A 56,460-nucleotide genomic window follows, 5' to 3' on the forward strand; every position below is an offset into this window, starting at 1 on the left:
CGCGCCCCACACCGACCCCCGGACTGCCGTGTAAGGCCTTTTCCCCGGCTTACAAGCCCGTAAAGAGGCCTTCACGGACCACGTCGAAACCCCGGGATCACTTGTAGGGTGACGGGGCCTTGCTCGCCAGGTAGTTGAACGTCTTCTGCATGTACGGCCAGAAAGTGCCGTCCACACACGAGAACTGCGGGGTGAAGCCGTCGCACGAACCGCCGTTGTCGCCCAGCTCGATGGTGAACGACGCGATCCCGAGCTTGCCGTAGGCCAGGTCGTCCGAACCGCCCGCGGCGTCGTAGAGCAGTTCACCGGCCTGTCCGGCCTTGTAGCCGGAGAACTTCGACATGTCCGCGCCCATCGCGCGGAACTGCGCGTCGCTCGGTGTGTGCGTGGTGTGCGTGTACTCCCACGGCAGGATGATGATGCCCGCGTAGCTGTGCAGCATCAGCGCCGTGCCACGCGCGTTCGCGTCCGGTTTGTCGTCGGGGCCGTCGGCGCGGTGGTCGCCGAAGAGGTTGGCCCACAACTGTTCCAGCGCCTTCGTCTCCGGCTCGGAGTCCGCGGAACCGTTCGACGTCGACGTCGTCTGGTCGCACTTGCTGGTGTTGCTTTCCCAGTGGTAGCCGAAGTTGCGGTTGAGGTCGACGCCGGGCTGGCTGCCCGCGCTGTCGCCGCACTGCCGCAGGTCCGCGTCGGTGAAGTCGGCGTTCTTCCGGTGCAGTTTCGGGCTGTTCCCGCCGGACTGCACGATGTTCACGCCGTCCGGGTTCACGATCGGCACGACCCAGATCTCGGTCGTGTCGAGCAGCTTCGTGACCTCGGAATCCTTGCCGTAGCCGTTGACCAGGTAGTTGATGTACTTGTACGACATCTCGCCGGTCGCGATCTCGCGCGCGTGGATCTGCGACTGGAGCAGGAACCGCGGCTTCTTCGAGTCCGGCTTCTGCTCGCAGTCGCCCGAGGCCTTCTTGGTGATGCAGACGGCCTTGAGGTCGTACCCGCCCTGACCCTGCTGCTTGCGCCACGACTGGCCGTAGTTCACCACGGTCGCCAGGTCGGGGTGCGCGCTCGCGGCGGCGTCCATGTTGGCGTAGTGCGCGTTGACCGTGTGGTAGCCGCCGTAGTACGTCTCGTCCTGCGGCGCCGCGCCGGGGGCCAGCGACGGCGCGGACCACGGCGCCTGCTGGAGATGCCTGCTCACCTCGGCGCGCAGGCCGAGCCGCTCGAGCTGGGCACCGGTGTTCCCGTCGCCCACGACGATCACGTCGTTGCCGTCGCGCTTGACGACTTCGAGCCCCGCGGATTCGAGCGCCTCGCCCTTCGGATAGGCGTCGTGGACGCGGTATTCGATGACGTCCTGGCTGTTCGTGTCGCCCGCCTGCGCTCCCGGACCGGCAGCGAAGCCCAGTGACGCGAGCAGCACGGCCGCGCCGGCGACCGTCGTGGCCGCGCGGAGTTTCCGCATGGTGCCTCCTCGAGGTGTGCTGAACTGACCGCGAAGAGTAGGTGCCCGGACGCCAGGATGTTACCGACTCACGTAGGGAATTGGTGAAAAACCGCCATGAGTCGTGGACGGCGTTCAAGACCCGCGGAGCAGGTCGGCTAGGCTCGCCCCCGTTAACACGTTTTCACACAGGGAGAAATACCGTCGTGACTGAACGCACGCTCGTCCTGGTCAAGCCCGATGGCGTGGCGCGCGGCCTCGTCGGCGAGGTCATCTCGCGCATTGAGCGCAAGGGGCTCAAGCTGGCCGCGCTGGAGCTGCGCACCGTTCCCCGTTCGCTGGCCGAGGAGCACTACGCCGAGCACAAGGAGCGCCCGTTCTTCGGTGACCTCCTGGAGTTCATCACGTCCGGTCCGGTCGTCGCGCTCGCCGTCGAGGGCCCGCGCGCGATCGCCGCGTTCCGCCAGCTCGCCGGGGGCACCGACCCGGTCGAGAAGGCCACCCCGGGCACCCTGCGCGGCGACTTCGCGCTGGAGACGCAGTACAACCTGGTCCACGGTTCGGACGGCCAGGAGTCGGCCGAGCGCGAGCTGAAGCTCTGGTTCCCCGACCTCTGATCGGTGGCCGGAAACGCGGGGGAGGACGTGGTCTTCCCCCGCGTTTTTGTCGGTGGGTGTGGTTAGAGTCGCCCACATGACCACACTCCCGTTGCCACCGGAGGATTACCTCACCTCGCTCCGCTCGCTGACAGCGGGCTTCGCCGAGGTGCTGCGCACCGCCGACCACACGGCACCGGTGCCGTGCTGCGAACCCTGGACGCTCGCGGATCTGGGCGCCCACCTCGGGAACGTGCACCGCTGGGCGGCCAAGACCGTCGAGGCCGGTGAACCCCAGTCCCAGGACTTCGCCGCGCCCGTCACCGGCGACCTCGCGGCTTGGTACGCCGAGGGCGCCGAGCTGCTGCTGGCCGCGCTCGCGGCGGCCCGGCCGGAGGATCCGTGCTGGCATTTCGCCGGCACGCCCAAGGTCAAGGCGTTCTGGTTCCGCCGCCAGACCCACGAGACCGCCGTCCACCTCGTCGACGCGCACCGGGCGGCGGGCACCGCGTTCGCGCTGGACCCGGCGATCGCGGCCGACGGCGTCGACGAGGTGCTCACGGCGATACTGCCCCGGGTGACCCGCTGGACCTCCCCGCCGCCGCTGCCCGAGCCGCTGGTGCTCAGTGCCACCGACACCGGGGACAGCTGGACACTGCATCCCGGAGCCGAGGGCGAGCCGCCCGCGCTCGGCCCCGCCACCGAGCCGGCCGCGACGGTCGAAGCGACGGCGCGGGATCTGTTGTTCCTGTTGTGGAAACGCAGGCCGCTCGCCGAAGTGGCACCGCGGATCTCCGGCACGGAAAGCGTCGCCACCGGATTTCTCACCGCGAAGCTGACTCCCTGAACATCTTTCCCTGCCGGAATCCGCGGTGTCCGGCACTGTTTTGGCACGTGGCGACAAGAGGAGGCAGCACGGGTACGAGGCATTTCGGATGACGCCGAAATGGCGAATATCCAGCGCCGAAATGGTGGATATCACGGAGAATGCGCCACTAGTAACGTGCGCGGAGTGCTCCGTATCCACTTCACCGGCGAAGACCTCGGACAGGTGCGCATCGCCGGGGAAGCCGATGCGTGCTGGGAAGCCTGGCTGAGCCTGCGTCTCCTGCGGGCGAGGGCGGGCCCGTCGTTGTTCGAACCGTGGCGCCGCCGCGTGCTGGCCCAGCGGGTCAGCGACCGTTCGCTCGCGGCCGCGCTGCGGGTGCTGGCCGCGGTGTCCGACGCGCCCGAGCCCGTTGTTTCGGGCCCGTACGAGCGGGCGCTGTCCGACTACTACGACGCGGCGATCGCGCCGTATCACGAGCATGTGCTCATGCGGCTGGACGCGGATCGCGCGGTGCGGGCACGCGCGTTCCTCGACGGCGGGGTCGACGCGCTGCTGGCGAGCCTGCGACCGGGCGCGGTGTGGCGCTCGCCGGTGCTCGAACTGGCCGCCAAATCCGGCGAGATCCGGCTCGGCGGGCGCGGGGTGCGGCTCATCCCGTCGTACTTCTGCCTGGCGCCGATCCTGGTACCCGCCAACGGATGCGGCCCCGCACTGCTGTATCCGGTCGACCGCACGGTGCCGTGCTGCGCCAGCGGGTCGAGCGGGCGGGCGTCGGCGTCGCTCGCGGCGTTGCTCGGCCGGACCAGGGCTTTGGTGCTGCGGATGCTGGAATCCGGGGCGAGCACGAGCGAACTGGCCCAGCGGCTGAACATCGCGCCGGCCTCGGCGAGCGAGCACACCCGGGTGCTGCGGGAGGCCGGACTGGTCACGAGCCATCGGGTGAGCCGCGCCGTTTTGCACACCCTCACCCCGCTCGGCCGGTCGCTGCTGGAAGGCGGTTGCCAACCGCCGTACGCCGTTCAGGGCGTGTTCACCGCGAAGTCTTTCGCAGGCAGCGCCGGTGGGTTGAGCTGATTGGGCTGAACCACTCGATTCTGGGGTAACTCGTGCTCAAGTCACGCCTGGCGTTCTTCGCCGCCGCCGTAGTGTTGTCCTCCTCGGCGCTGGCCGCTTCCGCGGTCGCCGACCCGCTGGCCGCCCCGCTCGGCCCACCGCCGGTCGAAGGCGCCCCCACCGCGTCGTCGGCCCATGAGGGCCCGGCCGTTTTCGCCGCCGCACCACCGGACGACGGCCTCGTCACCGGCGCCGCCACGACACCGGTCGCGCCCGGCCTGAACCTCACCCAGTTCGACCGCTTCGATCCCCGGGGCTGGATCCGCGGCGACACGCTGGCCGTCGACCTCACGAACAAGACGCTGAAGCCGACCTACCTGAGCCCCGGCACGGTGTCGGCGCGAACCCCGCTGTCGCAGCAACTGCCGCGGGCGGGCGCGATCGCCGGGGTGAACGGCGACTTCTTCGACATCAACGCCACCGGCGCGCCGATCGGCGTCGGGATCGACCGCGGGCAGCTGCAGACCGCGCCCGCCACCGGGCACAACCTGACCGCGTCGATCACCGACGAGGGCAAGGCGCGGCTCGCCGAGATCTTCCTCGAAGCGAGCGTGACGCTGCCAGGCGGGAACACCGTCCGCGCGGCGAACTTCAACAGTCCCGTCCTCGGCGCCGACGCGATCGGCGTCTACACCCCGCTGTGGGGCGCTTCCCCGCGACGCACGTCGGTGGCGGGCGCGCGGCGGGTCGCCGAGGTGGAGATCCGCGACCGCGCCGTCACGCAGGTCCGCGACACCCCGGCGGACGGGCCGATCCCGGCGGGCAGCACGGTGCTGCTCGCCAGGGACGCCGGTGCCGACACGCTCGCCGCGCTGCGCCCGGGCGACCCGGTCGCGGTGTCCTACGCGCCGCGGTCGGACGCCGGGAAGATCGCGGTCGCGGTGGGCGGCAACAAGATCCTGGTCAAGGGCGGGCAGATCCAGCCGGTCGACGACGTCGCCATGCACCCGCGCACCGCGGTCGGCTTCTCCGCCGACGGCGGCAGGATGTGGCTGGCCACAGTGGACGGTCGGCAGGCCGACAGCCGGGGCATGACCGAGCTGGAACTGGCCAGGCACATGGCTTCGCTGGGCGCCTCCGACGCGATCAATCTCGACGGCGGCGGCTCCTCGACGTTGCTCGCCCGCACCGAGGGGGAGCGCGACGCGAGCGTGCGCAACTCGCCGTCCGACGGCGGGGAACGGCTGGTGCCCAATGGGATCGGCATCGCGACCACGCCCGGCAGCGGGCGGCTCACCGGGTTCTCGCCGGTGCCCGCGCACAACAGCCGCAACGCCACCAGAGTCCTTTCCGGACTGTCACGCAGGCTGATCGCCGACGGCCACGACGAGACCGGCGCCGCGGTCGACGCGCGACCTCGCTGGAGCACGTCGAACCCGCTGCGCGGCAGCGTGACGGACGGCCTGTTCACCGCGCACCCCGACTTTCTCCGGCCGGACGCGCGAGCCGACGTCGACGTCTTCGCCCGTCAGGGCCGCGCTTCCGGCAAGACGACGCTTTCCGTGCTGGGCAAGCCGATCCGGCTCGGCACCAGCACCGAACAGGTCGCGTTGTCCGGCGCCGGGGCGAAGGGAACCTTCCAGGTCTTCGGTTACGACGCCGACGGCTACGGCACCTGGATCGAACCGGACGACGTCAAGCTCGACTACGACCACTCGGCGTTCCGCGTCGAGCCCGACGGCGACGGGTTCGCCGTCACGGCGCTGACGGCGTCGGGTGCCACCGCGATCACCGCCACCGTGGCGGGGTTGAGCACGCACCTGGGCGCGTCGGCGGGCACCGAACGGAAAATCGCGTCTCCTTTGGACGGTCCGGCGGGCTGGACGGCGTCGGTCTACCCGGCGGTCGTGGGCGCGGCGCTGTCCTCGGCGCCGGGGCACGACGGCACGGCGGGCCTCGCGCTCGACTACCGGCTCACCGGCACCACGGCGACCAGGGCGGCCTACGTGAACGCCGCCGCGCCGCTGCCCGTCCCGGCGGGCACCCAGCGGATCGGCCTGTGGGTCAACGGCGACGGCAAGGGCGCCTGGCTGCGCGCCGAACTCCGCGACGCCGCGAACGTACCGTCCATTGTGGACCTCGCGCGCAAGGTGGACTGGACGGGCTGGCGATACGTCACCGCGAACGTCCCGGCGGGACTGCCCGACGGGCAACGGCTGGTCCGGTTCTACGCCGTCGAGAACGTCCCCGACCGGCAGTACTCGGGCCGTCTCGTGTTCGACGACCTCACCTTCGAGGTGTCGCCGGCGGCTTCCGTGCCCGCCGACCCGCGGCCGCGCGATCCCGCGCTCGTCGGCGTGACCGGCAACGGCGGTCTGCGGGTCGCCGTCGTCAGCGACGCGCAGTTCACCGCGGATGATCCGAACGGGCCGCTGGTCGCCCAGGCCCGGCGCGCACTGCGCGAGGCCGTCGCGGCGAAACCGGACCTGGTGCTCATCAACGGCGACTTCGTCGACCGCGGCACGGCACCCGATTTCGTGCTCGCCCGCAGGATCCTGGCCGAGGAACTGGACGGCAAGGTGCCCTGGTACTACGTGCCCGGCAACCACGAGGCCGACGGCGGGCACGGGCTCGCCGAGTTCGAGGCGGCGTTCGGCGCGACGCACCGGGTCGTGGACGTGCGCGGGATTCGGCTGGTGCTGATGGACTCCTCGCGCGGAACCTTGCGCGCGGGCGGGTTCGACCAGGTCCGGATGCTGCGCGAGGCACTCGACGGCGCGAAGGCCGACCGGTCCGTCCGCGGCGTCGTGGTCGCGATGCACCATCCGGTCGCCGATCCGAGCCCGACCGGCAACTCGCAGCTGGGCGACCGCAAGGAAGCCGAGTTGCTGAACGCCTGGCTCACCGGCTTCGAACAGGCCTCCGGCAAACCCGCCGCGTCGATCGCCTCGCACGCGGGCGTGTTCGCGCTGTCCCGCACGGACGGCGTGCCGTACCTGGTGAACGGCAACTCCGGCAAGGCGCCGGCCGCCGCGCCCGGCGACGGCGGCTTCGTCGGCTGGACACTGGTGCGGGTCGACCCGGGCGACCGGGGGCAGCCGGTGCGGTTCCAGACCCGGCCCAACGTCGACGCGCTCACCGTGTCGGGGCCTGACGCGCTGCGTCCCGGCGCGCACGCCGACATCCGCGCGGAGCTGACACAGGGCGCGCGAACCGTCCCGGCCGCTTACCCGGTGAGCGCGGAATGGACCGGCGGCTGGGGTACGCACATCGCGACCGGCCTCTGGCCGCCCGCGCCCTGGGACGTCGCCACGTTCGACCCGGCCACCGGCGTGCTGACCGCGCTGCGTCCCGGCGTCGCACGGCTCTCGGTGACGGTCAACGGTGTGAGCCGGAGCCTCGCGGTGCCGATCCGCTGAGGGTGACGCGGTGAGAGGCTCCGGGCGAGGGAACCGTGCAAGCGGACAACCCCGACCGGGGCCTCTCGCGGTACTGCCGGTTGATGGCCATGAGCTCGTCGAGCGCGTCGCGGGTGCGGATGAGGTCGGTGATGTGCTCGGACAGCCGGTCGCGTTCCTGTGCCATCCGCTCGAACGCGGCGTCGGAGTTCGTCTCGCTGGGCGAGTCGACACAGGGGAGCAGCTCGGCGATGGTGCTGCTGGACAGCCCGGCGGCGTAGAGCCGCTGGAGCAGCGCGACCCGGCCGACCGCCTCGGCCGCGTAGTGGCGCTGCCCACCGGCGCTCCGCGTGCTGGTCAGCAGCCGCTGCTCCTCGTAGTACCGCAGGGACCGGACACTGGCCCCGGTCTGCTCAGCCAACTCCCCGATGCGCACCGCGCCCTCCTTCGTATGAGCTGCGACACAATGTTTTGAACCTGACGTCCATGTCAGATTCTAGCGTGGGTGTCACGTCCGGGTCCGGACGCTCCGGAACACGAAGGAGTCTTGACGTGACAACCCTTTTCGACAGCTACCGGCTCGGCGACCTGACGTTGCCCAACCGGGTGGTGATGGCCCCGATGAGCCGGGTCCGGGCCGCCGCCGGTGGCCTGGCGACACCGTCGATGGCGACGTACTACGCCCAGCGGGCGACGGCCGGGCTGATCGTGGGCGAGGGGGTGCAGCCGAGCCTGATCGGGCAGTCCAACCCGGGGACGCCGGGGCTGCACACCGACGAGCAGGTCGCTTCGTGGCGGCCCGTGACCGCGGCCGTGCACGCCAACGGCGGGCGGATCTTCGCCCAGATCATGCACGGCGGGCGCGTCTCCCATCCCGACACCACCGGCCTGCAGCCGGTCGGCCCCTCGGCCGTGCCCGGCGTCGGGGACGTGTTCACCCCGACCGGTCCGCAGCCCATGCCGGTGCCGCGTGCCCTGGAGACCGCCGAAGTGCCCGAGCACGCCGAGTCGTACGCACTGGCCGCGCGCCGCGCCGTCGACGCCGGTTTCGACGGCGTGGAGCTGCACGGCGCCAACGGTTACCTGATCTCGCAGTTCCTTTCCACGAACGCCAACCTGCGCACCGACCGCTACGGGGGCTCGGTGGCCAACCGGATCCGGTTCGCCGTCGAAGCGGTGTCCGCCACCGTGGACGCCGTCGGCGGCGCCAGGACCGGCATCCGCCTCTCGCCGGGCGCGAAGTTCTGGGGCGTCGAAGACGCTGACGTTCCCGAGCTCTACGCCGCGCTGCTGACCGAGCTGGCCCGGCTCGAGGTGGCCTACGTCCATCTCGAAGCCACCGCCGACGAGGAGGTCCTGCTCGGCCTGCGCCGTGCGTGGCCGGGCACCCTCATCATGAACCCGGTGTATCCGATGGGGCCGAAGCAGGCCGGAAAGGGCGAAGCCGATCACTGGCTCGGGCTGGGCGCCGAACTCATCAGCTTCGGCCGCGCCTTCATCGCGAACCCCGACCTCGTCGAACGGCTGCGGACCGCGCTTCCGATCGCGCCCGTCGACGAAGCCACCTACTACCAGGGCGGCGACGCGGGCTACCTGACCTACTCCGCCTACCAGTACACAGCCTGACACAATCCTTTATGGACACTCAGGTCGCCGAGTCCGTTGCTGGAGGGTGCTTCCCCGGCGCTCGATGCTGTGAAGGCCTACTTCACGGCACTTCGGCGGGCGCGGGGAGTGTGACGTGAGGGGTGCGTGGTGCTGGCGGGCTTGCCATGGCGGGTGGGGTGGCGCGCCGCGGCCCTGGCTGTCGGGGGCGGCCCCGAGGGGCGGGGGCTAGAGAGCGGCGGTGTGGGGGGGGGGGTGGCCTGGGGGGGGGGGGGGGCGCCCGGCGGCCGGGGGTGCCGCCACCGCTCCGTGGGGTAGTTAAAGGGAGGGCACGGTCGCGTCCGCGACGTTGGGCGGGGAGGTCCGAGGGACGCCCTGGGTGCATCCACTGCACCCAGGGGCACCCTTGTCGTACCCAACGCACCCAAGGACGCCCTTGTCGTACTCCAGGCCCGGTGGACCGCAGGCAACCTCAAGCACATCCACGGCCCCAGCAGTCTTGGCGAGAAAACCGCGACCTCGGGCACGGACTGACCACGCCGGGTCAGTCCAGCGCGGGTTCCGACGCTCGGAGTGTCGACGGGATCGGCTTGCCCCGCGGCGGAATCGCGTCCGCCTGAGCCGGATCGATGTGTCGCAACGAACCGTCCGCGGCCGTACCCGCGATCGCGAGCATCGAGGCCAGTGCCGACCGGATCTGCTTCTGCTCGTACGCCGCGCCCTGGTCGCTCAGCTCGATCAGCACGCTCCCGCTGCCGCGCAGCCCGTAGGCGTTCCTGGCGATTCCCTCGTAGTCGCCGCCGGGATACTGCGACACGTTGCCGCCCACCGCTTCGATGGAACGCTTGGCCACCACGGTGATCTGCTTCGCGAAGTCCACTTCGGACGGCCGGGTGGCCGGGTGGGTCGGCCACATCGCGGACGCGGTGATCTCGCGCCCCTCGTCGTCCTGGTAGCGCCCCTGCATGTGGTAGTCCACCACGATATCGGGGTCGAAGGCGGTGTACCGGCGCTGGATCAGCCCGGCCTCCGTGGCCGGATTCCGCGCCGGGTCCAGCGAGGGATTGTGGTAGCGGTTGATGTCGTAACCCTTGCCGCGCTCCCCGAACTCCGGTGTCGCGGCCGGGTCGTAGTTGTACCGCCAGTCGTGCTCGTGCCCGTCCGGGTTCGCGCGCACCACGATGTCCACGGTCACGCGCGAAAGCAGCCACCGCTGCCACGCGCTGTGCCCCACACCGGCGTGGCGCAGGAACTCGAGCGCGGCCGGAGTGCCCAGCGGTTCGTCGCCGTGCTGCTGGGTGACGTACTGGACGCGCACCGCCCCGTGGCCCACCCGCGCCGCCCACACCGGACGGTGTTCGTTCGTCCGGCCGATCTCGGCGAGCCGGATCTCGCCGTGGCTTCGTCGCGTCAGTTCGCGCAGTTCGGCGGCCAGCCGCGCGGTGTCCGGACGGGGATCGACGGCGGTGACGGCCGCGACGGCGTCCGCTGGAGTGTCCACAGTGGCCAGTGCGGTGGCCGGTGCGACGAGCAGGGCGGCCCCGGTGAGCGCGGCCAGCAGGGCGATTCGCGGCTTGTGGGTCATGGTGTCCGAGTATGGGCGGGCCGGGCGAAGGTCAACAAGGTCCGTTCGGCGGCACCTGCCCCCGGCGGTAAAGCGGTCGTGTTTTGTCGGTCGTGGGATCTATCGTGCGAGGGGTGGGAGAGTCAGCGGAAGATCCGGCACTGGTCCAGGCGAAGGCCCTGGTCAAGCGGTTCGGCGCGTTCGAGGCCGTGCGGGGCATCGATGTCGAGGTGCGCCGGGGCGAGGCCTTCGGGTTCCTCGGCCCGAACGGCGCGGGCAAGTCCTCCACCATGCGCATGATCGCGTGCGTGTCCCCGCGCACCGACGGTGAGCTGCGGGTACTCGGGCTGGATCCGGACGTCGCGGGCCCACGCGTCCGCGCGCGGCTGGGCGTGGTGCCGCAGCAGGACAACCTCGACGTCGAGCTGACGGTGCGGCAGAACCTGCACGTCTACGGCCGCTACTTCGGCCTGTCGCGGGCGGCGGTCCGGCGCAAGGCCGAGGAGCTGATGGAGTTCGCGCAGCTGTCCGATCGCGCCGACGATCAGGTGGAACCCCTCTCGGGCGGCATGAAGCGGCGCCTGACGATCGCGCGTTCGCTGGTCAACGACCCGGAGCTCCTCCTGCTCGACGAGCCGACGACCGGCCTCGACCCGCAGGCCCGCCACCTGCTGTGGGACCGGCTCTTCCGGCTCAAGGCCCAGGGCACCACGCTCATCGTCACGACCCATTACATGGACGAGGCCGAGCAGCTGTGCGACAGGCTGGTCGTCATGGACGGCGGCCGGATCGTCGCCGAGGGTTCGCCGTCGGAGCTGATCACGCGCTACTCCACCCGGGAGGTCGTCGAACTGCGCTTTCCCGCGGGGGAACAGGAAACCGCCGCCCGCCGGGTCGAGGACCTCGCCGAGCGCGTCGAGGTACTGCCCGATCGCGTCCTGCTCTACAGCATGGCGGGGGAGGCGACGCTCGAACAGGTCCACGCGCGCGGGCTGCGACCGCTGTCCAGTCTCGTCCGGCGCAGCTCGCTGGAGGACGTCTTCCTCCGGCTCACCGGCCGGACACTGGTCGATTGACGATGGGGGGAGGGGGTGGTGTGCTCGCGGAACGCGCTCGCCGGTGCCCATCGTCAGGTGTCTTGTGGGGGTGCAACCCCCACACCCCGCCCGGGGGCACGCCCCCGGACCCCCGGCCTGGGTCGCCTGGCGTACCGGGATCGCCTTGTGTGCCAGGGAAGAAGTCGTCATGAGTTGCTTGGGGAGGGATAGTGTCGTCGGTTAGTTCCACCGGTCGGGTCGTCGGGGCGTGGCACGGGGCCTGGTTGCGGGTCGAGGGGCACTGGACCTGGTACCGGCGCTACTGGCTGGCCACGCTGTACTCGACCGGGCTGCAGCCCGTCCTGTTCCTCGCGGCGATGGGTCTCGGCTTCGGCTCGCAGGTGCGGGCCGGGCCTGTCACCGGCGGGCTGTCGTATCTCGCGTACGTCGCTCCCGCCATGCTTGTGGCGGGCGCGGCGCAGCAAGGGATCGGCGATTCCAGCTACCCGGTGCTGTCCGGGTTCAAATGGCAGCGCGACTACCTCGCGGTCACGGCCACCCCGGTCTCCCCGGGACAGGTGCTCGGCGGGCACATCATCTGGACGGCGATCCGGCTCACCCTGTCCGGGATCGTCTACGCCGTCATCGCCGCGTTCTTCGGCGCCTGGTCGAACGCCGGGGTGCTCGCGGTGATCGTCGCGGGCACGGTCACGGGGCTCGCCTGCGCCACCCCGATGGTGGCGATCGCGGCGAAGACGTTCGACGAGGGCGTGCGGTTCGGGCTGATCTTCCGCTTCGTGGTGATGCCGATGACGTTGTTCTCCGGCACGTTCTTCCCGATCACCCAGCTGCCGCTCGTGCTGCGCTGGCTGGCCTGGATTTCCCCGCTGTGGCACGGAACCCAGCTGTCCCGCGCGGTCAGCGTCGGCGGGGTGGGCGGCTGGGCCGCGCTCGGGCACCTGGCGTTCCTGGTCGCGTTGTTCGCCGTCGGCTGGGCGTGCGCGCACCGTTTCTTCTACCGACGTCTGGTGGTGTGAGATGACTGTGCTCGCCGAACCCGCACGCCGCGGCCTGCTGCTGCGTATCCTGCCGCCCGCCCTCTACAGCGGCAGGCCGTCCGCGGTCATCGAGCGGTCGGTGGTGGTGTATCGCCGCGCGTGGATGATTCTGGTTTCCGGCGTCTTCGAGCCGTTCTTCTACCTGCTCGCCTTCCAGCTGGGCTTCGGCAAACTGGTCACCGAGGTCACCGGCCCGGACGGTCACCCGATGAGTTACGTCGCCTTCGTGGCGCCGGCGCTGCTCGCGACCTCGGCGATGAACGGCGCGGTCTACGAGAGCTACAACATCTTCTTCAAACTGCGCTACGGCAAGCTGTACGACGCCATGCTGGCCACCCCGCTCGGCCCGCTCGACATCGCCGCCGGCGAGATCGGCTGGGCGGTGCTCCGCGGCGGGCTCTACTCGCTCGCGTTCCTCGGCGTGACAGCGGCGATGGGCCTGCTCACCTCGTGGTGGGCGCTGTTGCTGCTCCCGGTGGCACTGCTGGTCACCTTCGCGTTCGCGGCGGTCAGCATGGCACTGGTGACGTTCCTGAAGTCGACCTCGCAGTTCGACTACATCAACCTCGTGCTGATGCCGATGTTCCTGTTCTCCACCACGTTCTTCCCGCTGTCCGTCTACCCGGAACCGCTGCAGTGGGTGGTGCGGTGTTTCCCGCTGTACCACGGGATCGAGCTGATGCGCGGTCTCGCCATCGGCGCGCTTTCCCCGGGAATGCTGGGAAATCTCGCCTATCTGCTCGCGCTGGCGGTGATCGGCGTGATCGGCACCACCCGCCGCATCGGCAAGCTCCTGCTCACCTGACGGTCCGGCTCACCGCCGCGGTTCACCCCTGCGCCCGTCCGGCACGGCGGCCCTCGGGTATGCCCGTCCACCGAAACCGAGGGACGCCCTGGCCGCAGCCGCCCGCCGGGGACGTCGCGAACGCTCCATTGAGGACGGTGAACGTCGCGGACGGAGCGTTCGCGACAGACAACGCCGCTGCCCGAAGCCACGAGCGTCACGATGTCCTTACATCCCTCGGGCCTGCCGAACACCGTGAAGGACCCCTTCACGGCACCACGATCCACAAAGGACACATCCGGAGCGCGTGAGCAGGCCGCGGCGGATCAGCGATCCGGGTCCGGATGCCGCGGCCGCGGCGCGACCGCGGCCAGCGCGTCCACCATCCCGTGCCCGTAGAAGCCGTTGTAGCCCTCGTACCCGGCGCAGTAGGCGTCCTGCAGCCCGTCGCCGGTCAGGTCGTAGTCGGCGGGACACGGCATCGGCATCGCGCTCGACTCCAGTGCACGCCGCAACTGCCGTGGCCCCTGCCCCGGCTGCGTGGAGGCGAGCAGCGCCAGGACCCCGGCCGCGTGCGGCGCCGCCATCGACGTCCCGCACAGCGGCGCGTACCCGCCGGGCACGGTCGAGACGACGCATCGCCCGGCCTCGCCACCCGGTGCGGTGACATCGATCACGCCCAGGCCGTAGGAGCTGTAGCCCGCCTTGACCCGGTCCGCGCCCACCGCCGACACGGACACGACGTCCCGCAGGCCCGCGGGCAGCGCCTCGCACCCACCGCCGTCCATGGGGGTTCCCGACCGGGGCGACGGCGTCAGGTCGACGGCTTCGTTCGTGGCCGCCGCGACGTTGAGGGTCCCCGCCGACGTCGCGTACTCGACCGCTCTGGCCAGCACCTCGTGCACCACGCCGTGGTCGTTCCCGCGCACACAGGACAACGACCACGGGTTGACGAAGAAGCTGCTGTTGGTCACCCGCATGTGCCGGGCCGCGGCCCACATCAGCCCGCACACCGCGGCCTCCGGGTCGGCGTAGCCGCGGTCGTCGATCACCTTCACCGACGCGACCCGCACACCGGGCGCGACCCCGGTGACGCCCTTGCCGTCGTCCGCGGCGGCGATGATCCCGGCGACGTGCGTGCCGTGCGCCGACGTCGTCGGTGCCCACGCGGCCCGCGCGGTGTCGGGTGCGCCGGTCAGGCACCCCGCCGAATCGTCGGCGTCGACCGCCGCGGCGAGATCGGGGTGGTCCGGGTCGATCCCGGAGTCCAGCACGCCGACCACGACGTCGCGGCTGCCACGGGCGACGTCGTGCGCCCACGGCGCGTTGATCGCGCGCATGTCCCATTGCTCACCGGTGAGGTCCGCGCCGGGCACCCGCGCCGGGTCCGTGGGCGCGAGGGTCGCCCTGGCGGGCTGGGGCCGGACCGCGCCGCCGTTCGCCCGCTGGCTCGCGAGCCGCTCGGCCTGCGCGCTGAAGGTACGGCTGGGACCCACCCTGGCGGCGAAGCCGGGATCGGCCGAGGTCGCGACCGCCACCGCGATCTGGGGGTAGTACGCCGTGGTGTCCCCGCAGTCCCGTGCGATCCGCGAACGTGCGACGTCCTCCGCGGTGCCGCGATCGAACGCGACGACGTAGCGGAGCGCCCTGCCGGTGTCGGCGCACGCGGGTTCGTCGGCGTTCGCCGGGGTCACGGCCGTGACACAGGTGCTCAGCACCAGCATCGCGCACACGGCCGCACGCCGCGGCCGCGCCAGCAGGGACACCGGACCTCCCACCGGGGTGCGGGAACGGTGGACGCGCCTCTCGGGCGTCCCGAGCCGCACGCTAGCCACCCCGGCGCGACCGGACAAGCTTTGCCGGGAAGTTCCCCCGGCCGGTGGGCCCCGGCGCGCCCGCGCGGCCTGCGACGGACACCGACTACACCGGACCGGTGTGCTCATGTGGGATACTTGCGGTGGCCGCTGGGCCGTGGGGCATCCGTGAGAGGCGGTGCCTGCGGTGTTGTGGCCCGGTGGTGTGCAGAACCGGCACACGCGCGTCGCCGCCCGTTAGCCCGGGCGGCTGGACGACGTGGCGGGCGGCCAGGGGCCGCGGGCGGGGACGGTGCGCCGCCGAGGAGACCTTGCCGTGTGCGGCACATCGGACCGGTGGCGCCGTCGCGGCTGTTGGCAAGGATTCCCGTCGCTGGTAGAGCACCAGGGCGGAACGAACAGAAAGGGGCCCCTGCGCGGCCGCGTCGGCCGGTGTGAGCCGGAGACGCGCCCGGGGGCGGAGGAGACAACATATGTCGAACGCGGATACACCCGCCGAGAGCAGCGGCGGGAATCCCGCCACACCCACGACCGGTCCGCTGGCCGAGCTTCCGGCCCGGATCCGGGTGCACGCACTCGCGAAGCTGCTCGGCTCGAACAGCCGTGAACTGCTGGCCAAGCTCGCCGAGCTGGGCGAAACCACCCGTAGCGCCCAGTCCAGCGTGACTCGTGAGGTGGCGCTGCGCGTCGCCGCTGCGCTGGGCGCCGTCGAGGATCAGGCGGGGGAGACCCCGGAGACCACCGAAACGCCCGAAGCCGCCGCGCCGGAGCCGGTGGCCGCACCGGCCGCCGAGCCCGCGCCGGAGCCGGAGACCCCGGCACGCCGGGCACCCGCGGCGCACCTGCCGGTGTTCGCCGCGCCGTCGCCGGTGTTCCTGCCGCCGGAGCCGCCCGCGGCGAAGCCCGCCCGCAAGCCCGAGCCCGTCTTCGCCGCCGGCGAGGAGCCGGCCGAGGACGAGGCCCAGGCGCAGGAAGAGACCGCGGCCGTCGAGCAGAACGCCGACGACGAGGGCGACGACGCGGGCGGCAGCCGCCGTCGCCGTCGTCGTGGCCGCCGGGGCCGTGGCCGCGGCAAGGGCGGCGACGAGGCGGGCGAGACCGACGAGCAGACCGAGCCCACCGCCTCTTCCCCCGAGCCCCGTAAGCAGGGCAAGGAGGAGAAGGCGGCCAAGGGCGAGAACGCCGAGCAGGCCGAGAGCGCGGAAGCTCCCGCCGAGGCGGAAGCCGACGCCGAGGGCGAGAGCGGCAGCAAACGCCGTCGCCGCCGTCGCCGCCGCAAGGGCGGGGACGACGGGGAGACCGCCGAAGCGACGGGTACCGACGACCCGCCGAACACGGTCACCCACGTCCGCCAGGCCAAGGCCGAGCCCGAGCGCCCCGCCCGCGACGAGGTGCGCAGCGTGCGTGGCTCGACCCGGCTGGAGGCCAAGCGCCAGCGCCGCCGGGACGGCCGCGAGGCGGGCCGCCGTCGCGCTCCGATCCTCTCCGAGGCCGAGTTCCTGGCCCGCCGCGAGTCGGTCGAACGCACGATGGTCGTCGCCGAGAAGGGCGACTCGACCCAGATCGGCGTGCTCGAGGACGGCGTGCTGGTCGAGCACTTCGTGACGTCCTCGGGCAGTGGCTCGATCGTCGGCAACGTCTACCTGGGCCGCGTCCAGAACGTGCTGCCCAGCATGGAGGCCGCGTTCATCGACATCGGCCGCGGCCGCAACGCCGTGCTCTACGCGGGCGAGGTGGACTGGGACGCCGCCGGTCTCGAGGGCAAGGCCCGCAAGATCGAGCAGGCGCTGTCCACCGGCGACAGCGTGCTGGTGCAGGTCACCAAGGACCCGGTCGGGCACAAGGGCGCCCGGCTGACCACGCAGATCTCGCTGCCGGGCCGCTTCCTGGTCTACGTGCCCGCCGGCGGTGCCACCGGGATCTCGCGCAAGCTGCCGGAGAACGAGCGGCGCCGCCTCAAGGACATCCTCAAGCGGATCGTCCCCGAGGACGCGGGTGTGATCATTCGCACAGCCTCGGAGGGCATCAGCGAGGAGGAGCTCGACCGCGACGTGCGGCGGCTGAAGGCGCAGTGGGACGTCATCAAGGAGAAGGCCGACGCGGGTTCCGCCAAGAAGGGCGGCGCCCCGGTCATGCTCTACGAGGAGCCGGACCTGCTGGTCAAGGTCGTGCGTGACCTGTTCACCGAGGACTTCGGCAAGCTGGAGATCCAGGGCGACCGGTCGTGGGAGACGATCCACGGCTACGTCCAGCACGTCGCGCCGGACCTGACCGACCGCCTCAAGCGCTACACCGGCACCGGCGACGCCTTCGCCGAGCACCGCATCGACGAGCAGATCACCAAGGCGCTCGACCGCAAGGTCTGGCTGCCGTCGGGCGGGTACCTGGTCATCGACCGGACCGAGGCGATGACGGTGATCGACGTCAACACCGGGAAGTTCACCGGATCGGGTGGCAATCTCGAGGAGACGGTGACCCGCAACAACCTGGAGTCGGCGGAGGAGATCGTCCGTCAGCTCCGGCTGCGGGACATCGGCGGCATCATCGTGATCGACTTCATCGACATGGTGCTCGAGTCCAACCGCGAGCTGGTGCTGCGGCGGCTGACCGAATGCCTCGGCCGCGACCGCACGCGTCACCAGGTCGCCGAGGTCACCTCGCTGGGCCTGGTCCAGATGACCCGCAAGAAGATCGGCACGGGCCTGCTGGAAGCGTTCTCGACGCCGTGTGAGCACTGCAAGGGCCGCGGGGTGGTCGTCTCGACCGATCCGCGTTCCGCGCAGGGCAACGGCTCGAACGGCGGTTCCAACGGCCACAACCACGGTGGCGGGGAGAAGAGCTCGCGGCGCTCGCGCGGCCGGAACAAGGCCGAGGAGCAGCAGCACACCGAGCCCGCGCCGAAGACCGAGCCGGTGCACCCGGCGCCGACCCCCGAGCAGCGGGAGTCGGTGGTCTCCGCGGTCCAGGCGATGGCCAAGGCCTCGTCGAAGACCAAGGGCGAGCACGGCGACCAGCCCGAGCACGACGTGCCCGCCGAGCCCGCGGGCCTGAACGGGCACGCCAGGGAGGAGACGCCGGTCGCCGAGCCCGCCAGGGAAGTGGCGGGCGAGCCCGTGACGACCCCGGCGGACGAGGTTCCCGTGGAGCGGGAGGAACAGGAGACGCCGAAGGCTCCTGAGCCCGCTGAGACCCCTGTGACGTCCGGTGCCCCCGAGGCGCCGGAGGCGGCCGACGAACCCGAGGTCAGCGTCCCGGCACCCGCCGTGCGCTCGACCCGGCGGCGTCCGCGCCGTGCCGCGTCGCGCCCGGCGGGACCGCCGGTGCACGCGTCGGAAAAGAGCTAGTGAACAACTAGGGGACCCCGGTGCACACGCACCGGGGAACCCCACGTAACCTGTAGTACGGCCTGCCACCAGAGCAGGCCGCTGCGCGAATCCTGGACCGCCTCCCCGGCGGGCCGATAGCGCTAGCCCCCACCCATTGTCGAGTAATGCAGGAGACTTCCGTGTCGGCGTACGCGATCGTCAAGACCGGCGGCAAGCAGTACAAGGTGGCCGTCGGCGACGTCGTCGAGGTCGAGAAGCTCGAGGGCGAGCCGGGCACCGAGCACACCTTCCCCGCCGTGCTGTTCGTGGACGGTGGCGAGGTCACCACGGACGCCGACGCGTTGGCGAAGGTCTCGGTCACCGGCAAGGTCGTCGAGCAGACCAAGGGTCCGAAGATCCGGATCCACAAGTTCAAGAACAAGACGGGCTACCACAAGCGCCAGGGTCACCGGCAGAAGCTGACCCGCGTAGAGGTCACCGCCATCTCCCAGTAAGACTTCTCCGGATCTTCGCAAGAAAGAGGACCGAGCTATGGCTCACAAGAAGGGTGCGTCCAGCTCCCGCAACGGTCGTGACTCGAACGCGCAGCGCCTCGGCGTCAAGCGCTTCGGCGGCCAGCAGGTCAACGCGGGTGAGATCCTCATCCGTCAGCGCGGCACCAAGTTCCACCCCGGCGTGAACGTCGGCCGTGGCGGCGACGACACGCTGTTCGCGCTGGCCGCCGGTGCGGTCCAGTTCGGCGAGAAGCGTGGCCGCAAGACGGTCAACATCGTGCCAAGCGAAGCCTGAGTTCGGCTTCGTAGTAGACCTCTGACGAGGGGTGGGGCCGGAATATCCGGCGCCACCCCTCGTTTGTTTGTGTAATCCCCCTTCTCGCGAGTGAAAGAGGCAAGTCATGGCGTCCCGGTTCGTGGACCGCGCGGTGATCCACCTGACCGCCGGTGACGGTGGGAACGGCTGCGCCTCGGTGCACCGCGAGAAGTTCAAGCCGCTCGGCGGTCCCGACGGCGGCAACGGCGGCAACGGCGGTGACGTCCTGCTCGTCGTGGACCCGAACGTCCACACGCTGCTGGACTTCCACTTCCGCCCGCACGCCAAGGCGGGCAACGGCAAGATGGGCCAGGGCGGCAACCGTGCCGGCGCCGCGGGCGAAACCCTGGTGATGAAGGTGCCGTCCGGCACCGTCGTGTTCACCGAGGACGGCGAGATGGTCGCCGACCTGATCGGCCCCGGCACCACGTTCGTCGCCGCCCAGGGCGGCCGCGGCGGCCTCGGTAACGCCGCGCTGGCTTCGAAGGCCCGCAAGGCGCCCGGGTTCGCGTTGCTCGGCGAGCCGGGGGAGAGCCGGGACCTCGTACTGGAACTGCGCTCGGTCGCCGACGTCGGCCTGCTCGGCTTCCCCTCGGCAGGGAAGTCGTCGCTGATCTCGGTGCTGTCCGCAGCCAAGCCGAAGATCGCCGACTACCCGTTCACCACGCTGGTGCCCAACCTCGGCGTGATCACCGGCGGCGAAACCGTCTTCACGATGGCCGACGTGCCGGGCCTGATCCCCGGCGCGAGCGAGGGCAAGGGCCTCGGCCTCGACTTCCTGCGCCACATCGAGCGCTGCGCGGTGCTGGTGCACGTCGTCGACTGCGCCACCCTCGAGCCCGGCCGCGATCCACTGTCCGATGTGGACGCTCTGGAGGATGAGCTCGCCAAGTACACCCCCGGCCTCGGCGGGAAGCTCGAGGAACGTCCGCGCGTGGTGGTGCTGAACAAGATCGACATCCCGGAGGCCGCCGAGCTGGCCGAGATGGTGCGTCCCGAGTTCGAAGCTCGCGGGCTCAAGGTGTTCGAGGTTTCCACGGCGTCGCGCAAGGGCCTGCGGGAGCTGACCTTCGCCCTCGCCGCGATCGTCGAGGAGTACCGCGAGGCGCAGCCGGTGCTGGAGCCCGAGAAGATCGTGCTGCGGCCCCTCGCCGTCAACGACGAAGGCTTCACCGTCGAGGTGGACCCGGAGGAAGAGGGCGCGTTCGTCGTGCGCGGCGCCCGCCCCGAGCGGTGGATCCGCCAGACGAACTTCGGCAACGACGAGGCCGTCGGCTACCTCGCCGATCGGCTCAACCGTCTCGGCGTGGAGGAGCGGCTGGCGAAGCTCGGCGCGGTGCCCGGCAGCCCGGTCACCGTCGGCGACGTCCAGTTCGAATGGGAACCCTCGACGCCGGGCGTCGTGGAGCATCTGTCCGGGCGGGGCACCGACGTCCGCTTGGAGCGCAACGACCGCGTCAGCGCGTCCGAGCGCAAGGAGGCCCGCCGGATTCGCCGCGACGGGCCGGACGACGTCGAGGACGCGGAGTGACCGAGACGCGGCAGGCGGTCGCGTCCGCGCGGCGCCTGGTGGTCAAGGTGGGCTCGTCCGCGCTGACGACGGCGGGCAGCGGGCTCGACGTGTCCCGATTGGACGCTCTGGTCGACGCGATCGCCGCGCGGGTCGCGCACGGCACGCAGATCGTGCTGGTGTCCTCGGGGGCGATCGGCGCCGGGCTGGCCCCGCTGTCGCTGGCCAAACGCCCCCGCGATCTCGCGAGCCAGCAGGCCGCCGCGAGTGTCGGCCAGCTCGCGCTGGCGCATGCCTACGCCGAATCGTTCGGGCGGTACTCGCTCACCGTCGGGCAGGTCCTGCTGACCAACGACGACGTCGTGCGGCGCGCGCACTACCGCAACGCGCAGCGCACGTTCTCCCGGCTGCTCGCGCTCGGTGCGGTCCCGGTGGTCAACGAGAACGACACCGTGGCCACCGAGGAGATCCGCTTCGGGGACAACGACCGGCTGGCCGCGCTCGTCGCGCATCTCATCGGCGCCGACGCGCTCGTCCTGTTGTCCGATGTGGACGGACTGTACGACGGGGATCCGCGCGGCGGCGCCACTCGTCGCATCGACGAGGTCCGTGGTGCGTCCGATGTGGACGGAATCACCGTCGGCATGTCCAGCTCGGGTCTCGGCACCGGGGGCATGGTGTCCAAGCTGGCCGCGGCCCGCACCGCCGCCGCGGCCGGGATTCCGGTGCTGCTGGCGGCCGCGGCCAACGCCACCGACGCGCTGACCGAGGCCAAGGTGGGCACCGCCTTCACCGCGGCGGACACCCGGTTGTCCGCGCGGCGGTTCTGGCTCGGGTACGCCGCCGACGCGACCGGCAAGCTGCGGCTGGACGACGGCGCGGTGGCAGCCGTCGTACGCCGCCGCCGTTCGTTGCTCGCGGCCGGGATCACCGGGGTGGACGGCGATTTCCAGGCAGGCGACGTCGTCGACCTCGTCGACCCGCGCGAGCGTGCGGTCGCCCGGGGCGTCGTGGCCTTCGATGCAGGCGAGTTGCCCGACCTGATCGGGCGCTCCAGCCATGAGCTGCCCGCCGAACAACGTCGCGAGGTCGTGCACGCCGACGACCTGGTCCCACTGCGCTGAGAACGCGGCGAAATCACATGGACACGGCGTGCGGGGCGTTGCTAGCCTCGCCGTCGTGAACAGTCCCGAGGCGAACAGACTGTAGCCACCGGCCTCCGGTGGCTCTCTTGCGTCGGCGTGCCGACGGCCCGCGACCGATCCCGGTCGCGGTGTGCCCGGCGCGACCCCAGCCACCGGATCGCCGTAGCCGAAATCAGGTTCTTTCCCGCGGTGGCCACGTGTGTCCTTTGTGGACTCGTGGTCCGCCGTCGTCTTGTCGACCCTCGATGTGGTTGCGGAGTCTGTTCATGCCTTTCGCCCTTTACCTGCTCGGACTGGCGGTGTTCGCCCAGGGGACGTCCGAGTTCATGCTTTCCGGTCTCGTCGCGGACATCGCGGCCGATCTGCACGTGTCCGTTCCCGCCGCCGGGCTGCTGACCTCGGCCTTCGCCGCCGGGATGGTGATCGGTGCCCCGGTGATGGCGTTGCTGAGCCTGCGCCTTTCCCGGCGTGGCGCGCTCGTCGCCTTCCTGAGCGTCTTCGTGGTCGTCCACGTGCTCGGCGCGGTGACCGCCGATTTCGGCGTCCTGCTGGCCACCCGCGTTGCCGGGGCGCTGGCCAACGCCGGGTTCTGGGCTGTCGCGCTGGCCGCCGCGAACGCGATGGTCAAGCCGGAACTACGCGGCCGCGCGACGTCCATTGTGGTCAGTGGGGTCACCGTCGCCTGTATCGCGGGCGTCCCGGCCGGTGCGCTGATCGGCCAGTTCTTGGGCTGGCGGTCGGCCTTCTGGGCGGTCGCCGTGGTCTCGCTCCCGGCCCTTTTCGCGATCCTGCGAACGATTCCCGGTGGCCGCCCGGCGTCGGCGGAAACGAGTGCGCGCAAGGAACTCCGCGTGTTGCGTGAGCCCCGGCTACTGGTCGTCCTGCTGCTCGGCGCGCTGGTCAACGGCGGGACGTTCGGTACCTTCACCTATCTCGCGACGCTGTTCACCACGGTCGGCGGGCTCGGCGTCGGCTGGGTGCCCGCCCTGCTCGCGCTCTTCGGTGTGGGCTCGTTCCTGGGCGTGACACTCGGGGGCAGGCTCGCCGACGTCCGGCCCGGTTTGGTCCTGTTCGGCGGAAGCGCGGCCCTGCTGCTCGGCTGGATCCTGCTGGCGGTCACGGCCGCGAACCTCGTCGTCGCGATCGCGCTCGTGTTCGTGCTGGGCGTGCTGTCGTTCGGGGTCGGGTCCACGCTGATCCCGCGCGTGTTCGCGGTGGCTCCCGGTGCCCCGACGCTGGCAGGTGGCCTGGCCACCGCCGCGTTCAACGTCGGGGCCGTGGTCGGGCCGTGGTTCGGCGGGCTCGCCATCGGCACGGCGCTCGGTTATCGCGGCGCCCCCTGGGTGAGCGCGGTGCTGGTGGCCCTCGCGCTCGCCCTCGCCGTCGCCACCCAGCGCTTCCCCGAGCGCCGCCGCGCGAAGGCCGACGCTACGGCTTGAGGTGGCCGACGACGCGCGCCAGCTGGTCCGCGTAGGCCCGGGCGAAGTCGGGGGAGCCCGGATCCTGGCCGGTCAGCGCGCGGACCACCCGGGGCAGCGCGAGCGCCGCGCTCGCGGCGGACATCAGGATGAGCAGGAGCGTGGCGGGGTCGACGTCGTCCGGGAAGTCGCCCGCGGCCTGGCGGGCCCGGACGTAGTCGACCTGGTGCCGCAGGAATTCCCGCTGTTCCTCGACACCGACGGCGTCCGGCGCGCCGTCGGTCAGGTTCTCCCAGAGGAACAGCCTGCCGAGGTCGACGTCGCCCAGCCCGGCGGCGGCGAAGTCGCGGACGACGTCGGCCAGCGGGCGTCCCGGATCGGCCAGCGCGACGTAGTCCTGGTTCATCGTGCTGGTCAGCTCGGTGTACAGGCCTTCCTTGCCGCCGAAGTAGTACGAGATCAGCTGCTTGTTCACGCCCGCGCGTGCCGCGATGTCGCCGACCCGTGCCGAGGCGAACCCCTTCGCGCCGAACTCGGCTTTCGCGGCTTCGAGGATCCGCGCCTTCGTGCGTTCGGGGTCGCGTTTGCGCTCGTCCGGGCGCGGCGAGCGGCGGGGAGTCGGTTCGGCCACGGGACCAGCCTAGTCGCTGACTCTATCAGCTTCAGGGTTGACTTAATTATCCGTGAGGATGATTATGAGGTGGGCGAGAGGAGCTGAAGATGACCACGAGGATCGCCGTCATCGGCGGCGGCACGGGCGGGCTGTGTCTGGCGCACGGACTGCGAAAAGCAGGACTGGACGTGGCCGTGTACGAGCGCGGCCGGACCCGGGCGGAGCGGCTGCAGGGCTACCGGGTGCACATCAACCCGCACGGTGCGGCGGCGCTGCGCGCCTGCCTGCCCGACGAGCAGTGGGAGAGATTCGTGGCCACCTGCGGACGGCGTGGCGGCGCCTTCGCGTTCGTCACCGAACAACTGCGCGAGCTGGTCGTGATCGACGACGAGGGCGGTCACGACCCGGCGTCGGCCCATCATTCGGTCAGCCGGATCTCCCTGCACCAGGTCCTGTCCTCGGGTCTCGACGGAATCCTGAACTACGGCAAGGAATTCGTCCGCTACGAACAAGGCCCGAGGTCCGTCACCTGCCATTTCGCCGACGGCAGCACGGCCGAGGCCGACCTGGTGATCGGCGCGGACGGCGCGAATTCCCGGGTACGCAAGCAGTTCCTGCCGCACGCGGACCGGGTCGACACCGGGATCGTCACCGTGGCGGGGAAATTCCCGCTCACCGACGAGACCCGGTCACTGCTTCCGCGACGGCTGACGGGCGGGCCGAACCTCGTGATGGCGCCGAGTGGCCTCGGGATGTTCACCGCCCCGCACGAATTCGGTGGCACGGCGGTGAACGACGAGACCGCGGAGATCGACCCGATCCTGTTCGACAACACCGGTTCCTACGTCATGTGGGCCTTCGGCGCGAACGCGGCACGGTACCCGGCCGGACTGTCCGAACTGGACGGTCCGGGCCTGCGTTCGATGGTGCTGGAGCGCGTCCACGGCTGGCATCCCGGGTTCCGCCTGCTCGTCGCGGACAGTCCGGGGGAGACCGTGACGCGGATTCCGCTGCTCACCTCGGTTCCCGTGAAGCCGTGGCCCACCGGCCCGGTGACCCTGCTCGGCGACGCCGTGCACAGCATGACCCCGTTGCGCGGGATCGGGGCGAACACGGCGCTGCGGGACGCGCGGTTGCTGTGCCGTAACCTCGTCGCGGCGCACCGGGACGGCGGCGACGCCGGTGCCGCCGTCGCGGATTACGAACACCGGATGCGCGACTACGGATTCCAGGCCGTGCGTGCCTCGGCCCGCAGTGCGGACCAGTTCGTGTCCGAGAATCGCTTCGGCAGGGCGATGGCTCGCGGTGTGCTGGGCCTGATCGGCTCGGTGCCCGCGCTGAAACGCCGCATCTTCAGCGAGCAGGGGAATTCCTGATCCGTTCCACGATGTAATAACCCTAAATGCCGCTTAAGTTTTCTGGCGTTCATGGCGGCCGGCCGTATCGTTGCGGTAAGCGGTTCACTGGAGAACCGCCGAAGCGTGAGGGGGCATCATGCTGGAAGTATTCGTGATCCTGGGCGTCATCATCGTCGGTCTGCTCGCGATCGCCGTGGTCGTGGACTTCAAGGACCGCAACCGGAGGGGGCGTCCGCTCGCCAGGGGGAACGGCCTCGGCCAGGCCCGCCGCGACGACGTCAACCAGAACCCGCAGACCGGTGACCAGGGCGGCTACCTGTACTGGAGCTAGAGCCGGCCGGGCGTGTCGATGCCGAGCAGTGACAGGCCGAGCACCAGCGTGCGCGAGGCCAGCGTCGCCAGCCGCAGCCGTGACGCGCGCAGTTCGTCCGTCGGCGCCGTGAGCACCGGGCAGCGCTCGTAGAACCGGGAAAACACCACCGCGGTTTCGTACAGATACGTGCACAACTTGTGCGGCGAGTAAGACGACGTCGCGCTGTGCACGGCCTCGCCGAAGCGGAGCAGGCTCAGCGCCAGTGTCCGCTCGGCGGGGTCGTCGAGCAGCACCGGCGAGTCCGGTTCGGGTTCGCCCGCGCGGGCCAGCAGCGAGCGGATCCGGGCGTTCGCATACTGGAGGTAGACCGACGTGTTGCCCTCACGCGCGAGCATCCGATCCCAGGCGAAGACGTAGTCGCGCTCGCGGTCGCCGGACAGGTCCGCGTACTTGATCGCGCCGATGCCGACGGCACGGGCCACCTCCCGCTGGGCATCGGCGGGCAGTTCGCTGCGCTCCGCCACGACGGACTCGGCCTGGCCGACGGCTTCGGCGAGCAGATCGGCCAGCTTCACGGTGTCGCCCGCCCGGGTCCGCATCGTCTTCCCGTCCGCGCCGAGCACCGAGCCGAACCCGATGTGCTCGGCGTGCTGCGTCGTGAGCCACTTCGCGTCGCGGCAGACCGCGAAGACCATCGCGAAGTGCTGCGCCTGCGGTGCACCCACGACGTAGAGCAGGTCGGTGGCGCCGCGCTCGGCCGTCCAGTACCGCAGCGTCGCGAGGTCGGTCGCGGCATAGCCGTAGCCGCCGTCCCGTTTCCGGACAATCAGCGGGAGCCGATCGCCTTCCCGGTTGCGGAATCCGTCGGGGAACACGCACACCGCGCCGTCGCTGACCTCGGTCAGCCCGGTGGCCTCCAGATCCGCGACGACCTTGGCGAGGTACGGGTTGTAGAAACTTTCGCCGTAGAGGTCGGCGTCGGTCAGGGTGACGCCGAGCAGGGCGTAGACCTCGTTGAAGTGCCGTGTCGACTCGTCGACGAGTCGCTGCCAGGTCGCCAGTGTCTCGGCGTCGCCGCCCTGCAGCAGCACGACGCGTTCGCGTGCCCTGGTCGCGAAGGCCTCGTCGGTGTCGAATTTCCGCCGCGCGGCCCGGTAGAACGCGTCGAGATCCTCGATCCGGCCGCCCTCGTGCCGCTCGTCGAGCAGCTGCTCGATCAGCATGCCGAACGGGGTGCCCCAGTCACCGAGATGGTTGTGCGGCAGCACCTCGTGCCCGGCGAACCGCAGCAGCCGGGCGAGCGCGTCGCCGATCACCGTCGACCGCAGATGCCCGACGTGCATTTCCTTCGCGACGTTCGGGCTGCTGTAGTCGAGCGCGATCCGCCGCGGGGCCGTTGTCTTCGCGACCCCGAGCCGGGGATCGACGGCGATCGCCGCGACGCGCTGTTCCAGCCACTCGCGGCGCAGGACGAAGTTCAGGAACCCGGGGCCCGCGATCTCCGGTGGCTCCGCGATCCCGCCGAGGTCGACGTGCTCGGCGATGAGGGCCGCCACTTCCCGCGGCGCGCGGCCGGCCCGTTTGCCGAGGCTCATCGCGAGATTGGCTTGGTAGTCCACGCCTTCACGCGTGGACACCTGGATCAGCGCCTCGTCGGGAGTCAGCGTGATGTCCAGTGCACGGGCGACGGCGTCCACCACGCGTCGTGCCAGTTCCTCGCTCACCTCGGCTGTCTGCATGGTGTCCCTCCTTCGTCCTCGTCGCGGAATTCGCAGGGTAGCGGGAGGGAACGCGCGGTGACGAAGGATTTAGCGCAGCTCGCTGCCGCGCGTCTCGGGGAGTACAAAGTGGACAGTGGCATGCCTTCACCTGACGTTCGGACTGCCCTCTGCCGGATCGCCAGCCGGTTCGGAAGTTTTCCTTGCGTGCGGTCCTAGCGGCGCCACTCGACCAGTTCGTCCAACTGCAGGCGCTGCTGCCGGAACAACTCGCGCCGCACGCCGTCCTCCTCCGGCGCGTACCCCAACGTCACGACACCGGCGAGCCCCCAGTCGTCCGGCAGCTCCAGCAACTCGCGCAGCCCTTCTTCGTGCGGGCCGAAGAACCCGGTGGCCAGGCCCTCGTTCGCGGCGGCGAGTTGCAGCAGTACGAGCAGGCTGCCGCTGTCGAACCACCAGTACGGCACCGGCCAGCCGATCTCGGTGCCGTCCTCGTTGATCTTGTCGGGCTTCCGGTATCGCTCGTGGTAGGACTCCTCCCGCACGCACAGGGCGATGAGCACCGGTGCCTGGCGTACCCATTCGGGAAAGCCCACGCGGCCGTACTTCGGGTCGTAGAGGTCGGCGATCCGGTCCTGCAGCCCGGCGTCGGTGATCACGAGCAGCCGGTGTCCCTGGCTGAATCCGGCGCTCGGCGCCCGGTGGATCACCTTGACGATCCGCCTCAGCACCTCGTCGTCGACGGGGTCCGGCCGGTAGGTGCGCACCATGTGGCGTGCCTTGAGCACTTCGGCGAAGTCCATGAACTCATCGTGTCAGCGAATTGCGGGCCGGTGTACTCCTTTCGTCGTCGGGTTGTCCGGTCGTCACGCCGTGCTGGCGAGCGCGAAGGGCAGGACAGCGGGTGCGCCCGCCTGGCGCAACAGCCGGGACGCCAGCGTCATCGTCCAGCCGGTGTCGATCACGTCGTCGATCAGCAGAATCGGCCCCGCCACACCGGAAATCCGCTCGGCGACTTCCCCGGCCAGGCTCAGCCGCCGCCACAGATCGGCCAGCCGCTGAGCGCTGTTGGCCTGCCGCGGCGGCGGACCCGCCGACTCCAGTGCGCCCAGGTATTCGAGCCGCCCGATCGAAGCCAGCCGGGTGGCCAGGCTGTGCGTGAGCCGGGGCCGGGTCGCCGAGGGGATCTCGACCACCGCGACCGGCCGCTCCGCCCACTGCCACGCGGCCAGCACCTTGACGCAGGCCTGGAACACGCCGTCCGGGACCTCGCCGTCCTTCGCCGTCGTTCCGACGAGCTCCCGCAGCCGGGTGCCCCAGCCGACGTCGGTGAGCCTGCCGAGCACCTGACCCGGCTCGGCCTGCTCGGCGGCCGCGATCCGCCCCGACAGCGGGACGTCCAGCGCGGACATCCCGCTGGGCCACTGCTTGCGTTGCGCCACTTCGACTCCCGGCCGCTCCAGCCGTTCGCGGGTGGCGACCACGCTGTCCTCCGACACCGTCGTGTCCCAGTGCTCGCCGGTGCAGTTGTCGCAGCGCCCGCACGGCGCCGCCTCGGGGTCGTCGAGCTGACGACGGAGGTACTCCATCCGGCACTCCGTCGTGCCGAGATAGCCGAGCATCGCCTCCTGCTCGGCGGTACGGGCCGTGGCTACCCGCGCATACCGCTCGCGGTCGTAGTGCCAGTCCTGCCCGGTGCTCTCCCATCCGCCCTTGACCCGCCGGACCGCGCCGTCGACGTCGAGGACCTTCAGCACCATCTCCAGCCGCGTCCGGGACAGCTCGACGGTCGGCTCCAGCGCGGCTGTCGAAAGTGGACGGTCGGCGTAGGCGAGCGAGTTGAGCACCTGGGTCACCCGCAGCTCGTCCGGGAAGGCCAGCGAACCGAAGTACGCCCAGATCGCCCTGTCCTCCTCGCCGGGCAACAGGATCACCTCCGCGCGCTCCACACCGCGACCGGCACGCCCGACCTGCTGGTAGTAGGCGATGGGGGAGGATGGCGCGCCGAGATGCACCACGAAACCGAGATCCGGCTTGTCGAACCCCATCCCGAGCGCGGACGTCGCCACCAGCGCCTTCACTCGGTTCTCCAGCAGATCGTCCTCGGCGGCCTGGCGGTCGGCCGGATCGGTCTTCCCGGTGTAGGCCGCGACGCGGTAGCCCCGCTCGGCCAGCAGCGAGGCCACATCGTGGGCGGCCGCGACGGTGAGCGTGTAGATGATTCCCGAGCCTGGCAGCTTTTCCAGATGCTCGGCGAGCCAGGCCAGCCGTGCCTGCGGGGTCGGCAGCCGGCAGACCGACAGCCGCAGGCTTTCCCGGTCGAGGCTGCCGCGCAGCACCACGGTGTCCCCGCCGGTGCCGATGCCCAGCTGATCGGCCACATCGGTGGCCACCCGGTCGTTCGCGGTCGCGGTGGTGGCCAGCACCGGGACGCCGTCGGGCAGCTCGGCGAGCAGCGTGCGCAGCCTGCGGTAGTCGGGGCGGAAGTCGTGCCCCCAGTCGGAGATGCAGTGGGCCTCGTCGACCACGAGCAGCCCGGCGCTCGCGGTCAGCTTGGGCAGCACGGTGTCGCGGAAGTCGGGGTTGTTCAGCCGTTCCGGGCTCACCAGCAGGACGTCCACCTCGCCCGCCGCCACGGCCGCCTGGACCTGGTCCCACTCCTGCGGGTTCGCCGAGTTCATCGTCGCCGCGTGGATCCCGGCCCGCGCCGCCGCGGCGATCTGGTTGCGCATCAGCGCGAGCAGCGGCGAGATGATCACCGTCGGCCCGCTGCCGCGTTCCCGCAGCAACGCTGTCGCGAGGAAGTAGACCGCCGACTTGCCCCAGCCGGTGCGCTGCACGACGAGCGCGCGCCTGTGCTCGGCGACCAGTGCTTCGATCGCCGTCCACTGGTCCTCGCGCAGGGTCGCTCGCTCACCGGCCAGTGCCCGCAGGAGGGTCTCGGCTCGGTCGCGGAGAGGTGAGGTCGTGTCCACGTCCCCACGTCTACCCCATGCCACCGACGGACCTGTAATCGGCGGTGTCGCGACTGGACCGCTCGTGCCGCGAACGGGTAGATATGTGACGCAGATCACATTCAAACGGGCGTAATGGGGGTCACGGTGCCGAGTCTCCCTGGCAGACCGGTTCCCCTCGGGGGGAGGAACCGATCTCCGGCGGTTTCCCCCAGGCCGCCGGAACGCGGTGCGCGGGTGGCCCGGCCGGGGAGCGGCGGGCTATCCGCGCACCGCGTGCTTTCGGCGGCCGCGCTGTCAGGCTCTCCGCGCGCCGCGTCAGTCCCGTGTCAGCGTCATGTCGGCGGACCGGACGAACGTTCCCGGCATGGAGACCAAGTCCACCGCACAAGGGGCCCGGCCGCGCCGAATCGTCGAGCGGTTGCTGGCCGATCGCCATTCGCTGCCGCTGTCGATCACGCTGCACCTTCTCCCCGGCGTCCTGATCGTCGCCGTCTATCTGCTCATCGCCCGGCCGCTGACCAAGTCCATCGGCTATCCGCCGTTCCTGGGCTGGGCGATCGCCATGCTCCTGGCCCTGGCGCCGTTCGAACTCGGCCTGCTGCTGTGGCTGGGGCGCCGGCGAAACGGCCGTTTCTCGCTGCGCGGGGTGGTGCACTACCTGGACAAGCCGCTCTCGCGCGGGAAACTCGTTGCCCTCGTCATTCCCTTGATCGTGTGGTTCCTGGTGGTGTCGTTCGCGTTGATGCCCATGGACAGCTTCTTCTACGACCTGTTGTTCCGGTGGCTCCCGTTCGAGGGTGCGGGCGGCGGCCTCACCGACGGCCTCGCCGGATACCCGCACTCGGTCATGGTGGTCGCGCTGGCGGTGTGCATTCCGCTGACCGGGCTGGCCTTCCCGGTCATCGAGGAGCTCTATTTCCGGGGCTTCCTGATGAGCCGCCTGTCCCGGTTGGGGCGGTGGGCGCCGGTACTCAGCACGGTGCTGTTCTCGCTGTACCACCTGTGGTCTCCCTGGGTTTTCCTGTCCAGGGTTGTGTTTTTCTTCCCGGGGCCGTGGTTCGTCTGGCGGAAGAAGGATCTGCGGGTGTCGATCGGGATGCACGCGGGCACGACTTTCCTCCTCCAGACGCTCGGTACGCTCGCCCTCCTGCTGAACCTCCTGCCGTGACGCGCGCTATCGCCTGCGGGAGATGGCGACACCGGCCAGGCACAGCACGCCGCCGATGAGCCCGAATGCCGTGGGGATCTCGGAGAGCAGCAGCCACGACAACAGCACCGATGCGGCCGGGACGGCGTAGGTCACCGCGGACAGCCGACCGGCGTCCATGCGGCGCAGCGCGTAAGCCCACGCGGTGAACCCGACCGCCGTGGGGAACACGCCCAGGTAGCCGGCGCCGAGCACCGCCGGTGTGGAAGCCACCCGCAGCTCGTCGATCAGCTGGGGTGTCCAAGGCAGCAGGACCACGGTGGCGACGACGCAGCCGAGCCAGATCGCGGTCAGCCCGTCGACGTGGCGCAACGCCACCTTCTGGATCATGACGCCCGCGGCGTAGAGCGCGGCGGCCAGCAGGCACAGCAGCACGCCCGACGCATCGCGCTGGGTGGTGGCCCCGGTCGCGATGATCGCGGCTCCGCCCAGCGCGACGAGCGAGCCGACAATGAGAGAGCGCGAGAAGCCTTCGCCGAGAAGCTTCCCGGCAGCGATGGCGACCAGCAGCGGCGCGAGGTTGACCAGCAACGCCGCGGTCCCGGCGTCGACGTGTCGTTCTCCCGCGTTGAGGGCGACCGTGTAACCGGCGAGCCACAGCACTGCGTACGCCGCGATCAGCAGGAAAGCCTTGCGGGACAAGCGGATCCGGACCGCCCGCTTCGCCACCACGATCACGGTGAGCGTGACGGCCGCGACGCCGAGCCGCAACAGCGCCAGCGGCGCGGGGGACAATGCGTGCCCGATGCCGCGGATGGCGACGAACGACGAACCCCACAGCACCACCGCGAGCCCGGCTGCGGCCGCGATCTTGCCGATGTCGGTTTTGCTGGTGCCGGTGGGCCGGGCGGTATCGAGTAGATCGGTCACCCAGGCATCGTCGCCCGCGTCTTCTGTACAGCACAAGCGACGAGTTCTGTACCTCTGTTAAGTAGCGCTGTACAGTCGCGGCATGCTGGACATCCCACGGCTCCGCGTCCTGCGGGCGGTCGTCGCGACGGGTTCGATCCGCGCGAGCGCCTCCGCACTCGGCTACACACCGTCGGCGGTGAGCCAGCAACTCGCCGCGCTGCAACGGGAAACCGGCCTGCGGCTGTTCGAACGGTCCGGTCGCGGCATCGAGCCCACCGCGGCGGGCCGGACCCTGGCCGCCGAGGCAGACACGTTGTTCGAGTCGTTCAGCCGGGTCGAGCGGGTGGTCGGCGATCTGCGCGCCGGACGGGTCGGCAGCCTTGCGATCGGCTACTTCGGCTCGGCCGGTGCGACATGGCTGGCGCCGACCGTCGCCGCGCTGCGTGCCGAGTTCCCGGACCTCCGGCTGGACCTGCTGCTGACCGAGTTCACACCGGGCGACCCGGACGTCGACATCTTCGTCGAGGAGACCGGTGCCGAACGTCCGGCAACCATCGAGGTGCGCAGACTCGCCGAGGACCCCTATCTCGCCGTCGTCCGCGTCGACGACCCGCTCGCCAGCGTGCCGGAGGTGCGACTGGCGGACCTGGCCGAGCGGCATTGGGTGGACAACGATCTGCGCGAAGGGCCGTGCCGCCAGGTGCTCCTCAACGCCTGCGCGCAGGCCGGGTTCTCCCCGGGTTTCGTGGTGGAGACACACGACTACCGGACCGCGATGTCCTTCGTGGCAACGGGAATCGGGCTGACCGTGGTGCCGGCGCTCGGCATCGGCGAACTGCCGGAGGGCCTGACCACCGTCACGCTGACGGCCCCCACCCCGGTCCGGCATCTGAGTCTCGCGGTGAAGAAGTCGATCGCGCGGCACCCCGCCGCCCGCCGCGCCGTCGAGCTGCTGGAAGGGCTGGTGTGCGCGGGGAATCCCGAGCGGGCTAGCCGGTTTACCGGACGCTCTCCGGAACTTGCCCGAGGGCCCGCTTGAACGCTGGGCGCCACGCCCCGTTGTCGCGAACGCTCCGTTCGGGACGTTGATCGTCGCGAACGGAGCGTTCGCGACGATCAAGGCCGATGAAACCAGGTGAGGCGAGAGCCGCGGAGCCCTAGCTGAGGTGGTCGCGGAGCGCGGTCCAGGTGGCGGGGCCGGTGTGGAGGACGCCGCTGGCGTCGCCGAGTTTCGAGTCGCGGATGGCACGTCCACCGTCAGGCAGCTCCGCCAGTTCGACACATTCGCTACTGCCGTCGCTGTTCTGTCCGCTGTAGCTGGACTTGCGCCAGGTGAGCCGGGTCGGTACGCGCTTGCCGGTGTGTGCCACGGTCGTCACTTCCAGTCAGTCGATGAGTCGACCGAAGGTGCCCGCCGCGTCGTCGATGAGGGTCTTCGATGCCTCGAACGGCAGTGCCGACACCCGTTTGTGGTCGAACACCAGCCTATACGGCTTCGTCGTGGCGGGGCGATCCCGGTAAAACGTCTCCTCGACACCTTCGACGGCGACCATGTCGCTGTTCGGCTCATCGTCGAAGCCGATCAGCGTGAAGTCTCTGCCCATGCCGGGATGAGCGCCGCCTTCGTTGGGCTGAACCTGGATTTCGATATGCCGCTTGTCTGCCTGCGCCCGAAGATGGCGGAGCTGGTCGCGCATCACCGTTGGGCCGCCGACCGCGAGGCGTAGCGCCGCTTCGTGGATGATCACGCGGACGGTCGGTGGTGGATCCGCTGCGAGCACGTCCTGCGTGGCCTTCCGAACGTCGATCAATTCCTCCCTTCGCTCGGGATCGATGAAACCGCTCTCGGCGAACAGCGCGCGCATGTAGTCCTCGGTCTGGAACAGGCCGGGAATCAGCAGTGTCGCGACGATCAGGATCTCATCCGCGTCCTTACTCAGCTCCTTGAAAGTACGGGTCTTGAGCGGCACGAACCCCGGATACTCACTCCTCGTCTGCCGGATCTCGCGTGAGAGCTGAAGCCAGGCGTCGGTCTCCTCCGGCGAGCAGTGGTACGCGCTCGCGAGCAGCAGGATCTTCGCCTTGTCGATGCGGGTTTCGCCCTTTTCGATCCGGTGCATCGTGCGGACGGCGACGTCGAGGACTTCGGCGGCGGCTTCGACGGTGAGCCCCGCGCGCTCGCGGAAGGCGCGCTCGGCCGCGCCGACCTGGCGTTTCTTGCTGGTCGAGGTGTTCTTGCCGGGTGGCATCAGTGGGGTCGCTCTTTCGTGTCAGTCGGCTGGGATCTACGGTCAGTATGGCAGCTCAAAGTGGTCAGAGTCACAACTTCACTCTAAAGTGGCAGTGTAAAACTGTCACTGACATGTTTACATGGGCATCACCAAACCCCAGGCGAGGGAGAGATGATGGCCGTGTTCCCGGAACAGCGAGAAAGGGTGTCCGTGTCGATGATCATCGACGGCGACACCGCCATGACGTGCCGGATCGAATCGGAGGAAGACCTGACCTTCACGATCGGCTCCGCGCTCGAGTCGTATCTGACGTTGGACCACGTCGCCGCGCGGCGGTTCCGGGACCTGCTCGGGACGGCGCTGGCGGAGGTCGCCGCCGGCGGGGGTGCGCCGGGCCGGTGAGGCACGCGGCCCCGGTCCGCGGTGTATAGGCTCACCAGTCATGTCACCACGGCGGATCGGGGTCATGGGCGGCACGTTCGACCCCGTGCATCACGGCCACCTCGTCGCGGCCAGCGAGGTCCAGTCGCGGTTCGCGCTGGACGAGGTCATCTTCGTGCCCACCGGTCAGCCGTGGCAGAAGGCCGACAGGGTGGTCACCAAGGCCGAGGACCGGTACCTGATGACCGTCATCGCGACGGCGTCCAACCCGGTCTTCTCGGTGAGCAGGGTGGACATCGACCGCGGCGGCCAGACGTTCACGGTCGACACCCTGCGCGATCTGCACGCCGAGTATCCCGACGACCAGCTGTTCTTCATCACCGGCGCGGACGCGCTCGAACAGATCCTGACCTGGCACCGCGCCGACGAGCTGTTCACCTACGCGCACTTCATCGGCGTGACCCGGCCCGGCTACCGGCTCAACTCGCATCACCTGCCCAGCGGCAAGGTGAGCCTCGTCGAGGTGACCGCGATGGCGATCTCCTCGACGGCCTGCCGCGAACGCGTCGAGCGGGGCGAGCCGGTCTGGTACCTCGTGCCCGACGGCGTCGTCCGCTACATCGCCAAGAAGGACCTGTATCGCAAGGACGAAGGTGCGTGATGCACGGCATGTCGGTGCCGCCGGGTACGCTCTTCGGGCGCATCCCCAACGACAAAGGAGCACTGTGACAGCCACGTCCCAGGCACGGGAGCTGGCCGTAGCGGCCGCGCACGCCGCGGCGGACAAGAAGGCCAGCGACATCGTCGTGCTGGATGTGTCCGAACAGCTGGTGATCACCGACGCCTTCGTCATCGCCTCGGCCCCCAACGAACGGCAGGTCGGCGCGATCGTCGACAACGTCGAGGAGAAGCTGCGGATGGCCGGGCACAAACCGGTCCGCCGTGAGGGCGCCCGTGAGGGCCGCTGGGTGCTGCTCGACTACGTCGACGTCGTGGTGCACGTCCAGCACCAGGAGGCGCGGGTCTTCTTCGGCCTCGAACGGCTGTGGAAGGACTGCCCGCGCATCGAGGTCGAGGGCCTGGCCGAGCCCGGCGAGGCGGAAGACGTGGACGAGGCTCAGTGAACCCCCGGCGGCTGGTGCTGTGGCGGCACGGGGAGACCGACTACAACGCCGCCGGACGGATGCAGGGGCATCTCGACTCGGCGCTGACCCCGGTCGGCTGGAACCAGGCGCGTTTCGCGGTGCCGGGGCTGGCGCGGTTCTCGCCGGAACTCGTCATCGCCTCCGACCTGCGCCGCGCCACCGACACGGCCACCGTGCTGACCGAGGCGCTCGGCGTCCAGCTGCGCATCGACAAGCGGCTGCGGGAAACGCATCTGGGCGAGTGGCAGGGCCTCACCGGCGAGGAGGTCGACGCGGCCTATCCCGGCGAGCGCGACCGCTGGCGTGCCGATGCCACCTGGGCCCCGCCCGGCGGTGAGTCCCGGGTGGACGTCGCCGAGCGCGCGATCGAGGTCGTCGCCGACCTGAGCCTGCCGAACTCCGGGGCAGGCGACACGGTCCTGCTGGCGACGCACGGCGGGCTGATCATCGCGCTGACCGCGAAGCTGCTGGGCCTGCCCGTCGAGGTGTGGCCGTCGCTGGGCGGGATCGTGAACTGCCACTGGGTCGAACTCGTCCAGCGGGACGGGAAGTGGCGGCTGTACGCGTACAACGCGGGTATCACCGGCTGACGATGGGGCCACGCCTGCTGGTGTTCGGCGATTCGCTGAGCTTTCACGGACCCGAGGGGCCGTGTGCCGCCGACGAACCCCGGCTGTGGCCGAACATCGCGGCCGAGGCGCTCGGCGGGAGCGCCGATCTCGTCGCCGGTTTCGGCTGGACGGCGCGGGACGCCTGGTGGTCGCTCATCGGCGATCCGCGGGTCTGGGCCGATCTGCACCACGTCGACGCCGTTGTCCTCGCCGTCGGCAGTATGGACACCCTGCCCTCGCCGCTGCCGACGTATCTGCGCACCGGACTGCGGTATCTGCGGCCGGATCCGGTCCGCAGGCTCGTCCGCAAGGCGTACCTCGCGGCTCAGCCACGGCTCGCGATCGCGTTGCGCGGCCGTCCCGTCGTGCTGCCCGCGAAGCTCACTGTGCACTACCTCGACACGGCCGTCGGGGCGTTGCGCATTCTCCGGCCGGAGCTGCCGATCTTCGGGATGCTGCCGTCGGTTCACCGCGCCGCCGCGTACGGCGGCGTGCACACCGCGCATCCGGGCGCGACCACCGCGCTGGCGGAGTGGGGCGCGCGGGCGGACGTGCCCATGCTGGACCTCCCCGCCGTCGTCGGCGAGCATGTCCGCGGCGGGCACGGGAACCCGGACGGGATGCACTGGGGCTGGGCGGGGCACGCCGCGGTCGGCGACGCGATGGCGAAGCTGATGACGCCGTCCCTCACACCCGGCCACGTAGGCTGACGCGCGTGTCGGTCGCGGTAGTCACGGATTCCACCGCCCACCTGCCAGAGGGGTTCGCCGAGCGCAGCGCGGTGCGGGTGGTGCCCCTGCACGTCCTGGTGGACGGTGCGGTGTCCCTCGACGGCACCGAGATGGGCCCCGCCGCGCTCGCCGAAGCGTTGGGACAGCGGAAGATCGTCACCACTTCGCGGCCGACGCCCGCCGAATTCGTCGCCGAGTTCCGCGCCGCGCTGGACGCGGGTGCCGACGCCGTCGTGTCGGTGCACCTGTCCCGCGAGCTGTCCGGCACCTGGGAGGCGGCGGTGCTGGCGGCGCAGGAGGTCGGGCCCGATCGGGTGCGCGTGGTCGACTCGCGGACCACCGCCATGGGCCTGGGTTTCGCGGCCCTGCACGCCGCCGGTGCCGCCGCGGCCGGAGCGTCCCCGGCCGAAGTGGAGGCCGCCGCGGTGGCGACCGCCGAACGTTCCGAGACGCTGTTCGTGGTGGAGACGCTGGACTACCTGCGCCGGGGTGGGCGGATCGGCCCAGCGGCCGCGCTGCTGGGCACGGCGCTCGCGGTGAAACCCGTGCTGCACATGGACGACGGCCGGATCCGGCCACTGGAGAAGGTCCGCACGATGAACCGCGCGGTGGCGCGGCTGGTCGAACTCGCGGTGTCGGCTGCTGGGCAGGGCGAGGTCGAACTCGCGGTGCACCACCTCGCCTCGCCGGAGCGCGCGGTCGAACTGGCCAACCGGCTGGAGGAGGCCGTGCCCGGCTCGTCCGGCTGTGTTGTTTCGGAGATCGGCGCGGTGATCGGCGCGCACACCGGCCCCGGTGTGCTCGGCGTCGTCGTCCAGCGCGCGATCGGCTGAACCGCCTCCTGACTGTCCACAGTAGACACCGGCGTCGGGGGCGCACTGAAGGCGTCCTTCACCGCGTCCAGTGCACTGAAAGCGCCCTTCAGTGCACGGGGCCTTGATCCGCCGGATGCGGGGTTTCGCTGCCCCGGCCGCCGCACCGAGGGACGCGCTTGTCGCACTCAATGCACCGAGGGACGCCCTTGTCGCAACCAGCCCCGCGACCCATCACGAGCACCGCGGATCCCGGTGCAGCCCACCGTAGACGCCTCCCAGCGCGCTCCTCCGCGACGGACACCGCCGCACCGAGCCCGAGCAGATGGGTAACCCGCCAGCATCGCATCCGGGTACGACGGAAACCGGTCGAATCCGGCCGTGCCCGGGCGATCTGTCCACAAGACCCCACTTGTCCACAGCCGCGCCGATTTCCCCTGCCGGACGGCTTCCGGCTGTCCTAACGTCGATCGTGTGTTCGACCCCGCCGCCCGGGACCCGGGCTCCTCCGTCAACGCCAGGCTCGCGTGGCTGGCCGATCAGCTGTCCCCGGACGCCCCTGCGATGGGCGCCGGTGGGCGGCTGGTCCGGCGCTGGCTGCCCGCGGGGCTGGCGGGTGGCTCGGCGGGCAAACGCCGGCTCGTGCTCGGCGCTGTCCTCCTCGGTGTCGTCTTGCTGGTGGTCGGCGCGGTGGCGCTCTTCGGCGGCAGGCCTGCCGCGGAGAGCCCGCCGGGGCTGCCGAGCGCGAAACCGGTCGCCGAGCAGCCCCAGCAGCCGAAGACCGGTCTCGTGATCAGCGTGATCGGCCGGGTTCGGTCGCCGGGGCTGATCACCCTGCCCGCGGGCGCACGCGTCGCGGACGCGCTCCGTGCCGCCGGTGGCCCGGAACCCGGCACCGATCCGAGCGCGCTGAACCTGGCCCGGCGGCTGACCGACGGAGAACAGCTCGCGGTCGGTGTCCCGGCGCCGGCGGCGGCCGGGCCCGGCGGAGCGGGCGCGCCACCGGGCAAGGTCGATCTCAACGCGGCCACGGCCGATCAGCTCGACACCCTGCCGGGTGTCGGCGCCGTGATGGCCCGCCGGATCGTCGAATGGCGTACCCGGCACGGCGGGTTCGCCAGCGTCGAGCAACTTCGCGACGTCGAAGGCATTGGCGAAGCGAAGTTCTCGAAAATCCGGGAGCAGGTGAGCGTCGGATGAGCGCGGGGCTTGGCACACCGGAGACGCGGCGGCCGCCGCCATGGTGGCGTGCGCAGGATCCCCGGCTCGTCCCGGCCGCGCTGGCGGTGTGGGGCGTGACGCTGGCGGCGCTGCTCGGCACGTGGTGGGTGGCCGTGGCAGGGGGAGCGGTCACCGCGATCGCCGGCGCGGTGGTGTTCTGGCGCCGCCCGTCCTGGCGAGCGGCGGCGGGTGCGTTGCTACTGCTCGGGTTGGCGCTCGCGGGTCCCACTGCGATGCGTGTCCGCGACGCGGAACAGGATCCGTTGCGCGCGGCCGCCGTCCATGGGGCTCCGGCCGTGCTGCGGGTGGTGGTCACCGAACGGCCGAAACCGGTCCGCTCGGCCGGGTATGCCGATCGTCAGGCCGGTGCCCGGTCGGTCGTGCTCCCCGCCGAGGTGACCGCCGCGGAGGTCGCGGGGCGGCGCGCCGAGAGCACCGGCCGTGTCTTGCTGCTCGCCCCGATCACGCCATGGTCGGGCCTGTTGCCCGGTCAGGCCGTGACGGTCTCCGGGCAACTCGGGCCCGCGCGTGGCGCGGAACTGATTGTTGCGGTGCTGTCGGTGCGTGGTCCGCCCAGCGATGTCGGTACCGCGCCGTGGTGGCAGCGGGCGGCCGAGTCCTTGCGCGCCGGTCTGCACCGGCTGTGCGCGAGTCTCCCGGAAGAACCCGCCGGTCTCCTGCCCGGTCTGGTCGTCGGGGACACGAGCGCGTTGCCGCCCCGAGTCGAGCACGAGTTCGTCTCCTCGGGGATGTCCCACCTCACGGCCGTCAGCGGTGGGAACCTCGCGATCGTCTGCGGCGCGGTGCTGCTCCTGCTGCGCGTGCTGCGGATCGGGCCACGTGCCTCGGCGATCGCGGCCGGGCTGTGCCTGGTCGGATTCCTCGTGCTCGCGGGGCCGGAGCCGAGCGTGCTCCGGGCCGGGGTCATGGGCGCGGTCGGCCTGCTGGCACTGGCGCTGGGCAGACAGGGCTCGGCCTTGCCCGCGCTGGCCTTTTCGGTCTGCGCGCTGGTGATCTGGGATCCGGCGATGGCCGTCGACTTCGGCTTCGCGCTCTCGGTGCTGGCCACGGCCGGGCTGGTTCTGCTGGCGCCGCGGTGGGCGGACGCGATGGTGCGCCGGGGCGTTCCGGCGGGCTACGCCGAGGGGCTGGCCATCCCGCTCGCGGCGTTCGTGGTCACCGCGCCGGTGCTGGCGGGCATGGCGGGTTCGGTGAGTGTGGTGTCGGTGCTGACCAACGTGCTCGCGGCGCCGGTGGTGGCACCGGCCACCGTGTTCGGGGTACTGGCCACCGTCGTGGGGCCGTGGTGGCCCGGCGCCGGGAACGTGCTGGTCCACCTGGCCGATCCGGAGGCGCGGTGGCTGATTCTCGTGGCGCGGCACGGCGCGCGGGCACCCGGCGCGGTCTTGGACTGGCCCGGCGGCTGGTGGGGCGGTCTGCTCGCGGCGGCGCTGCTCGCCGTCCTGGTGGTGGCGTTGCGGCTGCGCCGGATCCGGGTACTGGTGACGGTGCTGCTCGCCGTGGTGCTGCTGGTGTTCGTTCCGGTCCGGGTGTTCGCCCCGGCCTGGCCACCGGACTCGTGGGCGATGGTCGAATGCGATGTGGGCCAGGGTGACGCGCTGGTGCTGGCGACGGCCGAGCGCGGCCGGGCGGTGGTCGTCGACACCGGGCCCGAACCCGGCCCGGTCGACGAATGCCTGCGACGGCTCGACATCGACCGCGTGCCACTGATCGTGCTGAGTCACCTCCACGCCGATCATCTGGGCGGGCTGGTGTCGGTGTTCGAGGGCAGAACGGTGGGCGCGGTGGCGGTCGGGCCGGGCAGGGCGCCGGGCTGGGCCTGGCGGCAGGTCGCGGAGGAAGCCGGACGCCATGGCGTGCCCCTCCTCGAACTGAGCGTCGGGCAGCGGCTGGAGTGGCCGGGGCTGTCCCTCGACGTGCTCGGGCCGCGATACGTTCCGGCGCGCTCGGCCACCGAGCAGGACGGGACGATGGTCAACAACAGTTCGGTCGTGCTGCGCGCGGGAACGCCTGCCGGGCGCGTGCTCCTGACCGGTGACGTGGAACTGGCGGCGCAGGCCGATTTGCTGGCAGGGGGAGCGGATCTGCGGTCCGAGGTCTTGAAGGTCCCGCACCACGGGTCACGGTATTCGCTGCCGGACTTCCTCACGGCCGTCGCGCCCCGCGTCGCGATGGCCAGTGTGGGCGCGGGAAACCGCTACGGCCATCCCAGCAAGTCCACTGTGGACGCTCTGATCGCGTTGGGGGCGTTGGTGACCCGCACCGACCTCGACGGGGACACCGCGGTGCTCCCGGACGGTGGCGGTCCGGCGGTCTCCCGCCGGGGCGAGCCGCGTGGCCCGCCCCGGCGGTGAACCGGCGTCAGTAGCCGAGGGCCTCGCGCACGGCGGCGGCCGACGGTGCGACGGTCGCCTTGGGGCCGACGTGGTCCTCGACGGCGTCGAGCGTCTTGAGGCCGTCGCCGGTGATCAGCAGGACGGTCTCGGCGTCCGGGTCGAGCTTGCCGGTCTCGATGAGCTTCTTCGCCGTGGCGACGGTGACCCCGCCCGCCGTCTCGGTGAAGATGCCTTCGGTACGGGCCAGCAGCCGGATGCCCTCGACGACCTCTTCGTCGCTCACGTCCTCGATCGCGCCGTTGGTGCGGTTGACGACGTCGAGCACGTACGGGCCGTCGGCCGGGTTGCCGATCGCCAGCGAGCGCGCGATGGTGTCCGGCTTGACCGGCTGGACGACGTCGTGCCCGGCGCGGAACGCGGCCGACACGGGCGAGCAGCCGGTGGCCTGGGCGCCGAACACCTTGTACGGGCTGGCTTCCACCAGTCCGAGCTGGCCGAGCTCGCGGAAGCCCTTGTCCACTTTGGTCAGCTGGGAGCCGGAGGCGATCGGCACGACGATCTGCTCGGGCAGCCGCCAGCCGAGCTGCTCGGCGACCTCGAAGGCCAGCGTCTTCGAGCCCTCCGAGTAGTACGGGCGGACGTTGACGTTCACGAACGCCCAGCTCTCGTGCTCGGCGGCGAGTTCGGTGGCGAGGCGGTTGACGTCGTCGTAGTTGCCGTCGACGGCGATCAGCGCGCCGTCGTACACCGCGGTCGTGAGGATCTTGGCGCGTTCCAGCGTCTTCGGGATCAGCACGACCGACTGCCAGCCCGCCCGGGCGGCCGCGGCGGCGACGGCGTTGGCGAGGTTGCCGGTCGAGGGACAGCACAGCACCTCGAACCCGAACTCGCGGGCGGCCGCCAGCGCGACGGCGACGACCCGGTCCTTGAAGGAGTGCGTCGGGTTGCCGGTGTCGTCCTTGACCCAGATCCGCTTGACCCCCAGCGCTTTCGCCAGCCGGTCGGCCCGGACCAGCCGGGTGCAGCCTGGCTCGGTGTTGGGGATCTCCTCGACGTTGGAGGGAACCGGAAGGAGTTTCTTGTAGCGCCAGATGTTCTTCGGGCCGGCTTCGATGTCCTCGCGCCGGACCCGGCCGAAGTCGTAGGCGACCTCGAGCGGCGAGAAGTCTTCGGCGGAGACGAATTCGGGAGCGAGCGGCTGCCGGTGACCCTCTTCCTTCGACACCAGTTCGACGGCCGGGCCCAGGTCCGGGGTCTTGGTGGTGGAGGTCGTGCCGAGGGTTGCGGTCATCGCGAGGTTCCTTTCCTCATCTGTCCCGCCGAGGCGGGCCGGAATTGGCACCGTGTTCGTCAGCTATCCCGCGATCGCGGGATGACAGGCTTTGACGCCGGTTGCCGGGGCTTCGTCGGGCCGTTCCCTCTGCCCCTCTGGATGAGCGGTATTCGGTTGTCGGCGCGCCGCTGGGCGCTGCCTCGGAACACACCGTACGGCATCCTGATCGGCTCGTGCCACGGTGGGCGCGCCGGTGTCACCGGAGCGGGCGTGTCGCCGGGCGGGTGAGAGGATCGGGGGGTGACCGCGCAAGCCACCGCCACCGCACCGCTGCATCTCGTACTCGGTGAGGAAGAACTGCTCATCGAACGGGCTGTCCGCGCCGCCCTGGACGCCGCCAAGGCGGCCGATCCGACCGCGGACATGACCAGGATGCGGGTGTCCGAACTCACAACGCCCGAACTCGCCGAACTGGTGAGCCCCTCGCTGTTCAGCGAGGGCCGGGTGATCGTCCTCGAGGCGGCGCAGGACATCTCGCAGGAGCTGTCCGACGCCGTGCTGTCCTACCTCAAGGCGCCCGCCGACGGGATCGTGCTGGTCGTCGTGCACACCGGGGGCGGCAGGAGCAAGGCGGCGAAGGCGCTGCCCGCCGCGCTGCGCAAGGCCGGGGCCCAGATCACCGAGTGTCCCAAGCTGACGAAGGCCGCCGACCGGGAGTCGTTCGTCCGCAACGAGGTCCGCCGGGCGGGCGGCAAGATCGACGGCGCCGGGGTGCTCGCGCTGATCGACGCCGTGGGCTCGGACCTGCGGGAGCTGTCGTCGGCGGCGACGCAGCTCGTCGCGGACTCCGGCGGCGTCGTCGACGAGCAGGCCGTGCGCCGGTACCACCGGGGCCGCGCGGACGTGACGGGCTTCGCGGTCGCGGAGAAGGCCGTGGCGGGGGACAGGGCGGCCGCGCTGGAGCAGTTGCGCTGGGCGATGCAGCTGGGGGTGCCGCACGTGCTCGTCGCCGACGCGCTCGCCGATGCCGTCCGCACCATCGCCAGGGTCTCCGCGGCCGGACGGGGCAACCCGAACCAGATGGCAGGGGAACTCGGCATGCCGCCGTGGAAGGTGCGCAAGGCGCAGGGCCAGTCACGCGGCTGGAACCAGGACGGTCTCGCCGCCGCGATGCGGGTCGTCGCTCGGCTCAACTCCGAGGTCAAGGGTGCCGCGGCGAGCCCGGACTATGCACTGGAGCGAGCTGTGAACGAGGTCGTCGCCGCCAAGGGCGACCACTGAGGCCGGCCGCTGAGGAGAAGGACACGCGGAAGGCCCCGGCGACCGAGGTCGCCGGGGCCTTTCGGAGAACGGCTCAGATGCTGTTCGCGCGCTTGGCCATCGCGGACTTCTTGTTCGCGGCCTGGTTGGCGTGGATGACGCCCTTGGTGACCGCCTTGTCCAGCTTCTTGGCGGCCTCGCGCTGCAGCTCGACGGCCTTGGCCTTGTCCCCGGACTCGGCGGCCTCGCGGAACTTGCGGATCGCGGTCTTCACCGAGGACCGGATCGCCTGGTTGCGCTGACGCGCCTTCTCGTTGGTGGTGATGCGCTTGATCTGCGACTTGATGTTGGCCATGGTGGCGCTCCTGTCGTGTACTCGGTGAGTTCGCTGCCGCGTCGCTGTGGCCCCGGCCACCCTCACGGGCGCCCGGGTTTCCTCCCTGACGGAATGCCGCACGACAACGAACGGAAAGCCTAACAGCCTGCTCCGGCGGCCTCGCGAGGGCCTCGACGTGATCGCTTACGCGTACTACGGTGGGTGGAGTCAGTGCCTAGGGTTCCGCCAGCGGCCCGCACCTGCGGGAGAGACAACAAGGGCCGGTGGGGCAGGTCCGAGCGGCACCATCGGCGGCTCAGGAGCCCGCCGTTCATCTGACGGGACAAAAGCCTGGAGGACCTGGGGTTTTCGCGTGCGCGAAAACCTCGAAAGGGTCCGATGAACGCCACCGCTCTGTCCCTCGTCCTCGTCGCCGCCGTCGTGCACGCCGTGTGGAACCTCGCCGCCAAGCGGGTCGGCTACGGCGGTGCCCGCTTCGTGTTCCTCTACTACACCGTTTCGGCCGTCGCGCTCCTCCCGGTCACGATCGTCGTCCTCGCCGTGGAAAACGAACGTCCACAGTGGACTTGGCTGCTGGCCGCGGCGGTGACCGCGCTGCTGCACGTCGGATACGGCGTGGTGCTGCAACGGGGTTACGTCGTCGGCGATCTTTCGGTGGTCTACCCGCTCGCGCGGGGTACCGGCCCGCTGCTCTCGGTCATCGCGGCGGTCGTGCTGTTCGGTGAGCACCCCGGCTGGCTCGGGCTGGCCGGCGCCTTCCTGGTGATCGTCGGCGTGCTGGTGATCAGCACCGGGCGCCGGGACGGGGAGACCGATCCGCGGGCCCGCCGGGCAGGGATCGGCTACGGCCTGCTCACCGGCGCGTTCATCGCGGGCTACACGCTGTGGGACGCGCACGCGGTGACCGGTCTCGCCGTCCCGCCGATCGTCTACTTCGCGGTCGGCTCGGTCATGGAGTGCCTGCTGCTGATGCCCTACGCGCTCGTCGACCGGCCGATGATCGGCAAGCTCTGGCGCGAGCACAAGCGCGAGGCGCTGCTGGTCGGGCTGCTGTCCCCGGTCGCGTATCTCCTGGTGCTCTACGCGCTGCGGATCGCCCCGGTCAGCCTGGTCGCCCCCGCGCGCGAGCTGAGCATCGTGCTCGGCGGGCTGGCCGCCTGGCTCGTCCTCGGCGAGGCGAACGCGGTGCGCAGGCTGGTCGGTTCCGTGGTCGTGTTGTCGGGTATCGCCGCGATTGCGGTGGCCTGATCTTCCCGGTAGGGATTGAGCCCATGGAAGTGCTGAGCAGCAGGGTTCTCATCCATCCGCGCGACATCGAGGCGTCCACCGCGTTCTATCGCGACACCCTCGGGCTGGCGATCGACAAGGAGTTCCCCGGCGGCACGGTGTTCTTCCTCGGCCACGGGTCGCTGGAGATCGTCGGCAGCGCGAGTGCCGGGCCGAGCCCGGACGTCGCGCTGTGGATCCAGGTCCGTGATCTGCCCGCCACGCTCGCCGACCTCGCCGGCCGAGGGGTGACGCCGGTGCGGGAGGCTCGCCGGGAACCGTGGGGGCTCGACGAGGCGTGGATCGCCGATCCCGACGGTACTCGCATCGTCCTGGTCGAGGTGCCCGCCGGGCATCCGCTGCGCACCGATCCCCGGAGCTAGCGCGCGGGCTTGACGGCGCGCAGCTGCGCGGCGAGCGCGGTGAAGCCCGGCGGCTCCCATGTCCAGGTCTGGAGGTCGGTGAACCCGGCGGACTCGGCTTCGCGGGCGAGGACGTGCCGCGACACGGGCAGCCACTTCTCGTGGGCGGAGATCAGCAGTCTGCCGCCAGGACGCAGGACGCGGTACAGCTCGGCGAAGCCCGCCGCGCGATCGGGCCACAGCTGGACGTTGTTCACGCTCAGTGCCACGTCGAGCGATCCGTCGGGCTCGCCGGTGTCCGCGGCCGTGCCCTGGCGCAGTTCGGCGCGGTCGCCGCAGCGCTGGTGGCACAGCGCCAGCATGCCCGGCGACGGATCGACGCCGACCGCGCGACGGGCGAGCTTCGCCACGTCGTCCAGGCCGACGCCGGGGCCGGGCCCGACGACCAGTACGGACTCGTCCGGTTCGATCTTCGCGAGTGCGGCCACCCGGTGCTCGGTCTGTGCGTTGCCGTGTGCCATGACCAGGCCACCGAGGCGGCCGAGCAGACCGCGGGGATGGCCGAACGTGCGGTCCAGCAGACCGGCGGGGGCCGGTCCGGAGGCGGGCACGGGCGAGGGGGAAGTGCTCATACTTCGAGGGCACCACGGCCCGCCGCGGCCCGCATCGGGGATGACCCCCACCCGCACCCGGAGCTCCATGGGACCATAGGGGTGGCCATCCCCGACCTTTCCCGAGGATCACACGAGTGAGCACGTTCGCGGACACGACTTTCACCTCACCGGAGCTCATCCGGAACTTCTGCATCATCGCCCACATCGACCACGGCAAGTCGACGCTGGCGGATCGGATGCTGCAGCTCACCGGGGTGGTCGAAGCGCGGGCGATGCGCGCTCAGTACCTCGACCGCATGGACATCGAGCGTGAGCGCGGCATCACGATCAAGGCGCAGAACGTGCGCCTGCCGTGGCAGGTCGATGGCCAGGACCACGTCCTGCACATGATCGACACCCCCGGCCACGTCGACTTCACCTACGAGGTCTCCCGCGCGCTCGAGGCGTGCGAGGGCGCGATCCTGCTGGTCGACGCCGCGCAGGGGATCGAGGCGCAGACACTGGCCAACCTGTACCTGGCGCTGGAGAACAACCTCCAGATCATCCCGGTGCTGAACAAGATCGACCTGCCCTCGGCCGATCCGGACAAGTACGCGGCCGAGATCGCGCACATCATCGGCTGCGAGCCCTCGGACGTGCTGCGGGTTTCGGCGAAGACCGGCGCGGGCGTCGGCGAGCTGCTCGACGAGGTCGTCCGCCAGGTCCCGCCGCCGCAGGGCGACGCCGACGCCCCGGCCCGCGCGATGATCTTCGACTCGGTGTACGACACCTATCGCGGCGTCGTCACCTACATCCGGGTGGTGGACGGCAGGATCACCCCGCGCGAGCGGATCCGGATGATGTCCACCAACGCCACCCACGAGCTGCTGGAAGTCGGCATCATCTCGCCGGAACCCAAGGCCAGCAAGGGACTCGGGGTCGGTGAGGTGGGCTACCTCATCACCGGCGTGAAGGACGTCCGCCAGTCGAAGGTCGGCGACACCGTGACCTCGGAGCGCAAGGGCGCCACCGAGCCGCTCGCCGGGTACCGCGAGCCGAAGCCGATGGTCTACTCCGGGCTCTACCCGGTGGACGGCTCGGACTACCCCGAACTGCGCGAGGCGCTGGACAAGCTCCAGCTCAACGACGCCGCGCTCGACTACGAGCCGGAGACGTCGGTCGCGCTGGGGTTCGGGTTCCGCTGCGGCTTCCTCGGCCTGCTGCACCTGGAGATCACCCGCGACCGGCTGGAGCGCGAGTTCGGCCTCGACCTGATCTCGACCGCGCCGAACGTCGTCTACCGCGTGGTGCTCGAGGACGGCACCGAGGTCACCGTGACCAACCCGTCGGACTGGCCGACCGGGCTCAAGATCTCCGAGGTGCACGAGCCGGTCAGCAAGGTGAGCATCCTCGCGCCGTCGGAATTCGTCGGCACGATCATGGAGCTGTGCCAGACCAAGCGCGGCGTCCTGCTCGGCATGGACTACCTGTCCGAGGAGCGGGTCGAGCTGCGCTACAACCTGCCGCTCGCCGAGATCATCTTCGACTTCTTCGACACGCTCAAGTCGCGCACCCGCGGTTACGCGTCGCTGGACTACGAGGAGGCGGGCGAGCAGATCGCCGATCTGGTCAAGGTCGACATCCTGCTGCAGGGCGAAACCGTCGACGCGTTTTCCGCGATCGTGCACAAGGACGCCGCGTACAACTACGGGAACCGGATGGCGACCCGGCTGCGCGAACTCATTCCGCGCCAGCAGTTCGAGGTGCCGATCCAGGCGGCGATCGGCTCGCGGATCATCGCCCGTGAGACCATTCGCGCGATCCGCAAGGACGTGCTCGCGAAATGCTACGGCGGTGACATCTCGCGGAAGCGGAAGCTGCTGGAAAAGCAGAAGGAAGGCAAGAAGCGGATGAAGACCGTCGGCCGGGTCGAGGTCCCGCAGGAGGCCTTCGTGGCCGCACTGTCCACAGAGGACAACGGAAAGAACAAGAAGTAGCTCCGGCTTTCGGCGCCCCGCCTCACACGATCGAGTGAGGCGGGGCGTTCTCGTCTTCGCCGACGCCGTTTTTGTCGGTGCCGCGTGGTGCGCTCTGGTCAAAGCCTGGGAAGGAGGGCACCATGACGGTTATGACGGACATCCAGTATCCGGCCGGGTCGGGCCCCATGACGGTGCGCGACCTCGAGGGGATGCCGGAGGATGGCCGACGCTACGAACTCATCGACGGGATGCTCCACGTGAGCCCCGCACCGGGCACCAGACACCAGATGATCGTGGCCCTCCTGCACAGCGTGCTCCACACGGCGTGTCCATGGGAGTTCGAGGTGTTCCTCGCGCCGCTCGCGGTGCGGATCGGCGATAGCCTCGAACTGCAGCCCGACGTGCTTGTCGGGCAGGCCGAGGATTTCACGGAGAAGGGGCTGCCGGTGCCGCCCGTGCTCGCGGTCGAGGTGTTGTCACCGAGCACGGCTATCCACGATCTGAATACGAAGAAGGCGGTCTACGAGCGGTTAGGTGTGGCGAGCTACTGGGTGATCGACCCGGCGGAGCCGGAGCTGACCGTTTTCGAGCTCGACGAGGACGGCCGTTACCAGCGGGTCGCCAAGGCCGCGGGAGACGAACCGTTCGAAGCGAAGCGGCCGTTCCCGGTGCGGGTGGTCCCGCGCGACCTGCTCGGACGGCTTGCGGAGCGCTGATCAGGTCCGGTTGCGCAGGATCCGGCGTGCCTGGATGAACACGGCGACCCGGCGCTCGGCGGCCATCACGCGGTCGTACTCGTCCCAGTCGTCGTGCGTGCCCGTCGCCGCGATGAACACGTCACGCAGCAGCTTCGGCAGCCCGGCGGCGTCGAAGGCGGGGTCCGGGTCGTCCGGGCCGATCAGATGGACCGGTCCATCGACCGAACCCCAGTCCCAGCCACGGCGAAAAGCGAGGCTCGCATGCCCGGCACGTCGAAGCAGTTTCAGCTTGTACGCGTCGCCCCTGGCCACGAAGGCGACGCCGGGCGCGCCCGTTACCGGGTCGTCGATGACCCCGGCGTTGACGATCGTGGAGTGCACCGTCCCGTCGGGGCGGGTCGTCGCGATCGTGGCCAGGCCGTGCTCCTGCAGGGACAGCGTGCGGATGTGATCCAGGTCATCGCTCATGTCCGTGCCCAACGTCTAGCCCACCCGTGGTGTTCCGTGCCGGGCCGGAGAACGCCCGCACGGGCAGAGCCGCGCGGGCGTTCCCAGGGTGATGGGTCAGCAGACGCCGTCGTCGCGCCAGACGCCCCATTCGCCGCCTGCGCCGGGTTCCTCACCCTTGGTCCACCATTTCGCGGTCCACTTGTGCCCGTTGTGCGAAACGGTGTTCCCGCCGGTGTATACGGTCCCGCTGTCCCAAGCGGGCAGCGTGCAGGTGCCGGGGTTGCCGCCGTTGTCCCACGGGATCTGCGCGGAGCGGTAGAAGTTCATCGACTGCGCTTCCCAGCGTGGCCCCTGGGCGCCGAGCCGGGTCCGGAACTTGGTCCAGTCGTGCGTCGACCACGGAGACCAGCCGAGTTCGGCGTGCGCGGCCAGCCGGGGGAAGGCCAGCAGGTCGATGTGGGCCGGGGTCACCACGGTTTCCGTCCACAGTGGAGATTCGACGCCCCGCACCGCGGACTCGCCGACCCCGGAAAGGTACGCGCCGGGGTTCCAGTTGTAGGCGTCCTGCACCTCGATGTACCCGGCCCAGCTGAGCCCGATCGGCGTGCTGGCGTTGTACTTCATGTCGAGGTAGGCCTTGTTCGCCGGCGACATGATCACCTTGCTGCCGTTCGCGACGGCCTTGGCCACGTTGGCGTCGGAGGTGGTGGTGCCCCAGAACTGCGGGGTGGCGTTGGCGGGCAGCGCGGCCTTGGCGATGTCGTGCCAGCCGTTCGGCTGCTTGCCGTTGGCCGCCACGATCGGCAGCACCTTGCCGATGAACTTGAGGTAGTCCGGCTGCGAGGTCGCCGCGGCCTCGTCCCCGCCGATGTGGAAGTACGGGCCGGGGGTCAGCGCCGCGATCTCGCGGATCACGTCGGAGACGAAGGTGTAGGTGATGTCCTTGCTGATGCACAGCGAGCTGTAGCCGACCTCGATGTCGGTGCGCAGCGGCGGCGCGACACCGTTGCAGTTCAGCTCGGCGTAGGAGGCCAGCGCGGCGTTCACGTGCCCTGGCATGTCGATCTCGGGGATGATCGTGATGTGCCGCGAGGCCGCGTAGTTCACGAGATCGGTGTACTGCGCCTTGGTGTAGTACCCGCCGGGGCCGCCGCCGACCTGGGTGCTGCCGCCGTAGGTGGCCAGGCGCGGCCAGCTGTCGATCTGGATCCGCCAGCCCTGGTCGTCGGCGAGGTGCAGGTGCAGGTGATTGATCTTGTACTGCGCGAGCTGGTCGATGTACCGCTTCACGGTGTCCACCGGGTGGAAGTGGCGCGCGACGTCGAGCATCGCCGCGCGGTAGCCGAAGCGCGGGTAGTCGAGGATGTGCGCGCCCGGGATCGTCCACGGGCCCTGTTGCACGGTCGGGCTTTCGATCTTCCCCGGCAGGAGCTGCCGCAGCGTCTGCACGCCGGTGAAGAGGCCGTCGGCGGTTTTCGCGCGCAGCACCACCGAGTTCGCCGCGGCGTCGAGCTGGTAGCCCTGATCACCGACCTTCGCGTCGGCACCGGTGAGCAACAGGGAGATACCGTCGGCGGGGGTGCCGCCCGCCGCGTCGGAGACGGGCAGCGGGAAGCCGGTGGACCGGCGCAGGACACCGGCGATGTATTCGCCGATGTCCTTGGCCGGTGCGGAGCCGGCCTCGGTGTAGATCTTGGTGGCGGCGGTCAGCGGGTAGCTGACGCCGTCGACCGCCTGGACGGAGACCGGGACGGGGACGATCGACTGCAGCGGCGGCGTGGCCGCGGCGGCGGTGCCCGCCGTGGTGACACCCGCCGTGCCGACGAGCAGGGTCAGTGCGGCGAGCGCGTGCCCGAGCCGCCGCGTTCGGGTTTTCTTCACGGGAGTCCTCCTGGCGTGAAGGGGACGCGGCGTCGCTGCCGCGCATGTCCGGATCGTCGCACTTCACCCGGCATAGGTCTAGACCACTTTGCAGCAATTCGTGAGCCCGCTCGCTCCCGGCAGGAGCGATCCGCGCGGGAGAACTACCCTCGGTGGCATGTTCGAAGATCTCGAGTTCCCGGTGATAGCGGCCCCGATGGCGGGCGGCCCGACGACGCCCGCGCTGGTCGCGGCGGTGACGAAGGCGGGTGGCTTCGGCTTCCTCGCCGCCGGTTACCTCACCCCGCAGGCGCTGGCCGAACGGATCGACGAGACGGCCGCGCTGACACCGGGCGTGTTCGGGGTCAACCTGTTCGTCCCGGGGCCCCGGTCCGCCGCGGACCTGTCTGCGCACCGCGAACGCATGCGCGCCGAGGCCCGCCGTTACGGCGTCGAGCCCGGCGAACCGCTCTGGGACGACGACGCGTACCTCGGCAAGTTCGAGGTCGTCGCCGAGCGCCGGATGCCGGTGGTGTCCTTCACCTTCGGGATCCCCGGCGAGGCCGACATCGCGCGCCTGCACGAGAACGGCAGCAAAGTCCTCGTCACGGTCACCTCGCCGTGGGAGGCCGAACTCGCCGCGGCGGCGGGCGCGGACGCGCTCGTCGTGCAGGGTTTCGAAGCGGGCGCCCACCGAGGCCTGTTCGCCGACGATCCGGCCTCACCCGCCGGGGGCGAGACCTACGGGCTGCTGGCCCTGCTGCGGCTGGTCGCGGCCCGCGTGGACCTGCCGCTGGTGGCCACGGGCGGGCTGGTACACGGCGCCGACATCGCGGCCGTGCTGGCCGCGGGCGCCGACGCCGCCCAGCTGGGCACCGCGTTCCTCCAGGCCGACGAGGCGGGCACTTCGGGTCCGCACCGGGCCGCGCTGGCCGAGGGCACGCGCGCGACCGCCTTCACCCGCGCGTTCAGCGGGCGTCCGGCGCGCGGGCTGGTCAACCGGGTGCTCACCGAGCTGTCGGCGGAGGCGCCGTCGGCCTATCCGCAGCTGCACCACATCAGCCGTCCGGTCAGGGCCGCGGCCGCCAAGGCGGGCGACCCGGAGGCGCTGTCGCTGTGGGCGGGACAGACCTACCCGCTCGCCGGCGATGGCTCCGCCGAGTCCATTGTGGAGCGTCTGCGCGCCGAGGCGCGCACGGCGGCCGAACGGCTTTCCCGGCTGCGAGGCTGAACCACCACAGTCTTGGCAACGTCCTTTGAGGACATAAAAAGCGGGCCGCTCCCGGAAGGGAACGGCCCGCTTTCGTCGCGTTGGATTTATTCCGCGGCGGTCGTTTCCGGTGCCGTGTCGGACTTGTTGAGCACCGAGCGGCGGCGGCCGTAGGCGAAGTAGATCACCATGCCGATGACGAACCAGATCGCGAACCGCAGCCAGGTTTCCGGCTGCAGGAACGTGATGAGCCAGATCGAGAACACGACCCCGATGATCGGCACCACCGGCATGCCCGGCGTCCTGAACGTGCGGGGCAGGTCCGGGCGCTTGTAGCGCAGCACGATCACGGCGATGCAGACGACGATGAACGCGAGCAGGATGCCGATGTTGGTCAGCTCGGCGGCCTCGCCGATCGGCAGGAACCCGGCGATGACCGCCGAAGCCACGCCGAGCACCCAGGTCATCCGGCTCGGCACCTTGCGCACCGGATGCGCCTTGCCGAACCACTTGGGCAGCAGCCCGTCGTTGCTCATCGCGTAGCCGACGCGGCTGGCGCCCATGAGGAAGGTGAACAGCACGGTGAGAATGCCGAGGATCGCGCCGACCGCGATCACCGCGCCCAGCCACGGCATGCCGATGCTCTTGAACGCGGCGGAGAACGCGGCCTCGGCGCTGATGTTCTTGTAGTTCACCATGCCGGTGAGCACCAGGCAGGCCAGCACGTAGAGCACCATCGAGATGGCGAGGGAGTAGATGATCGCCTTCGGCATGTGCTTCTGGGAGTCGCGGGATTCCTCGGCCGCTGTCGACATCGCGTCGTAGCCGAACACCGCGAAGAACACCGTCGCCGCGCCGGTGAACGCGCCGGAAAGGCCGAACGGGAAGAAGTCGGCGTAGTTGCCGCTGTTGATGTGGAACGCGCCGACCACCACGACCAGGACCACCAGCGCGACCTTCAGGTACACCAGCAGTGTTTCGAACCGCGCGGCGCTCTTCATGCCCTGGTTGAGGATGAAGGCGATCAGCAGGCACAGCAGCACCGCGAACAGGTTCACCTTGTACGAGCCGGGCGCGACTTCGCCGACCTTCTCGCTGCCGGGCGCGCCGGACATCCACAGCGGCAGCTTGACGTGCAGGAACCCGAGCAGGTCGTTGAAGTAGCCGGAGATGCCGATCGCCACCACGGACACGATCGCGGTGTACTCCAGCAGCAGGTCCCAGCCGATGAACCAGCCGACCACCTCACCCAGCACCGCGTAGCCGTAGGTGTAGGCCGAACCGGCCTTCGGGATGAGCCCGGCGAACTCGGCGTAGGAGAACGCCGCCGCCGCGCTCGCGACGCCCGCGATGAGGAACGAGATGAGCACCGCGGGCCCGGCGGTCTTGTTGGCCACCGCGCCCGCGAGGGAGAAGATGCCCGCACCGATGATGCCGCCGACACCGATCGCCGTCAGCTGCCACAGGCCGAGAGTGCGTTGAAGTCCACCGCCCTCGCCCGTGTTGTCGATCTGGTCGATCGGCTTGCGCCGGAAAATCCCGGAGCCCGAACCGAAGCTCTGTGGAGCGGACATCACTGTCTCCCAAAACGGTTGTGCGAGGGAGCCCGGGGTACGGGCTCAACGCGGCACCGTACTGTATGCCGCCCGGGACCCGCACCCGATCAGGTGACGGCTGGGGGTTTTCAGCTCACAGCGGTGCCCTCGTGTGCGTCCGGCGTCGTTCCGGTGCGCTGCGCCCGCGTCGTCCGCACCGCCCCGGCGGCGAAGAAGTTCAGCAGTTCGGCGATCTCGGGCGGGTCGTCCAGCTGCGGGCAGTGCCCCCAGTCCTCGCGCACCAGCAGTCTGCTGTGCGGGACGAGGGTGTGCAGCTGACGTCCGGAGCGGGCGGTGACCAGCTTGTCCTTGCCGCAGGCCACGACCAGCAACGGAACGCGCACCGCGTCGAGCCGGTAGGCGTCGGCGAGTTCGGCGACCAGCTGCCTGGCCTGTTCGAGCCGGGCGGTGGTGGCGCGGTAGTCCGGGAACAGCGAGGTGAACCGGCGGACCTGGGACTCGTCGGCGGCGCCGGCGTCGGCGTAGAGCAGCCGGGGGACGACCTGCTCGGCGACCTTGCGGACCAGGAATCCCGGCACCGGAACCGGAAGCGAGGAGTACAGCCGCAGCGGCAGCGGGTAACGGCCGACCGTGCGGACCAGCCAGGAATCGGCGAAACCGGGCGCCGCGATGGAAACGACCCCCGAGATCGGGAGCCGGGGGTGCTGGGCCGCGCGGAGGCTCATCGTTCCGCCGAGCGAGTTGCCCGCCAGTACCACCGAGCCGAGCACGGCCTGTTCCCGGATGACGGCCGTGGTGAACGCGTCGAGCTGCGGCAGGATCGGGCCGGGGCGCAACGGCTGCGCGTCACCGAAACCGGGCAGGTCGACCGCGATCGCGGGGATGCCCGCCGCGGCGAGCTCGGCCAGCACCGGGCGCCACGTGTCCGCACTGTCGCAGTATCCGTGCAGGAGCACCAGACGCGGTGTCGTCGGCCGCGGGACGGCCCGCGGTCCCGAGCGCCGCCCGAGCGAGCGGCGGGCAGGCTGGGCCGGTTCGGCGGCCGGGTGACCGACCTCCAGAACCCGCGTCCGGACCCCGGCGTAACGCCGGAACGAGACCCGGACCGGGTCCGGATCGGTGCTGGACCGGCCGCCCGGTCCAGCCGGTGCGGGCCGCTTCGTCGCGGTCATGCCTCCAGGTTAACCAGGCATGGTCGGGTTTCGGTGGATTTCCGGTGGTAACAAACGGGTTTCGAACCGGAGTACGTGGAGAATTCTCGACAGCGACGCGCGACCCGTTACCCGTGCGTCATCGCGTGAAGACGATCTTTCCCGCGGTGTCGCCGTCCAGCATGGCCTGGAATCCCTTGGCGGCCTCGCCGAAGGGAAGCTCGCTGCCGATCTGCGGGCGGACCCCGGTCAGTTCGAGGTAGCTGAGCAGGTCGGCCAGCTCGTCACGGGTGCCCATGGTCGACCCGGCGACCCGCAGTTGCAGGAAGAAGACCCGCTGCAGTTCGGCGTGCGCGTCGGGGCCGCTGGTGGAACCGGAGACCACGATGATCCCGCCGGGCTTGAGCGACTTCACCGAATGCGACCACGTCGCCTTTCCGACCGTCTCGAACACCGCGTCGACCCGCTCGGGCAGCCGCGCCCCGGACTCGAACGCCTGGTGTGCGCCGAGTTCCACCGCGAGGGCGCGCTTGGCCTCGGTGCGGCCGGTGACCCACACCCGGAAGCCGG

Annotated in this window: 51 protein-coding genes and 1 riboswitch (1 of these 52 only partly in view); of the genes, 32 read left to right on the forward strand and 19 right to left on the reverse strand. The window is 70.6% G+C overall.

The genetic code is table 11. The annotated features are described in order from the left end of the window. Positions 1–97: 97 nt before the first annotated feature. Positions 98–1,462 (reverse strand): M14 family zinc carboxypeptidase, encoded by a 1,365-nt coding sequence (locus ACFW0G_RS19055; RefSeq protein ID WP_378326645.1) that lies wholly within the window; start codon positions 1,460–1,462, stop codon positions 98–100. Positions 1,463–1,647: 185 nt separating this feature from the next. Between ACFW0G_RS19055 and ndk the strand changes: the two genes are divergently transcribed. The 4 genes from ndk (at position 1,648) to ACFW0G_RS19075 (ending at position 7,338) form a co-directional block, all read left to right on the forward strand. After that, the gene (gene ndk, locus ACFW0G_RS19060; protein WP_378326646.1) at positions 1,648–2,058 is read left to right on the forward strand and encodes a nucleoside-diphosphate kinase; all 411 of its coding nucleotides are present in this window, start codon (positions 1,648–1,650) and stop codon (positions 2,056–2,058) included. Positions 2,059–2,134: 76 nt separating this feature from the next. Then, entirely contained in the window at positions 2,135–2,884 is a 750-nt protein-coding gene (locus ACFW0G_RS19065) for a maleylpyruvate isomerase family mycothiol-dependent enzyme (protein WP_378326647.1), read from the forward strand. Between the two features lie 165 nt (positions 2,885–3,049). Then, positions 3,050–3,940 (forward strand): ArsR/SmtB family transcription factor, encoded by an 891-nt coding sequence (locus tag ACFW0G_RS19070; protein WP_378326648.1) that lies wholly within the window; start codon positions 3,050–3,052, stop codon positions 3,938–3,940. Positions 3,941–4,011: 71 nt separating this feature from the next. Beyond that, positions 4,012–7,338, forward strand: coding sequence for a phosphodiester glycosidase family protein (locus ACFW0G_RS19075; RefSeq protein ID WP_378326771.1), 3,327 nt, complete (start codon positions 4,012–4,014; stop codon positions 7,336–7,338). On the opposite strand, the gene ACFW0G_RS19080 is transcribed toward ACFW0G_RS19075, so the two are convergent. Further along, entirely contained in the window at positions 7,298–7,753 is a 456-nt protein-coding gene (locus ACFW0G_RS19080) for a MerR family transcriptional regulator (RefSeq protein ID WP_378326649.1), read from the reverse strand. The genes ACFW0G_RS19075 and ACFW0G_RS19080 overlap by 41 nt on opposite strands. 116 nt (positions 7,754–7,869) lie before the next feature. On the opposite strand from ACFW0G_RS19080, the gene ACFW0G_RS19085 reads away from it, so the two are divergent. Beyond that, complete coding sequence (locus ACFW0G_RS19085; RefSeq protein ID WP_378326650.1) at positions 7,870–8,943, forward strand: alkene reductase; 1,074 nt, start codon at positions 7,870–7,872, stop codon at positions 8,941–8,943. Positions 8,944–9,466: 523 nt separating this feature from the next. Here the strand turns inward: ACFW0G_RS19085 and ACFW0G_RS19090 are convergent. Next, the gene (locus ACFW0G_RS19090) at positions 9,467–10,507 is read right to left on the reverse strand and encodes a M14 family zinc carboxypeptidase (RefSeq protein WP_378326651.1); all 1,041 of its coding nucleotides are present in this window, start codon (positions 10,505–10,507) and stop codon (positions 9,467–9,469) included. A gap of 101 nt (positions 10,508–10,608) precedes the next feature. Here ACFW0G_RS19090 and ACFW0G_RS19095 point away from each other — a divergent pair, with 101 nt between their 5' ends. The 3 genes from ACFW0G_RS19095 to ACFW0G_RS19105 all read left to right on the forward strand — a co-directional run bounded on the left by ACFW0G_RS19095 (position 10,609) and on the right by ACFW0G_RS19105 (position 13,386). Beyond that, positions 10,609–11,562: an ABC transporter ATP-binding protein gene (locus ACFW0G_RS19095; protein WP_378326772.1), complete on the forward strand. Its 954-nt coding sequence runs from the start codon at positions 10,609–10,611 to the stop codon at positions 11,560–11,562. A gap of 191 nt (positions 11,563–11,753) precedes the next feature. Continuing rightward, complete coding sequence (locus ACFW0G_RS19100; RefSeq protein WP_378326652.1) at positions 11,754–12,560, forward strand: ABC transporter permease; 807 nt, start codon at positions 11,754–11,756, stop codon at positions 12,558–12,560. A gap of 1 nt (position 12,561) precedes the next feature. Continuing rightward, positions 12,562–13,386, forward strand: a complete 825-nt coding sequence (locus ACFW0G_RS19105) for an ABC transporter permease (protein WP_378326653.1) — start codon at positions 12,562–12,564, stop codon at positions 13,384–13,386. 305 nt (positions 13,387–13,691) lie between these two features. Here the strand turns inward: ACFW0G_RS19105 and ACFW0G_RS19110 are convergent, their stop codons facing one another. Further along, positions 13,692–15,131 (reverse strand): S8 family serine peptidase, encoded by a 1,440-nt coding sequence (locus ACFW0G_RS19110; RefSeq protein WP_378326654.1) that lies wholly within the window; start codon positions 15,129–15,131, stop codon positions 13,692–13,694. A gap of 521 nt (positions 15,132–15,652) precedes the next feature. Between ACFW0G_RS19110 and ACFW0G_RS19115 the strand changes: the two genes are divergently transcribed. The 6 genes from ACFW0G_RS19115 to ACFW0G_RS19140 all read left to right on the forward strand — a co-directional run bounded on the left by ACFW0G_RS19115 (position 15,653) and on the right by ACFW0G_RS19140 (position 23,409). Further along, positions 15,653–18,523 (forward strand): translation initiation factor IF-2 N-terminal domain-containing protein, encoded by a 2,871-nt coding sequence (locus tag ACFW0G_RS19115; RefSeq protein ID WP_378326655.1) that lies wholly within the window; start codon positions 15,653–15,655, stop codon positions 18,521–18,523. 161 nt (positions 18,524–18,684) lie between these two features. Then, a complete protein-coding gene (rplU, locus tag ACFW0G_RS19120) occupies positions 18,685–18,999 on the forward strand; it encodes a 50S ribosomal protein L21 (RefSeq protein WP_378326773.1) in 315 nt (104 codons plus the stop codon). A 37-nt stretch (positions 19,000–19,036) separates the two neighbouring features. After that, on the forward strand, positions 19,037–19,294 hold the full coding sequence (rpmA, locus tag ACFW0G_RS19125; protein ID WP_378326656.1) for a 50S ribosomal protein L27: 258 nt from the start codon (positions 19,037–19,039) through the stop codon (positions 19,292–19,294). A gap of 106 nt (positions 19,295–19,400) precedes the next feature. Further along, positions 19,401–20,846, forward strand: a complete 1,446-nt coding sequence (obgE, locus tag ACFW0G_RS19130; RefSeq protein WP_378326657.1) for a GTPase ObgE — start codon at positions 19,401–19,403, stop codon at positions 20,844–20,846. Beyond that, positions 20,843–21,949: a glutamate 5-kinase gene (gene proB, locus ACFW0G_RS19135; protein ID WP_378326658.1), complete on the forward strand. Its 1,107-nt coding sequence runs from the start codon at positions 20,843–20,845 to the stop codon at positions 21,947–21,949. The genes obgE and proB overlap by 4 nt, the downstream gene beginning before the upstream one ends. 287 nt (positions 21,950–22,236) lie before the next feature. Continuing rightward, entirely contained in the window at positions 22,237–23,409 is a 1,173-nt protein-coding gene (locus tag ACFW0G_RS19140) for a Cmx/CmrA family chloramphenicol efflux MFS transporter (RefSeq protein WP_378326659.1), read from the forward strand. On the opposite strand, the gene ACFW0G_RS19145 is transcribed toward ACFW0G_RS19140, so the two are convergent. Next, on the reverse strand, positions 23,399–24,019 hold the full coding sequence (locus ACFW0G_RS19145) for a TetR/AcrR family transcriptional regulator (protein WP_378326660.1): 621 nt from the start codon (positions 24,017–24,019) through the stop codon (positions 23,399–23,401). The two genes, ACFW0G_RS19140 and ACFW0G_RS19145, sit on opposite strands and share 11 nt — an antisense overlap. An 89-nt stretch (positions 24,020–24,108) precedes the next feature. Between ACFW0G_RS19145 and ACFW0G_RS19150 the strand changes: the two genes are divergently transcribed. After that, the gene (locus tag ACFW0G_RS19150) at positions 24,109–25,377 is read left to right on the forward strand and encodes an FAD-dependent oxidoreductase (protein ID WP_378326661.1); all 1,269 of its coding nucleotides are present in this window, start codon (positions 24,109–24,111) and stop codon (positions 25,375–25,377) included. Between the two features lie 118 nt (positions 25,378–25,495). Next, positions 25,496–25,690, forward strand: a complete 195-nt coding sequence (locus ACFW0G_RS19155; protein WP_378326662.1) for a hypothetical protein — start codon at positions 25,496–25,498, stop codon at positions 25,688–25,690. Here the strand turns inward: ACFW0G_RS19155 and argS are convergent. The 3 genes from argS to ACFW0G_RS19170 form a co-directional block, all read right to left on the reverse strand. Then, a complete protein-coding gene (gene argS / locus ACFW0G_RS19160) occupies positions 25,687–27,411 on the reverse strand; it encodes an arginine--tRNA ligase (protein WP_378326663.1) in 1,725 nt (574 codons plus the stop codon). The genes ACFW0G_RS19155 and argS overlap by 4 nt on opposite strands. Before the next feature lie 194 nt (positions 27,412–27,605). Then, complete coding sequence (locus ACFW0G_RS19165) at positions 27,606–28,193, reverse strand: nitroreductase family protein (protein ID WP_378326664.1); 588 nt, start codon at positions 28,191–28,193, stop codon at positions 27,606–27,608. A gap of 63 nt (positions 28,194–28,256) precedes the next feature. Continuing rightward, positions 28,257–30,365, reverse strand: coding sequence for a RecQ family ATP-dependent DNA helicase (locus ACFW0G_RS19170; RefSeq protein WP_378326665.1), 2,109 nt, complete (start codon positions 30,363–30,365; stop codon positions 28,257–28,259). A 346-nt stretch (positions 30,366–30,711) separates the two neighbouring features. Between ACFW0G_RS19170 and ACFW0G_RS19175 the strand changes: the two genes are divergently transcribed. Beyond that, the gene (locus ACFW0G_RS19175; protein ID WP_378326666.1) at positions 30,712–31,515 is read left to right on the forward strand and encodes a CPBP family intramembrane glutamic endopeptidase; all 804 of its coding nucleotides are present in this window, start codon (positions 30,712–30,714) and stop codon (positions 31,513–31,515) included. A gap of 6 nt (positions 31,516–31,521) precedes the next feature. On the opposite strand, the gene ACFW0G_RS19180 is transcribed toward ACFW0G_RS19175, so the two are convergent. Next, on the reverse strand, positions 31,522–32,424 hold the full coding sequence (locus ACFW0G_RS19180) for a DMT family transporter (RefSeq protein ID WP_378326667.1): 903 nt from the start codon (positions 32,422–32,424) through the stop codon (positions 31,522–31,524). Positions 32,425–32,506: 82 nt separating this feature from the next. Here ACFW0G_RS19180 and ACFW0G_RS19185 point away from each other — a divergent pair, with 82 nt between their 5' ends. Further along, the gene (locus ACFW0G_RS19185; RefSeq protein ID WP_378326668.1) at positions 32,507–33,445 is read left to right on the forward strand and encodes a LysR family transcriptional regulator; all 939 of its coding nucleotides are present in this window, start codon (positions 32,507–32,509) and stop codon (positions 33,443–33,445) included. Between the two features lie 118 nt (positions 33,446–33,563). On the opposite strand, the gene ACFW0G_RS19190 is transcribed toward ACFW0G_RS19185, so the two are convergent. Continuing rightward, positions 33,564–33,785 carry a DUF397 domain-containing protein gene (locus ACFW0G_RS19190; RefSeq protein WP_378326669.1) on the reverse strand — a complete coding sequence of 74 codons (222 nt, stop codon included), beginning with the start codon at positions 33,783–33,785 and terminating at the stop codon, positions 33,564–33,566. A 6-nt stretch (positions 33,786–33,791) separates the two neighbouring features. After that, positions 33,792–34,655 carry a helix-turn-helix domain-containing protein gene (locus ACFW0G_RS19195; protein ID WP_378326670.1) on the reverse strand — a complete coding sequence of 288 codons (864 nt, stop codon included), beginning with the start codon at positions 34,653–34,655 and terminating at the stop codon, positions 33,792–33,794. Positions 34,656–34,811: 156 nt separating this feature from the next. On the opposite strand from ACFW0G_RS19195, the gene ACFW0G_RS19200 reads away from it, so the two are divergent. The 8 genes from ACFW0G_RS19200 (at position 34,812) to ACFW0G_RS19235 (ending at position 41,913) form a co-directional block, all read left to right on the forward strand. Then, entirely contained in the window at positions 34,812–35,039 is a 228-nt protein-coding gene (locus ACFW0G_RS19200) for a hypothetical protein (RefSeq protein WP_378326671.1), read from the forward strand. 40 nt (positions 35,040–35,079) lie between these two features. Further along, a complete protein-coding gene (gene nadD, locus ACFW0G_RS19205) occupies positions 35,080–35,679 on the forward strand; it encodes a nicotinate-nucleotide adenylyltransferase (RefSeq protein WP_345406277.1) in 600 nt (199 codons plus the stop codon). 64 nt (positions 35,680–35,743) lie between these two features. Beyond that, positions 35,744–36,142, forward strand: a complete 399-nt coding sequence (gene rsfS, locus ACFW0G_RS19210) for a ribosome silencing factor (RefSeq protein WP_378326672.1) — start codon at positions 35,744–35,746, stop codon at positions 36,140–36,142. Then, positions 36,139–36,753, forward strand: coding sequence for a histidine phosphatase family protein (locus ACFW0G_RS19215; protein WP_378326673.1), 615 nt, complete (start codon positions 36,139–36,141; stop codon positions 36,751–36,753). Before rsfS ends, ACFW0G_RS19215 begins: the two co-directional genes overlap by 4 nt. Before the next feature lie 2 nt (positions 36,754–36,755). Beyond that, positions 36,756–37,484, forward strand: a complete 729-nt coding sequence (gene octT, locus ACFW0G_RS19220) for a diglucosylglycerate octanoyltransferase (RefSeq protein WP_378326774.1) — start codon at positions 36,756–36,758, stop codon at positions 37,482–37,484. Between the two features lie 5 nt (positions 37,485–37,489). After that, on the forward strand, positions 37,490–38,338 hold the full coding sequence (locus ACFW0G_RS19225; protein WP_378326674.1) for a DegV family protein: 849 nt from the start codon (positions 37,490–37,492) through the stop codon (positions 38,336–38,338). A gap of 453 nt (positions 38,339–38,791) precedes the next feature. Then, entirely contained in the window at positions 38,792–39,517 is a 726-nt protein-coding gene (locus tag ACFW0G_RS19230; protein ID WP_378326675.1) for a helix-hairpin-helix domain-containing protein, read from the forward strand. Next, the gene (locus ACFW0G_RS19235) at positions 39,514–41,913 is read left to right on the forward strand and encodes a ComEC/Rec2 family competence protein (RefSeq protein WP_378326676.1); all 2,400 of its coding nucleotides are present in this window, start codon (positions 39,514–39,516) and stop codon (positions 41,911–41,913) included. Before ACFW0G_RS19230 ends, ACFW0G_RS19235 begins: the two co-directional genes overlap by 4 nt. Before the next feature lie 7 nt (positions 41,914–41,920). Here the strand turns inward: ACFW0G_RS19235 and thrC are convergent, their stop codons facing one another. Further along, entirely contained in the window at positions 41,921–43,186 is a 1,266-nt protein-coding gene (thrC, locus tag ACFW0G_RS19240; protein WP_378326677.1) for a threonine synthase, read from the reverse strand. A gap of 13 nt (positions 43,187–43,199) precedes the next feature. Then, positions 43,200–43,334, reverse strand: a riboswitch (SAM riboswitch). A gap of 134 nt (positions 43,335–43,468) precedes the next feature. Between thrC and holA the strand changes: the two genes are divergently transcribed. Continuing rightward, a complete protein-coding gene (gene holA, locus ACFW0G_RS19245) occupies positions 43,469–44,449 on the forward strand; it encodes a DNA polymerase III subunit delta (protein WP_378326678.1) in 981 nt (326 codons plus the stop codon). A 73-nt stretch (positions 44,450–44,522) separates the two neighbouring features. Here holA and rpsT read toward each other — a convergent pair whose 3' ends face one another. Further along, positions 44,523–44,783 carry a 30S ribosomal protein S20 gene (gene rpsT, locus ACFW0G_RS19250; RefSeq protein WP_378326679.1) on the reverse strand — a complete coding sequence of 87 codons (261 nt, stop codon included), beginning with the start codon at positions 44,781–44,783 and terminating at the stop codon, positions 44,523–44,525. A gap of 360 nt (positions 44,784–45,143) precedes the next feature. Between rpsT and ACFW0G_RS19255 the strand changes: the two genes are divergently transcribed. Then, positions 45,144–46,013 (forward strand): DMT family transporter, encoded by an 870-nt coding sequence (locus tag ACFW0G_RS19255; protein ID WP_378326680.1) that lies wholly within the window; start codon positions 45,144–45,146, stop codon positions 46,011–46,013. Between the two features lie 23 nt (positions 46,014–46,036). Further along, positions 46,037–46,414: a VOC family protein gene (locus ACFW0G_RS19260; RefSeq protein WP_378326681.1), complete on the forward strand. Its 378-nt coding sequence runs from the start codon at positions 46,037–46,039 to the stop codon at positions 46,412–46,414. On the opposite strand, the gene ACFW0G_RS19265 is transcribed toward ACFW0G_RS19260, so the two are convergent. Continuing rightward, a complete protein-coding gene (locus ACFW0G_RS19265) occupies positions 46,411–47,025 on the reverse strand; it encodes a class I SAM-dependent methyltransferase (protein ID WP_378326682.1) in 615 nt (204 codons plus the stop codon). The two genes, ACFW0G_RS19260 and ACFW0G_RS19265, sit on opposite strands and share 4 nt — an antisense overlap. A 116-nt stretch (positions 47,026–47,141) precedes the next feature. Between ACFW0G_RS19265 and lepA the strand changes: the two genes are divergently transcribed. Together lepA and ACFW0G_RS19275 are read left to right on the forward strand one after the other, a co-directional pair. Beyond that, a complete protein-coding gene (gene lepA, locus ACFW0G_RS19270; RefSeq protein ID WP_378326683.1) occupies positions 47,142–48,983 on the forward strand; it encodes a translation elongation factor 4 in 1,842 nt (613 codons plus the stop codon). A 122-nt stretch (positions 48,984–49,105) separates the two neighbouring features. Continuing rightward, positions 49,106–49,681: a Uma2 family endonuclease gene (locus ACFW0G_RS19275; protein ID WP_378326684.1), complete on the forward strand. Its 576-nt coding sequence runs from the start codon at positions 49,106–49,108 to the stop codon at positions 49,679–49,681. Here the strand turns inward: ACFW0G_RS19275 and ACFW0G_RS19280 are convergent, their stop codons facing one another. After that, on the reverse strand, positions 49,682–50,131 hold the full coding sequence (locus ACFW0G_RS19280; protein ID WP_378326685.1) for a pyridoxamine 5'-phosphate oxidase family protein: 450 nt from the start codon (positions 50,129–50,131) through the stop codon (positions 49,682–49,684). It abuts the gene before it with no gap. A gap of 96 nt (positions 50,132–50,227) precedes the next feature. After that, on the reverse strand, positions 50,228–51,994 hold the full coding sequence (locus ACFW0G_RS19285; protein WP_378326686.1) for a family 20 glycosylhydrolase: 1,767 nt from the start codon (positions 51,992–51,994) through the stop codon (positions 50,228–50,230). A 157-nt stretch (positions 51,995–52,151) separates the two neighbouring features. On the opposite strand from ACFW0G_RS19285, the gene ACFW0G_RS19290 reads away from it, so the two are divergent. Next, on the forward strand, positions 52,152–53,204 hold the full coding sequence (locus ACFW0G_RS19290; protein WP_378326687.1) for a nitronate monooxygenase: 1,053 nt from the start codon (positions 52,152–52,154) through the stop codon (positions 53,202–53,204). Positions 53,205–53,290: 86 nt separating this feature from the next. Here the strand turns inward: ACFW0G_RS19290 and ACFW0G_RS19295 are convergent, their stop codons facing one another. The 3 genes from ACFW0G_RS19295 to ACFW0G_RS19305 form a co-directional block, all read right to left on the reverse strand. Then, positions 53,291–54,757 (reverse strand): amino acid permease, encoded by a 1,467-nt coding sequence (locus ACFW0G_RS19295; protein ID WP_378326688.1) that lies wholly within the window; start codon positions 54,755–54,757, stop codon positions 53,291–53,293. Positions 54,758–54,867: 110 nt separating this feature from the next. Further along, on the reverse strand, positions 54,868–55,911 hold the full coding sequence (locus tag ACFW0G_RS19300) for an alpha/beta hydrolase (protein WP_378326689.1): 1,044 nt from the start codon (positions 55,909–55,911) through the stop codon (positions 54,868–54,870). A gap of 118 nt (positions 55,912–56,029) precedes the next feature. Continuing rightward, positions 56,030–56,460 carry the 3' end of a zinc-binding dehydrogenase gene (locus tag ACFW0G_RS19305; protein WP_378326690.1) on the reverse strand. Its footprint extends 535 nt past the window's final position, so the window shows 431 of its 966 coding nt (coding positions 536–966); its start codon lies off the right edge, out of view — the gene reads right to left on this strand; the stop codon is at positions 56,030–56,032.

The organism is Amycolatopsis sp. NPDC058986, from assembly GCF_042741125.1.
Classification (GTDB): Bacteria; Actinomycetota; Actinomycetes; order Mycobacteriales; family Pseudonocardiaceae; genus Amycolatopsis.

Bases quoted from the DNA above. Each gene is read 5' to 3' on its own strand.
- ACFW0G_RS19055 (WP_378326645.1), bottom strand. From the start codon at position 1,462: ATGCGGAAACTCCGCGCGGCCACGACGGTCGCCGGCGCGGCCGTGCTG.
- ACFW0G_RS19065 (WP_378326647.1), top strand. From the start codon at position 2,135: ATGACCACACTCCCGTTGCCACCGGAGGATTACCTCACCTCGCTCCGC.
- ACFW0G_RS19090 (WP_378326651.1), bottom strand. From the start codon at position 10,507: ATGACCCACAAGCCGCGAATCGCCCTGCTGGCCGCGCTCACCGGGGCC.
- ACFW0G_RS19105 (WP_378326653.1), top strand. From the start codon at position 12,562: ATGACTGTGCTCGCCGAACCCGCACGCCGCGGCCTGCTGCTGCGTATC.
- ACFW0G_RS19115 (WP_378326655.1), top strand. From the start codon at position 15,653: ATGTCGAACGCGGATACACCCGCCGAGAGCAGCGGCGGGAATCCCGCC.
- rpmA (WP_378326656.1), top strand. From the start codon at position 19,037: ATGGCTCACAAGAAGGGTGCGTCCAGCTCCCGCAACGGTCGTGACTCG.
- obgE (WP_378326657.1), top strand. From the start codon at position 19,401: ATGGCGTCCCGGTTCGTGGACCGCGCGGTGATCCACCTGACCGCCGGT.
- ACFW0G_RS19140 (WP_378326659.1), top strand. From the start codon at position 22,237: ATGCCTTTCGCCCTTTACCTGCTCGGACTGGCGGTGTTCGCCCAGGGG.
- ACFW0G_RS19150 (WP_378326661.1), top strand. From the start codon at position 24,109: ATGACCACGAGGATCGCCGTCATCGGCGGCGGCACGGGCGGGCTGTGT.
- ACFW0G_RS19155 (WP_378326662.1), top strand. From the start codon at position 25,496: ATGCTGGAAGTATTCGTGATCCTGGGCGTCATCATCGTCGGTCTGCTC.
- argS (WP_378326663.1), bottom strand. From the start codon at position 27,411: ATGCAGACAGCCGAGGTGAGCGAGGAACTGGCACGACGCGTGGTGGAC.
- ACFW0G_RS19165 (WP_378326664.1), bottom strand. From the start codon at position 28,193: ATGGACTTCGCCGAAGTGCTCAAGGCACGCCACATGGTGCGCACCTAC.
- ACFW0G_RS19175 (WP_378326666.1), top strand. From the start codon at position 30,712: ATGGAGACCAAGTCCACCGCACAAGGGGCCCGGCCGCGCCGAATCGTC.
- ACFW0G_RS19185 (WP_378326668.1), top strand. From the start codon at position 32,507: ATGCTGGACATCCCACGGCTCCGCGTCCTGCGGGCGGTCGTCGCGACG.
- ACFW0G_RS19195 (WP_378326670.1), bottom strand. From the start codon at position 34,655: ATGCCACCCGGCAAGAACACCTCGACCAGCAAGAAACGCCAGGTCGGC.
- ACFW0G_RS19200 (WP_378326671.1), top strand. From the start codon at position 34,812: ATGGCCGTGTTCCCGGAACAGCGAGAAAGGGTGTCCGTGTCGATGATC.
- nadD (WP_345406277.1), top strand. From the start codon at position 35,080: ATGTCACCACGGCGGATCGGGGTCATGGGCGGCACGTTCGACCCCGTG.
- octT (WP_378326774.1), top strand. From the start codon at position 36,756: ATGGGGCCACGCCTGCTGGTGTTCGGCGATTCGCTGAGCTTTCACGGA.
- ACFW0G_RS19235 (WP_378326676.1), top strand. From the start codon at position 39,514: ATGAGCGCGGGGCTTGGCACACCGGAGACGCGGCGGCCGCCGCCATGG.
- thrC (WP_378326677.1), bottom strand. From the start codon at position 43,186: ATGACCGCAACCCTCGGCACGACCTCCACCACCAAGACCCCGGACCTG.
- rpsT (WP_378326679.1), bottom strand. From the start codon at position 44,783: ATGGCCAACATCAAGTCGCAGATCAAGCGCATCACCACCAACGAGAAG.
- ACFW0G_RS19255 (WP_378326680.1), top strand. From the start codon at position 45,144: ATGAACGCCACCGCTCTGTCCCTCGTCCTCGTCGCCGCCGTCGTGCAC.
- ACFW0G_RS19260 (WP_378326681.1), top strand. From the start codon at position 46,037: ATGGAAGTGCTGAGCAGCAGGGTTCTCATCCATCCGCGCGACATCGAG.
- ACFW0G_RS19265 (WP_378326682.1), bottom strand. From the start codon at position 47,025: ATGAGCACTTCCCCCTCGCCCGTGCCCGCCTCCGGACCGGCCCCCGCC.
- ACFW0G_RS19275 (WP_378326684.1), top strand. From the start codon at position 49,106: ATGACGGTTATGACGGACATCCAGTATCCGGCCGGGTCGGGCCCCATG.
- ACFW0G_RS19280 (WP_378326685.1), bottom strand. From the start codon at position 50,131: ATGAGCGATGACCTGGATCACATCCGCACGCTGTCCCTGCAGGAGCAC.
- ACFW0G_RS19290 (WP_378326687.1), top strand. From the start codon at position 52,152: ATGTTCGAAGATCTCGAGTTCCCGGTGATAGCGGCCCCGATGGCGGGC.
- ACFW0G_RS19295 (WP_378326688.1), bottom strand. From the start codon at position 54,757: ATGTCCGCTCCACAGAGCTTCGGTTCGGGCTCCGGGATTTTCCGGCGC.
- ACFW0G_RS19300 (WP_378326689.1), bottom strand. From the start codon at position 55,911: ATGACCGCGACGAAGCGGCCCGCACCGGCTGGACCGGGCGGCCGGTCC.